The sequence below is a fragment of the Bacillus sp. REN10 genome (assembly GCF_016820555.1).
Classification (GTDB): Bacteria; Bacillota; Bacilli; order Bacillales; family Domibacillaceae; genus Bacillus_CE.
Genome location: NZ_JADHDW010000003.1, coordinates 346,029 through 387,024 on the forward strand (window position 1 = coordinate 346,029; position 40,996 = coordinate 387,024).

At 40.6% G+C, this 40,996-nt stretch carries 44 protein-coding genes, 1 pseudogene and 3 riboswitches (1 of these 48 running past the window's edge); of the genes and pseudogenes, 13 read left to right on the plus strand and 32 right to left on the minus strand.

Going from position 1 to position 40,996, the window contains the following annotated elements:
- The 6 genes from IRB43_RS07170 to IRB43_RS07195 form a co-directional block, all read right to left on the minus strand.
- Window positions 1–207 carry the 5' portion of a precorrin-8X methylmutase gene (locus tag IRB43_RS07170; protein ID WP_203362749.1) on the minus strand. It extends 441 nt beyond the left edge of the window, so the window shows 207 of its 648 coding nt (coding positions 1–207); it begins with the start codon at window positions 205–207; its stop codon lies off the left edge, out of view.
- Between the two features lie 14 nt (window positions 208–221).
- The gene (gene cobK, locus IRB43_RS07175) at window positions 222–989 is read right to left on the minus strand and encodes a precorrin-6A reductase (protein WP_203362750.1); all 768 of its coding nucleotides are present in this window, start codon (window positions 987–989) and stop codon (window positions 222–224) included.
- The gene (locus IRB43_RS07180) at window positions 986–1,888 is read right to left on the minus strand and encodes a sirohydrochlorin chelatase (RefSeq protein WP_203362751.1); all 903 of its coding nucleotides are present in this window, start codon (window positions 1,886–1,888) and stop codon (window positions 986–988) included. The genes cobK and IRB43_RS07180 overlap by 4 nt, the downstream gene beginning before the upstream one ends.
- 15 nt (window positions 1,889–1,903) lie before the next feature.
- Window positions 1,904–3,490: a precorrin-3B C(17)-methyltransferase gene (gene cobJ, locus IRB43_RS07185; protein WP_203362752.1), complete on the minus strand. Its 1,587-nt coding sequence runs from the start codon at window positions 3,488–3,490 to the stop codon at window positions 1,904–1,906.
- Between the two features lie 14 nt (window positions 3,491–3,504).
- Window positions 3,505–3,891, minus strand: coding sequence for a (2Fe-2S) ferredoxin domain-containing protein (locus IRB43_RS07190; RefSeq protein WP_203362753.1), 387 nt, complete (start codon window positions 3,889–3,891; stop codon window positions 3,505–3,507).
- A gap of 193 nt (window positions 3,892–4,084) precedes the next feature.
- Window positions 4,085–4,277: riboswitch (cobalamin riboswitch) on the minus strand.
- A gap of 71 nt (window positions 4,278–4,348) precedes the next feature.
- Window positions 4,349–5,197 carry a GHMP family kinase ATP-binding protein gene (locus IRB43_RS07195; protein WP_203362754.1) on the minus strand — a complete coding sequence of 283 codons (849 nt, stop codon included), beginning with the start codon at window positions 5,195–5,197 and terminating at the stop codon, window positions 4,349–4,351.
- 322 nt (window positions 5,198–5,519) lie between these two features.
- On the opposite strand from IRB43_RS07195, the gene IRB43_RS07200 reads away from it, so the two are divergent.
- On the plus strand, window positions 5,520–6,089 hold the full coding sequence (locus tag IRB43_RS07200; protein WP_203362755.1) for a biotin transporter BioY: 570 nt from the start codon (window positions 5,520–5,522) through the stop codon (window positions 6,087–6,089).
- A gap of 32 nt (window positions 6,090–6,121) precedes the next feature.
- On the opposite strand, the gene IRB43_RS07205 is transcribed toward IRB43_RS07200, so the two are convergent.
- On the minus strand, window positions 6,122–6,892 hold the full coding sequence (locus IRB43_RS07205; RefSeq protein ID WP_203362756.1) for an NRDE family protein: 771 nt from the start codon (window positions 6,890–6,892) through the stop codon (window positions 6,122–6,124).
- Between the two features lie 100 nt (window positions 6,893–6,992).
- Between IRB43_RS07205 and IRB43_RS07210 the strand changes: the two genes are divergently transcribed.
- Genes IRB43_RS07210 through IRB43_RS07220 form a run of 3 tightly spaced genes read left to right on the plus strand, consistent with a single transcriptional unit; the run spans window position 6,993 to window position 11,231 of the window.
- Window positions 6,993–8,135, plus strand: a complete 1,143-nt coding sequence (locus IRB43_RS07210) for an iron-containing alcohol dehydrogenase (protein WP_238941864.1) — start codon at window positions 6,993–6,995, stop codon at window positions 8,133–8,135.
- A gap of 9 nt (window positions 8,136–8,144) precedes the next feature.
- Window positions 8,145–9,776, plus strand: coding sequence for a GAF domain-containing sensor histidine kinase (locus IRB43_RS07215; RefSeq protein WP_238941865.1), 1,632 nt, complete (start codon window positions 8,145–8,147; stop codon window positions 9,774–9,776).
- 33 nt (window positions 9,777–9,809) lie between these two features.
- The gene (locus IRB43_RS07220) at window positions 9,810–11,231 is read left to right on the plus strand and encodes a sigma-54-dependent transcriptional regulator (protein ID WP_203362758.1); all 1,422 of its coding nucleotides are present in this window, start codon (window positions 9,810–9,812) and stop codon (window positions 11,229–11,231) included.
- A 92-nt stretch (window positions 11,232–11,323) separates the two neighbouring features.
- Here IRB43_RS07220 and IRB43_RS07225 read toward each other — a convergent pair whose 3' ends face one another.
- On the minus strand, window positions 11,324–11,950 hold the full coding sequence (locus tag IRB43_RS07225; protein WP_203362759.1) for a uracil-DNA glycosylase family protein: 627 nt from the start codon (window positions 11,948–11,950) through the stop codon (window positions 11,324–11,326).
- A 103-nt stretch (window positions 11,951–12,053) separates the two neighbouring features.
- Here IRB43_RS07225 and IRB43_RS07230 point away from each other — a divergent pair, with 103 nt between their 5' ends.
- Complete coding sequence (locus IRB43_RS07230) at window positions 12,054–12,596, plus strand: DUF6143 family protein (protein ID WP_203362760.1); 543 nt, start codon at window positions 12,054–12,056, stop codon at window positions 12,594–12,596.
- 138 nt (window positions 12,597–12,734) lie between these two features.
- On the opposite strand, the gene IRB43_RS07235 is transcribed toward IRB43_RS07230, so the two are convergent.
- Window positions 12,735–13,460 carry an endonuclease V gene (locus IRB43_RS07235; RefSeq protein ID WP_238941866.1) on the minus strand — a complete coding sequence of 242 codons (726 nt, stop codon included), beginning with the start codon at window positions 13,458–13,460 and terminating at the stop codon, window positions 12,735–12,737.
- Window positions 13,461–13,628: 168 nt separating this feature from the next.
- On the opposite strand from IRB43_RS07235, the gene IRB43_RS07240 reads away from it, so the two are divergent.
- The 3 genes from IRB43_RS07240 (at window position 13,629) to IRB43_RS07250 (ending at window position 16,065) form a co-directional block, all read left to right on the plus strand.
- On the plus strand, window positions 13,629–14,162 hold the full coding sequence (locus IRB43_RS07240) for a DUF6985 domain-containing protein (RefSeq protein ID WP_203362762.1): 534 nt from the start codon (window positions 13,629–13,631) through the stop codon (window positions 14,160–14,162).
- Window positions 14,163–14,197: 35 nt separating this feature from the next.
- Complete coding sequence (locus tag IRB43_RS07245; RefSeq protein WP_203362763.1) at window positions 14,198–15,031, plus strand: DUF2262 domain-containing protein; 834 nt, start codon at window positions 14,198–14,200, stop codon at window positions 15,029–15,031.
- A gap of 704 nt (window positions 15,032–15,735) precedes the next feature.
- The gene (locus IRB43_RS07250) at window positions 15,736–16,065 is read left to right on the plus strand and encodes a hypothetical protein (RefSeq protein ID WP_203362764.1); all 330 of its coding nucleotides are present in this window, start codon (window positions 15,736–15,738) and stop codon (window positions 16,063–16,065) included.
- Between the two features lie 34 nt (window positions 16,066–16,099).
- Here the strand turns inward: IRB43_RS07250 and IRB43_RS07255 are convergent, their stop codons facing one another.
- The 9 genes from IRB43_RS07255 to adhP all read right to left on the minus strand — a co-directional run bounded on the left by IRB43_RS07255 (window position 16,100) and on the right by adhP (window position 25,044).
- Entirely contained in the window at window positions 16,100–16,567 is a 468-nt protein-coding gene (locus IRB43_RS07255) for a DUF2004 domain-containing protein (protein ID WP_203362765.1), read from the minus strand.
- A 112-nt stretch (window positions 16,568–16,679) separates the two neighbouring features.
- Window positions 16,680–17,666 carry an ABC transporter substrate-binding protein gene (locus tag IRB43_RS07260; RefSeq protein WP_203362766.1) on the minus strand — a complete coding sequence of 329 codons (987 nt, stop codon included), beginning with the start codon at window positions 17,664–17,666 and terminating at the stop codon, window positions 16,680–16,682.
- A 17-nt stretch (window positions 17,667–17,683) separates the two neighbouring features.
- Window positions 17,684–18,754, minus strand: coding sequence for a methyltransferase domain-containing protein (locus IRB43_RS07265; protein ID WP_203362767.1), 1,071 nt, complete (start codon window positions 18,752–18,754; stop codon window positions 17,684–17,686).
- Window positions 18,754–19,551 carry an ATP-binding cassette domain-containing protein gene (locus IRB43_RS07270; RefSeq protein WP_203362768.1) on the minus strand — a complete coding sequence of 266 codons (798 nt, stop codon included), beginning with the start codon at window positions 19,549–19,551 and terminating at the stop codon, window positions 18,754–18,756. Before IRB43_RS07270 ends, IRB43_RS07265 begins: the two co-directional genes overlap by 1 nt.
- 1 nt (window position 19,552) lies before the next feature.
- On the minus strand, window positions 19,553–20,575 hold the full coding sequence (locus IRB43_RS07275) for a FecCD family ABC transporter permease (protein WP_343070822.1): 1,023 nt from the start codon (window positions 20,573–20,575) through the stop codon (window positions 19,553–19,555).
- Window positions 20,576–20,806: 231 nt separating this feature from the next.
- A riboswitch (cobalamin riboswitch) is annotated at window positions 20,807–20,997 on the minus strand.
- A gap of 76 nt (window positions 20,998–21,073) precedes the next feature.
- Complete coding sequence (locus IRB43_RS07280; RefSeq protein WP_203362770.1) at window positions 21,074–21,958, minus strand: SH3 domain-containing protein; 885 nt, start codon at window positions 21,956–21,958, stop codon at window positions 21,074–21,076.
- A 121-nt stretch (window positions 21,959–22,079) separates the two neighbouring features.
- Entirely contained in the window at window positions 22,080–22,436 is a 357-nt protein-coding gene (locus IRB43_RS07285; protein WP_203362821.1) for a DUF779 domain-containing protein, read from the minus strand.
- An 18-nt stretch (window positions 22,437–22,454) separates the two neighbouring features.
- The gene (gene adh, locus IRB43_RS07290; protein ID WP_203362771.1) at window positions 22,455–23,972 is read right to left on the minus strand and encodes an aldehyde dehydrogenase; all 1,518 of its coding nucleotides are present in this window, start codon (window positions 23,970–23,972) and stop codon (window positions 22,455–22,457) included.
- Window positions 23,973–24,033: 61 nt separating this feature from the next.
- A complete protein-coding gene (adhP, locus tag IRB43_RS07295) occupies window positions 24,034–25,044 on the minus strand; it encodes an alcohol dehydrogenase AdhP (RefSeq protein WP_203362772.1) in 1,011 nt (336 codons plus the stop codon).
- 354 nt (window positions 25,045–25,398) lie between these two features.
- Between adhP and IRB43_RS07300 the strand changes: the two genes are divergently transcribed.
- On the plus strand, window positions 25,399–26,016 hold the full coding sequence (locus tag IRB43_RS07300; protein ID WP_203362773.1) for a CAP domain-containing protein: 618 nt from the start codon (window positions 25,399–25,401) through the stop codon (window positions 26,014–26,016).
- Window positions 26,017–26,074: 58 nt separating this feature from the next.
- On the opposite strand, the gene IRB43_RS07305 is transcribed toward IRB43_RS07300, so the two are convergent.
- From IRB43_RS07305 to IRB43_RS07325, 5 genes are all read right to left on the minus strand, one after another.
- Window positions 26,075–26,521: a ferritin-like domain-containing protein gene (locus tag IRB43_RS07305; protein ID WP_238941869.1), complete on the minus strand. Its 447-nt coding sequence runs from the start codon at window positions 26,519–26,521 to the stop codon at window positions 26,075–26,077.
- 107 nt (window positions 26,522–26,628) lie between these two features.
- The gene (locus tag IRB43_RS07310) at window positions 26,629–27,222 is read right to left on the minus strand and encodes a DUF421 domain-containing protein (protein ID WP_203362774.1); all 594 of its coding nucleotides are present in this window, start codon (window positions 27,220–27,222) and stop codon (window positions 26,629–26,631) included.
- A 48-nt stretch (window positions 27,223–27,270) separates the two neighbouring features.
- The gene (locus IRB43_RS07315) at window positions 27,271–27,936 is read right to left on the minus strand and encodes a phosphatase PAP2 family protein (protein WP_238941870.1); all 666 of its coding nucleotides are present in this window, start codon (window positions 27,934–27,936) and stop codon (window positions 27,271–27,273) included.
- 58 nt (window positions 27,937–27,994) lie between these two features.
- Window positions 27,995–28,987: a diaminopimelate epimerase gene (gene dapF, locus IRB43_RS07320; RefSeq protein WP_203362775.1), complete on the minus strand. Its 993-nt coding sequence runs from the start codon at window positions 28,985–28,987 to the stop codon at window positions 27,995–27,997.
- Window positions 28,988–29,114: 127 nt separating this feature from the next.
- Window positions 29,115–30,401, minus strand: a complete 1,287-nt coding sequence (locus IRB43_RS07325; RefSeq protein WP_203362776.1) for an NCS2 family permease — start codon at window positions 30,399–30,401, stop codon at window positions 29,115–29,117.
- Window positions 30,402–30,688: 287 nt separating this feature from the next.
- Here IRB43_RS07325 and IRB43_RS07330 point away from each other — a divergent pair, with 287 nt between their 5' ends.
- Window positions 30,689–31,564 (plus strand): polysaccharide deacetylase family protein, encoded by an 876-nt coding sequence (locus IRB43_RS07330; RefSeq protein ID WP_203362777.1) that lies wholly within the window; start codon window positions 30,689–30,691, stop codon window positions 31,562–31,564.
- 47 nt (window positions 31,565–31,611) lie between these two features.
- Here IRB43_RS07330 and IRB43_RS07335 read toward each other — a convergent pair whose 3' ends face one another.
- The 3 genes from IRB43_RS07335 to IRB43_RS07345 all read right to left on the minus strand — a co-directional run bounded on the left by IRB43_RS07335 (window position 31,612) and on the right by IRB43_RS07345 (window position 33,096).
- Window positions 31,612–32,196 (minus strand): SCO family protein, encoded by a 585-nt coding sequence (locus IRB43_RS07335; RefSeq protein ID WP_203362778.1) that lies wholly within the window; start codon window positions 32,194–32,196, stop codon window positions 31,612–31,614.
- A gap of 25 nt (window positions 32,197–32,221) precedes the next feature.
- Complete coding sequence (locus IRB43_RS07340) at window positions 32,222–32,611, minus strand: hypothetical protein (RefSeq protein WP_203362779.1); 390 nt, start codon at window positions 32,609–32,611, stop codon at window positions 32,222–32,224.
- A 65-nt stretch (window positions 32,612–32,676) separates the two neighbouring features.
- Window positions 32,677–33,096 (minus strand): hypothetical protein, encoded by a 420-nt coding sequence (locus IRB43_RS07345; protein WP_203362780.1) that lies wholly within the window; start codon window positions 33,094–33,096, stop codon window positions 32,677–32,679.
- A gap of 853 nt (window positions 33,097–33,949) precedes the next feature.
- Here IRB43_RS07345 and IRB43_RS18175 point away from each other — a divergent pair.
- Window positions 33,950–34,165 (plus strand): annotated as a pseudogene (locus IRB43_RS18175) (HAMP domain-containing protein); the annotation flags it as partial.
- Between the two features lie 123 nt (window positions 34,166–34,288).
- Window positions 34,289–35,110, plus strand: coding sequence for a methyl-accepting chemotaxis protein (locus tag IRB43_RS18180; RefSeq protein WP_481748124.1), 822 nt, complete (start codon window positions 34,289–34,291; stop codon window positions 35,108–35,110).
- A gap of 64 nt (window positions 35,111–35,174) precedes the next feature.
- On the opposite strand, the gene ribH is transcribed toward IRB43_RS18180, so the two are convergent.
- The 4 genes from ribH to ribD are packed head-to-tail and all read right to left on the minus strand — an operon-like array spanning window position 35,175 to window position 38,623.
- Window positions 35,175–35,645 carry a 6,7-dimethyl-8-ribityllumazine synthase gene (gene ribH, locus IRB43_RS07355; protein WP_203362782.1) on the minus strand — a complete coding sequence of 157 codons (471 nt, stop codon included), beginning with the start codon at window positions 35,643–35,645 and terminating at the stop codon, window positions 35,175–35,177.
- Between the two features lie 18 nt (window positions 35,646–35,663).
- Window positions 35,664–36,857 (minus strand): bifunctional 3,4-dihydroxy-2-butanone-4-phosphate synthase/GTP cyclohydrolase II, encoded by a 1,194-nt coding sequence (locus IRB43_RS07360; RefSeq protein ID WP_203362783.1) that lies wholly within the window; start codon window positions 36,855–36,857, stop codon window positions 35,664–35,666.
- A 21-nt stretch (window positions 36,858–36,878) separates the two neighbouring features.
- Window positions 36,879–37,526 (minus strand): riboflavin synthase, encoded by a 648-nt coding sequence (gene ribE / locus IRB43_RS07365; RefSeq protein WP_203362784.1) that lies wholly within the window; start codon window positions 37,524–37,526, stop codon window positions 36,879–36,881.
- The gene (gene ribD, locus IRB43_RS07370; RefSeq protein WP_203362785.1) at window positions 37,508–38,623 is read right to left on the minus strand and encodes a bifunctional diaminohydroxyphosphoribosylaminopyrimidine deaminase/5-amino-6-(5-phosphoribosylamino)uracil reductase RibD; all 1,116 of its coding nucleotides are present in this window, start codon (window positions 38,621–38,623) and stop codon (window positions 37,508–37,510) included. The genes ribE and ribD overlap by 19 nt, the downstream gene beginning before the upstream one ends.
- A 152-nt stretch (window positions 38,624–38,775) precedes the next feature.
- A riboswitch (FMN riboswitch) is annotated at window positions 38,776–38,918 on the minus strand.
- 932 nt (window positions 38,919–39,850) lie between these two features.
- On the opposite strand from ribD, the gene IRB43_RS07375 reads away from it, so the two are divergent.
- Complete coding sequence (locus IRB43_RS07375) at window positions 39,851–40,072, plus strand: hypothetical protein (protein WP_203362824.1); 222 nt, start codon at window positions 39,851–39,853, stop codon at window positions 40,070–40,072.
- Window positions 40,073–40,122: 50 nt separating this feature from the next.
- Here the strand turns inward: IRB43_RS07375 and IRB43_RS07380 are convergent, their stop codons facing one another.
- Window positions 40,123–40,479: a hypothetical protein gene (locus IRB43_RS07380; RefSeq protein WP_203362786.1), complete on the minus strand. Its 357-nt coding sequence runs from the start codon at window positions 40,477–40,479 to the stop codon at window positions 40,123–40,125.
- A gap of 17 nt (window positions 40,480–40,496) precedes the next feature.
- Complete coding sequence (locus tag IRB43_RS07385; protein ID WP_203362787.1) at window positions 40,497–40,970, minus strand: DUF4879 domain-containing protein; 474 nt, start codon at window positions 40,968–40,970, stop codon at window positions 40,497–40,499.
- Window positions 40,971–40,996: the final 26 nt, after the last annotated feature.

Here is a 40,996-nt window from a genome sequence, read left to right on the forward strand (position 1 = left end):
AAGACCCACTTCAATCGCTTTCGGATGGAAAAGCATGCTTCTTCCGAGTTCAAAATCAGCTGATGCGTGAATGACACGCTGAACCACTTTGTACTCTTCATGGGAAAGATCATGTTCCCCAAACTCTTCCGTAATGATATCAAAACTCAATCCTTCAATTTCCATCGGTTGCACCGTTTCTGGCTTAAATTCCGTTTTAAAATCCATTCTCATCCGCTCCTTTAAATTTGAAATGCATGTAAGTAATCCACTACTTCTTCAAAACTTGAGCATCGGTTTTGATACTCCATCTCCGGCCGCTCAATTACAATGGTTTCAATGCCCAATTCTTTCGCCGCTTCTAGCTTTTGATCTACAGATCCGCGGGCTCCGCTCGCTTTTGTGACCATGCAAGTCACTTCATATTGCTGATACAACGCTTTATCAAAAGCAGTTGTAAACGGCCCTTGAATCGCGACAATATTTTTTTGCGGCAAGCCGAGCTGCTCGCATTTTTCCATATTATCTTTACGCGGAAGCATTCGAGCCACTACACGAATATCCGGATTCGACAATAACTTTTCTGTAAAAATCGCTAACGTTTTACTACCCGTTGTCAGCATGATCGTGCCTTTTCTCTTCGCTGCTTCTTCCGCTGCTTGTTCATACGTGGATACATATGTAACGAGTGAAGAATCTTCAAAATTTTGTTCTTTCCGTTCAAAACGAATGTAAGGAATATTCGCTGCATTCGCGGCTGCCATCGCATTTTTTGAAGCTTCTTCCGCAAATGGATGGCTCGCATCAACAATCCCCTTCATGTCCTTCTCTTTAATAAAAGCTTGCATTGTTTCGGCATCCATGCGACCAGCCACTGCCTTGATCCCCGATTGCTGTAGCTCTTTCAATGCATTTTCTGTCACCACGGTTGCGATCAGATCTCTCCCTTGTTCTTGAAGAGTGATCGCCAGTTCTCTTGCATCACTCGTTCCCGCAATGAATAAAATCATTTCGCTGTTGCCACTCCCTCTTTATCATGATGGTCGTGGTCATGATCGTGATGGTGATGATCGTGATCATGGTCATGATGATGGTGATGATCAATATGCTCCATCGCTTCAAAACGATATTGGCAAGTGTCACAGTTCATATACACATCTCCGCTTAGTGCTTCATCAATCCGGTCTTGCACAACTAACTCGAGCTTTGGATGAAAGCCAAAATATTCAGCCAATGCGAATTCCACTCCCGGATAAGCCGCTTGAAATTGAGTCATCATCCCTTCCAAACGCTTAATTAAAATGCCTGTAAAGAGAAAATACGGCAACACAACGACTTTTTTCGCTCCGAGGCGAATCGTTTTTTCCACTGCTTCTTCTAAACTCGGAGACGTCACCCCGATAAAAGCAGGCTCTAAAATCGAGTAAGAAGCCTTTTCCCATAATAGTCTCGCAATCTTGTACAAATCGCTGTTCGCATCTGCATCACTGCCTCCACGCCCAAGTAAAATGACAGCTGTCCCTTCTCGCGGTTCAGCGACATTTTCACCGATTTCTTCAAGGCGGCTTTTGCAAATTCCAATCGCTTCATGATGAATACCAATTGGCTTTCCATACGTGAATTCAACAGCGGGATATTTTTCTTTCGCTTCATCAATGGCCGCTGGAATATGAATTTTGGAATGTCCTGCCGGAAGCAGCATTAACGGAATTAAGGCAACAGATGTCGCTCCTCTGGCTACGCAAGCATCAATGCCTTTGGCAATATCCGGACGTTCAAATTCTAAAAAGCAAGTCTCGATGATTAGTTGATTATCTAACTTAGGCGTTAACTGATTAACAAAAATTCTAATTTGCTCGTTACCTTCTGGGTCGCGGCTTCCATGACCCACAAATAATACCGCTTTCATATTCGATCGTCTCCTTTAATCCCCGCACGGTGCAGGTTCAATCATAATTTTCGGCTCCATATTGCGATATTCAAATCCTTGAATATGTTTCACCCGTTTGAAAAACTTGAACAAGCGCTCGTTCGGATGCCCTTTTTCTTTGTATTCCGCAACAATTCTTTCGATGAGCGGAACAATTTGATTCGGTTCAATTCCTTCCGCAACTGGCTGACCAGCATGAGCCGTTCTTCCGACTGGCTTCGCACCAAGGAATAAATCAAATTTCCCTTTTCGGAACACAATTCCGATATCATCATTCACTGCTTGATAACAAGCCATCCCGCAACCGTTGATCCCAATGTTCAGCTCTTTCGGTAACTCCATGCCGCCCAGTTTTTCTTGCAATTCCTCCGCATATGGAATCGCATCCTTCTTCTCGCCATCACAAAAATCACACGCTTTGATCGCTAACACATCGCCGACAGGAGAAACGATAAAGCCGGCTTCTTGCAATTGGAGAGTTAATTGTTGCGGATCTTCTGTCGCTACACGTAAAATGATTTGGTGGTGAGGCGTGTATTCAACAGAGCCTTCGTCTCCAGCGACAGCTGATAGGACGAGCAGTTGTTGAGCAGTAAATTTTTTATTCGCTACACCTGGACTAACAGCCACTTCAAAAATTGATTTGATGGCTGCTGGAAATGCGACTTCTTTGACTGGAATTTCTTTGTTCTTATCTAATAACTGTAATGCCTTCATTCCAAGTTCAAATAAAGGCGGCGCTTCTTCTTGCCCTTGGTGAAGCGCCCATGGTTCATTTTCGCGTTTTAATCGTTCATGCGGTCTCAGTGGCTGTTTCTCAGAGGTTAATGTGTACTTTCGCTGATATCCTCTTGGGGTAATCATTTTATTATCGTAAATAAATGTCGTCGAGTTCCCGATCATGACTGTCGTCAGCATACCGATATCATGCTCAAGCATGTCTGCTAACGTTGTTAACACGACTTGTTGCCGATCGCGATACGCACTTTTCACAAGACCAACTGGGGTATCAGGAGAGCGGTATTTTAATAAAATGCGTTGCGCTTCTACAATTTGCCTTGTTCGCTTTCCGCTTTTCGGGTTATATAGCGCAATCACAAAATCAGCTTGTCCTGCCGCATCAATGCGCTTTTCAATCAATTCCCACGGAGTCAAGTGATCACTCAAGCTAATGGTACAAGCATCATGCATAACCGGTGCACCTAGTAAAGAGGCACAAGAGTTAATCGCGGAAATACCAGGAATAATTTCTACTTCTACTCCATCCGCTTCTTTCCAACCTTTTTCCACGAGCACTTCATATACAAGACCCGCCATCCCGTATACGCCCGCATCTCCACTTGAAATCACGGCTACTTTTTTTCCTTGCTCGGCATATTTCACCGCTGCCTGCGCCCTACTGACTTCTTCCGACATCCCGGTGCTGATCACCTCTTTACCTTCAATAAAATCAGCAATCAGTTCTACATACGTCTTATAACCAATAATGTAGTCGCTCTCTTGCAACGCCTCTTTCGCTCGATCAGTAATATGCTTTTCACTGCCCGGACCGAAACCGACTAACAGTAATTTCCCTCTCATAATAGACACCCTCCTCACTGAGCCGCTTTTTTCACTTCGCGGTCTTTCTCAATTCCTTTCACACGATCATTTAAAAGATCCATACCATTTCCATTATATGTATAAGTTAACGCTTCTTTCACAGGCTCACCGTTTTGCAAGTGCTGACCGACGATTTTTTTCGCTAAATCCTCATCAACTTCGTGGTACCAAGCTCCTTCTGGATACACGACGACGACACAGGCATCTTTGCAGCGGCCATTGCATCTCGTTCTTGACGTATGGACGCGCACATCGAGCTCTCTATTTTTAATTTCTTCGCGAATCGCCTGCGTGACTTCTTCGCCGCCTTTTCGCATACAGCTCGATCCATTGCAAATCAATACATGATGATTCATTTCCCTCAGATTCCAAGTCGTCATATGATCGTTCCCTTTCTTACATTGTTTTAAATTATCCCTAAAACTGACCATAGAAAATAAATGTGAAACTAATTTTAATTACAAAAAAATCCTTAACTTCCAAAAGAAGTTAAGGATTTTGCGTAGTGATTCGTAAACTGCCAGCAGACAGCTCGTTCGCTCTATACAATCATCCTATTCTTCCCTCCGAAGAATGATGCAATAGATAAAAGCAGGTCTCCTGGCTTACGGATCACTTTACTCTTGTCCCTTCCCAGCACCATTTGGTACCAGTGGTTTTGACAATTTCATCACCGCTTACAGTAACGGGGGCTGCATCGGACTTTCACCGATTTCCCTATTATCCCTTTTCTTGAACAAAGGGCACTCTTACCTCATTATTTAATTAAATTATGACATTTATTTGAACACTAACTTAAGATTAACAGTAACCACTTCATTTTGACAACAATTTTTTTTATTTTTCAAAAACTAGAAGCGGCTTCCATCCCGTTTCGATCCGAACTCTTTCAATCACTTCCTGCTGTTTTTTTATAAGAAGCGAATCATTTGCATCAAGAAGCAAGCCGATGACAGTCCCACTATGTCCGATGATCACTCCGCCGTTGACTACTTCAGCTAATTGTAAAAAAAGATGGAGGTTCGATTTGCGTAAAAATCGTTCATTCACTTTCGCACTCTTTGTAGCTGCTTGCAACACTCGTTCGGCATTACGTTCTTGAAGCCCTGATGCCATTTGGTGAAAAATATGATCGAGCGTTCGTTTCTCCGCTTCGTTATAGCTTTTTTTATTGCCATGAAAAAGGCGTGTATTCACTGTTCCTCCGCTGTCAAAGCCGATGCAAACAAACTTCGGCGCATCGGGAAACGCTTGCAACAGCTCGCCTGTTTGCTGATTGACAGCGGTAATTCCTTCATACATTACGCCATCCGTTGGCTCAATGCTTGCCGCAATCATGGCTTCTTGCTCCGGTGACAACATTGTATGAAAGCTAGTCGCAACAGCACGGATTGCCGCAGTAATATCTGCAGAACTGCTCGCCATTCCCTTGCCAACTGGAATAGACGAAGTAATGGATAAATATCCACTGGGCGGACATCCTAACCATTGCAATGTACGTTCAGCAGCTATAAACGCCAATTTTCTTCCTTTTGTTTCTCCCATTAATGAACCTACTTGTGCTGGTGTAAATTTCGCTTCACTATATAAAGGACATGGAAATGTAAATAAAAACGGCTTCCCCTTAATTTCTCCTTGTGCTAACTCCCCAAATGTTCCAAAACAACTCCCTACCCCTACCTGCATTGATAAACCTCTTTTCTACGCTGTGGTTTGACTGATAAAGTACTACATTTACTGATATTTTTGCGAGGATTGCTAATAAATCACATTATCTGCTTGTATTTATGACATTTTATTATAATCTTATTCTTTTTTTCTTCCAAACGGTTGTGGTTTTGTCTCTTAATGGCGAACTTTTTAGATTTTATTTTTGAATTTTACACATATTGTTATTAATATAGTCAACCAAAATAATATTTGGTTGACAACTTATGTTACCATTCATTAAAATAACGTTAACATTTGTTATCATCTAATTGTTTTGTTATTATAGGAGGTTGGAAAAATGAGTAAACAGCATGAAAGGTTAAGAATGATGCTGACGACGGCTTTGTTTGCAGCAATCATTGGTATTATGGCTCAAGTAACGATTCCACTGCCATTAGTTCCGATCACAGGGCAAACCTTGGCCGTTGGTTTAGCGGCTACCATTTTAGGCTCAAGGTACGGCGCGTTATCAGCGATTGTTTATATGTTAATTGGGGCAGTAGGTGTTCCGGTATTTTCCGGTATGAGTGCTGGAATGGGCGTCATTTTCGGTCCAACGGGTGGCTACATTATTAGCTTCATTTTTTCAGCTTTTATTATCGGTTTATATATTGAAAAAACAGCGGCGACGGTCACACAAGCATTTATTGCTAATGTGATTGGAATGTTGATTAACTTAGCTTTTGGAACCGCTTGGCTAAAAGTAATGGCGAGCCTTTCTTGGGCAGAAGCATTTGCTGGCGGATTTGCTCCATTTATTATCGGAGGTATTATCAAAGCGATCTTAGCTGCTTGGATCGGCATTCTTGCTCGGAAACGATTGCAATCAGCTCGTCTTTTGCCATCATCAGCTAACATATCCGCTTAATATAAAATGAGGCTCATCCAAAAGGATCGGCCTCATTTTGTTTCGATAGAAAAATGAAATTGTTCTTCCGCTACATATTGTCCATCTGTATACGATCTTTCTATAAACTGCACGCGGTCATTTCGATCAATGGTAAGCACGGTAGAAGATCGGGTGCCATACTGTTCACTGTTAATAAACATCGAAGAAAGCAGACGTTCCCACTGTAAAGAAACACCTGTTTGCGGAAGCTCCTCATCCGTCGCTTGCTCTTCCGATTGCAACAATATGAAGAGACAATCAGGATCGACAATAACTTGATTATGTAAACAATTCTCTAATCCTACCTTTCCCTTCTCTGTTTTTGGCCAAGATGTATGTAAAAAGGCGTTACTTAAACTGTGAGTCCCTGGAGTAATCTTAACTATCTCATCTTGATGATTATTATAGTACCATAATGAATCGGCTGTTCCGACAATCACATTAAAGCTCGGATAGTCGTTTTTATTCCGACTTAACTCACGCAAAAAAGCTTGTGGCTCTTGCTCTCCTGTTAAAAAAGAACGAACAATCTCTCCGCGGGAGCACTTTCCGTCCGTTTTCTCTAACGGATCACGGAAATTCGTTAACGCGGCAAATCGTCCCGATGTTGTCATGCCCAGCCATGTGCCCATTTTTTCTAAATCACGACCAGCTAATACTTTCGGTTCGTCCTCCCAAAAGTGAGCTCGCTTTGTCGGACGAGCTAAAAATTCATCACGATTGGCAGCGACAATTAATTTGTAGTTTGGATGCTGCTGAAATTGAAAATTAATTAAACACATGTCATCATCCCCTAAAATAGGTCTAATTTTGTCAAAATCCTAAAGGAAATTTCAGTGATTATGGCGAATAAACAACGATTAAAAGGTAGGTGCTACTAAGATGAACAAATTTGTGATGCCTGAAGTCATTTTTGGAAACGGGGCCATCCACCAAGCAGGAGAATGCTGTTTTCGCTTAGGCGCGAGAAAAGTGTTAATTGTTGCTGATGAAGGAGTTATTCAAGCTGGATGGCTAGAAATTGTGATCAAAAGCTGTGTGGATGCCGGTTTAAGCTATGCTTGCTACCACGATATTACCATTAATCCGAAAGACTTTGAAGCTGAAAAAGGAGCCAGTGTTTATATAGCGCAAGAATGTGATGCAATTATTGGTGTTGGAGGTGGAAGCGTCATTGATGTAGCTAAAGCCGTGGCCATTTTAGCCTCTAACGGTGGCAATATCTCCGATTATGAAGGAGTCGATCGGATCGACCTTCCTCTTCCTCCGTTAGTCATGGTCTCCACGACAGCAGGATCTGGCTCTGAAGTGTCTCAGTTTTCCGTCATTGTTGATTCAAAACAGCAAAAAAAGATGACGATCGTTTCTAAGTCACTGATACCAGATATCGCTTTAATTGATCCAGAAACATTGGCAACTAAAAGCGAAAAACTGACCGCTTCTACCGGACTCGATGTATTGACTCATGCCATTGAATCATTTGTTAGTTTAGCAGCTACTCCGCTGACAGATGTACAAGCAAAAAACGCAATGATGCTCGTCGCTCAATATTTACGTCCTTCTGTCGCTTCCAAATACAACAAAGAAGCAAAAGAAAAGATGGCAATGGCGAGTTTGCAGGCAGGACTTGCTTTTTCCAATGCAGTTTTAGGGGCGGTCCACGCGATGTCCCATGCGATCGGCGGGAAATATCCGATGCTCCATGGCGACGTTAATTCAGTTTTACTGCCTTATGTGATGGAGTTTAATTTCTTAGCTTCTCCGAACAAATTTATGGAGATCGCCCAACTATTAGGAGAGGACATTCGAGGATTATCTCCTCAAGAAGCAGGAAGAAAAGCAATTGCCCATGTGAAGCAACTCTCTTTAGATATCGGTGCTCCTCAGCGTCTATCAGAGATGGGCTTTGAAGAAGCAGCGATTGAACAAGTCGCTAAAGTCGCTTTACAGGATGCGTGTATGATTACAAATCCTCGCGACATTAACGTCCAACAGGTAGAGGAACTATTACGAAAAGGATTCTAGGTGAGTGATATGAGCAAAAAGCAAATGATTGACTTATTAACAGGTGTTCAATCCTCTAAAAAAAACTATTATACCGAACTAAAAAAGACCGTTTACGAACTACAAAAGAAAAACATGCAGCTTGAAATCATTAATGATGTTACTAAAAGCTTTAATATTAATATGTCGATGGATCAAATGCTCAAGCATATTATGGACAAATTGCAGACGATCTTTCCGATCCAACGGGTCAGCCTCTCTCTTTATAATGGTCAAGAACTAGTACTATCTAATGTGTACCCAGCTGATTCGGTCGTATTGCTACCAAATACTGTTTTTCCAAAACATCACTCGCTTTATTGGAATGCCTTCCAAAGTGGTCAGCCTAGCTATTACGAAATAAGCAACATCGACGGGACTTATTTTGAAGAAAGATTGTCTTCGCTACAAATCATGAGCATATGGGTATTCCCTTTAATTAGTAAAGAAAAGACGATCGGCGTATTAACGTTAGGGGCAAAAGAAAAAGGCTGGAATCATTCTTCTGATCAAGTCTTTTTCGAGCAATTGTCCGATCAAATTGCTGTTTGTATTGAAAATGCGAGACTTTACAAAGAAGTACTTGTCAGTCACCAGCATTGGGAGGAAACATTCCGAGCTGTGTCGGACATCATTTTTATCGTTGATGTGCATGGTCACATTTTACAATGTAATGAAGCGGCCAAAAATTTCTTTCAACAAGCTTCATTTGATGGTCAACCGATTGAAGAGCTCTTATTCCCATCGATAGAGATGAATTTTTTTCAAGAAAGCATGAACACCGGAACACCAGTTGATGGAGAATTATCTCTCCAGCAAAAAGTGCTGACTTGTTCTTGCTACCCGGTATTCAATGATGCTGGTGACTTATATGCAGGCATCATTTATTTAAAGGATTTCACTGAAAAACGGCGGTTTGAAGCCCAGCTTCTTCACTCCGGAAAATTGGCGGCTCTCGGCGAAATGGCCGCTGGAGTCGCGCATGAATTAAACAATCCGTTGACCGCTATTTTAGGTAACGCTCAACTGCTATTGCGAAAATACCAAGAAAATGATTCTACTTATAAATTGTTAGCTGATGTTCACCAGTGTGGGATTCGCTGTCGAAACATTATTCGTAGCTTGCTGACCTTCTCAAGACAAGAGGAATTTCTGTTTGAGCAATGCTCCGTCAATGAAGCAGTAGAACAAGCGTTAAGTCTGGTCGGCAATCAAATCCGCAAAGAAAATATTAGCATCAAAACAGCGCTACAGCCCGATTTGCCTTCGATTGAAGGAAGTTTGCAGCAGATCGGACAAATCATTTTAAATCTTTTGATTAACGCAAAAGACGCCTTAGTGAGGCGCACAGGTGAAAAAAGAATTGATATTGAAACGAAGCAAGTAGAACAAGAGGGAACAAGATGGGTATCCTTAACGGTCGCAGATAACGGCTGCGGCATCGAACCGTCACAAATGACCGAGATTTTTAATCCTTTTTTTACTACGAAATCAGCAGTTCACGGGACTGGTCTCGGCTTATCTGTCAGCCTTGGCATTGCGGAAGCCCACAGCGGAACATTAACCGTTACTAGCGAACTTGGCAAGGGTAGCTGTTTTCAACTGTTGCTTCCGCTCACATAATTTCCCTTCATCTTTAGAAAAGCAGGTGAAACGATGGCACACATTTTAATCATTGATGACGAAATAGAAGTAGGCCGCTTTCTCACTCATTTACTGGCAGAGAAAGGGCATCAAGTGACACATGGAGTGAGCGGGTCGGAATTTGATCAATTAGTAGCCGATCAGCGTTTTGATCTGGCTTTCATTGATGTTCGCTTGCCTGATCGGAACGGGTTAGATATTTTACGGGCATTAAGGAGTGCTCAGCCACATTGTCAATCAGTTATTATGACTGGATACAGCACCGTTAAAATGGCGGTGGAAGCAATTCAAATTGGGGCAAGTGACTTTATCGAGAAGCCATTCGTCGATATTACTGAGATTGAGAAGTTAGCTGAGCAATTAATCGACACACAGCTCCCTTCCTCTCATCAAGAGGTTTTACATATCGCAAAAAAACTAAACTGCTTTATAGGAAATAATCCGCAAATGAGACAGCTATTTATGCTCGCTTATAAATTTGCTCAAAAAAATATAACCGTACTCATTCAAGGGGAAACGGGTACTGGGAAAGAAGTTCTTGCTCACTTTATCCATGAAGCGAGCAAGCGAGCGAAAGAACCATTTGTTGGAATTAACTGCGGGGCGATTTCAGAGAGTTTATTAGAAAGCGAATTGTTCGGACATACAAAAGGGGCATTTACAGGCGCCTTAAAGGATCGGAAAGGATACTTTGAAGTGGCTTCTAAAGGGACGTTATTTCTTGATGAAGTTGGGGAAGCCTCCGCTTCCGTCCAAGTGAAATTGCTGCGTGTATTAGAAACTGGCGAGTACATGAAAGTCGGTAGTGAAATCACCGAACGGACGCATACTCGCTTAATTGCCGCCACACATGTTGATTTGCATGAAGCGGTCAAAGAAAAGATATTCCGGGAAGACTTGCTTTATCGGCTCGACGTCATTAAATTGACGATCCCTCCGTTAAGAGAAAGAAAAGATGACCTTCCTGCGCTGATTGACTTTTATTTTAAACAAGCGAACGTCTCCCTTACTTTTTCCCAAGAAGCAATGTCCATCCTTTGTGACTATGACTGGCCCGGAAATGTCCGGGAATTGGTGAATGTTCTGAAACGAACGATCGCCCTAGCGGATGGAGAAATGACGGTCATCCCGCCAGAACTGCTTCCTGAAAAATTGCTTCGCCGCCCTGTGGCCGCTTCCCTGCCGCTACCTGCCGCAAACTTTGAAACCTATGTGCAAACGTGGCAACAACAGTTACTGGAAGCTTGGCACAGTCCGGAAGAAACGAAACTCGATGACATTCAGCAAAAGATCAAACAGTTAGAACGTGAAGCGATGAAAGCTTTTATTATGAAATCACTTAAAGAAACGCTCGGCAATCGAAAGGAAGCTTCGAAGCGACTAGGAATCAGTACTAGACAGTTAAGGTATTTGTTGAATGAGAAAAAGAAATAGTATGCCAATCATTCAACATGAGATTTATAAAGATAGCTGAAAGATCATGATGACAGCTATTCATCATGACCTCTTAGTTCATTTATTAATTCCTAAGCTACAACTTGCAAGCGTTTTTCTGTATTCTCCCTCCCCATTTGCTTTAATACTTTTGGGGAGTAGCCCGTTTTCTTAGCTTCATCAATTAATATAATGGGCTCACCATGGATATCTTTTTTAATTTGATTCAACGATCGCAAACCTAAATGTCTAATCTTTGCCACTTGAACAGAGGGATTCAATTTTTCTTCGTTAACCAACCTAAAAATAGATGCCGCTGCCCTCTCTCCAGAACAAATAATCGCCGTTTTCACATGCTTAATTTCTTCGCATAAGCGGCGAAGATTTTCCGCTGAAAGCACTTCTCTCACAGTTGCTTCCGTTCTTCCACTACGCGCTTTATACTCCACATGACTCCAAGCATTCGTAATCGTAATATCGTTTCGCGTCCAGCTGATGTCTTTCCTGTATTCTTTATTTAAAATAGAGAGCAACCGTTCCAGATTCTTTCCCGTTCGCCCAGCAGCTGGCCTTCCTTCCATTTCTTCAACAGCTCCCGGACAAGAAAAAACAAAAGCAATATCGTCTTGTCTTCCTTTTTCATAATGGTACATAGCGAAATTCCCCAATCTTTCTTTCGATGGTATTGTTATAGCTTTCTCTTTTAGAGCGGTTTTCATGACAATCACCTAGAGTAAAAAAGGATTTTTTACAAAACTCCATACTTATCCAAGCAGGATCTATCACTATACATAAACTTTACTAATAAAGGAGGGATTTTTCATGTCAAAATATAATAAAACTGATCAATTTATTAAAGCTGTAAACATACCTAATCCTCTATTTCAATCTTTACAAGGAAAATATTTTGTTGGGCAAACGGAAACCATTCGTTTAGGAAATGGAAAAAATGCTTGGGGAGGTTTAGTTAACCCTTGTGGTTCAAATGTAGATTTATTTGTCAATGCATTTACCATTACCAATCATTCTAACCAACCTTTTACAGCTGAAATTTGGTTTAACCCCATACTACCCGGTACAGCAATGACTTCCAATAAGGTATCTCCTGCCAATACCGCTCTTTCTCCGCTCCCAAGACCAAAAGTAAAAATTAAATTTGCAGAGCTCGTTGAAGGGGTTCTTCAAAAAGGAGTCAATGTATTTAAACGAATTGTACCACCACAAAGCACGTTAACAAGTGACGAGGATGGAAAATACATTTTTGACAGTGGCGGATCATTTATTATTTTTTTAGTTACACCTGATACTGAAATCATTGAGGCAGAAGTCGCTTTTGGATGGTTTGAAAAAAGAAGTAAAAGATAAACATTCATCGTTCCCCAAAACGAAAAATAATCTAAATTACTATGGAAACAACTATGCGGAAAGAAATACTCCGTTTTGGGGGGCTTTCAAGCCTGCTTTAGCCTTCTCTACTACTCTTTATATTTATTCTAGAAAAACTCATGATAACAACTGCTTTCTCATTTTATGTGTCTCTAAGTCTGCTAATCTCACAGGAATCGGTAAGCGACTTTCCTTATTGATGCAGTTCATCACAATTTCCGTACTCGTGTCTAAGTCAATCCAGTTTCCGCAAGAAACAAAGATCGGCTTCACATTTTTGGTCGTTCTCAAAGTTCGGCCATAGATTTCATTATTGATAAAAATATCAGTGTACACACCCATTTCATTTTCCGGCATAATAAAATCGATTCCTTGAATTTTAAGATAGCTTTTTGCTACGCCAATCGTCGGTTTATTTAAGAAGAAAGAGGCATGCGTGGCAATACCCATATGACGATCATGTAAGTATCCATTCCCATCAAACATATATAAATCTGGGGATTTTGTTAACTTCTCATTCGCCTCTAATATTAACGGCAACTCTCGGAAAGCTAAAAAACCTGGGATATAAGGAGTAGTGACCACTCCATGACTATATACAGTTTCAGCCACTTCCTTTGTATGATAATCGATCACAACAATGCAACACGTCCCATACGTTGTGCCGTTTACATCCCAATAAGCTAAATCTACCCCGGCAATCAATTGTAGCTCATCTTTTTGAAAATGATTCTCTAGTTTCACCTTGGGTAATAATTCACTTTGAATGTTCGAAAACTCTTGTATTAATGTTTCTTTATCAAACTCTGTTCCATGTTCTAATACATATGGTTTACTTTCCAATTGTTTCACCTCTGAACTAAAATTAAATCTTTTTATCATAGATTTATAAACGAGACACTTTAACAGTCTCCTTCCTTTTGCTATAATAATTTTATCATTTTTTATAAAAATTGGACTTATTTGTTAACATATAAAACGAAAATTTCTGAAGTAAAGAGGAGATTATTGATGAAAGAAATCACCCATGAATTACTGGGCTATTTTACATTCGAGGAAGATCAATGTGTTTGGAGAAAGAAAGACAAACTTATTATCTTTAATCAAGAGTTTGATGTGAATATCGATATCGTAGAGTATGATGAAGAATACGAACAAGGTGTCGAATTTGAAGAAGATACATCCGGACACTTTCAAGATGAGCAGATCGATGCTTTAACTACATTTTATGATCATAAAGATGAGATTTTAAAAGAAGTGGAGAATGCGATTTTTGCTTATTACCAAGAGAATTTCGAAATTTATCGAAGCTATGAGAATACGGAAAGCAACAAGGATAAAGTAGCACCTGTGATCGGTAAAAAAGAAGAGTTAAGTTCCCTATTACAAGACATGGGCTTATTTATTGCTGAAAGAGAAGCTACAGGATTAAGAAAAATAGGCATTACATTTGAATGCACTTGGGATTCGAATCATGGGTTAGGGATTTTATTAAAGAATGAACAAGTGGCAGCTATTGGGACAATAGACGACGCGATAGAGTAAAAAAGTACTTTCAATAAGATTTGTGCTTAAGTGTGATGAAAGGAATGAATATTAAATTGAGTCAATCAAGTGAACAAAGTAGATTTGAAAGCAGATTCACAGAAAATGTGATTGAGGTGGCAGCTGTTACAGGGGCATTAGGAATTGGTGCATCAAGAGGCGGTGATAGTATTCTGTGGACGGCGTCAATTGATTTAATTGCATGGAAAGATTTACATAAAAATGAAACAATTACAAAAGAAGAAACGCGACTCGCATGGTTGGTTGATGATGCAGAATGGAAAAAATCAAAAGACATTTTGAAAGCAAATACAGTTGTAAAATTACAAGTGCGCAAGTCAGAAAATTCAATGATGCTTGTTAAAGTGCTAGAAACACCCTATAAAGATGATGAGTTGGAAAACATCTTACAAGAGGCAATGAAACCGGTTTATTATCATGACGAAATGTTGGGCGAGTTTGAACTTGATAAAAGAGTGAAAACTTTTGAAAAGAGAATTTCTTGGGCTGGTGAAGAATGCTATTTATGTTTTGACTGGCATGAAGATCCACACATGATGAAGTCCGCCATGGAAACAGCATATGCACTTTTCAAAGAACAAAGTGCATGGAGCATGAAAATCAGTATGTATGCCGCAGAAGAACTAGTAGAACTAGCAAATGACTGGCTACAGGACAATGAGGATGCAGAAGTAGATGAAATCACAAAGGAAATGTTTATGGAATTGATCACCTTAAACAGCATCATCGTTTATCCAGAAGGTGAGTTTGTGTTGTTCTTTTCGGATGGAGATATGTTTTGGGGACATTCGATCATTGTCGATGGAAATATTAATGGTGTGCTCACTTCGGCTGAGATTGCTGGGTAAACTAACAATACTTTTTTTAAATGATTATGTAATCAATTTAGTGTAAATCTTTTTATCGTAACCGGTTCCTTATCGCATGAGGAACCGGTTTAAATATAATCGAAACGTACAATTTTCTTTTTTGATATAGAGACTCCATCGACTTGTGCAGATGTCCGCTCATCGGCGGGTCTCGTTGATGTCAACTCTAAAAAGATGGACCAGCTTGATTACCAGTTGATGAAAAATGTAACCGAGCCACTCGCCGCACGTTGAACATGCCTAAACATCTGCTTCTTGTGGATTACACCACGATTACCGTCGGAAAAATTCGACTTCCTTGGGCCGTTTATCACGGCAAATGCTCAGGCATCAAGCTTCATGTGAGTTTTGAAGAAGCTTTTGAAAGTCGTTGAATCTACTGGTCTGACACATGATGGGCCGTTCAGCGAACATCTGGTGGACCCTCGGTTTATTTTAGTAGAAGACCTTGCCTATTTTAAATTCAACGAATCGACCGCTTTCTCGAAGAAGGACAAGATTTAGTGATCCGAATGAAGGGAAACGTGGAATGGTCTCGTGAGAAATCCTTGCAACGCTTACCACAAAAGGACTCAAACGTGACACGCGACATCATTTGTTCGCTTGACTCTGTCTAATCTCGTTCTGAAAAACGCCATCGAGTGGTGTCTTTTAAAGATGACAAAGGACGAGAAGTTCGCGTCGTGACCAGCTTACTTCACATTTCGGTAGAAGAAATTGCCAACATGCATAAAGCTCGCTGGATCAAGCAAAATTTGAACGTGCCAGTTTTATTTAGCACGACCGAAAATGCGGTGTTCAACCAACTTTTTGCCGCATTAATTGCCTATGTGCTGCTTCATTGGTTATATAAACATACAAAATCCCCCATTTCTAAGCCAAACCTGTCATCAGTGGCTTTTCAGCGCATGCTTTTGACAGGCGCATTATCCTTGCCGTGGTGGGATCAGATGGTCTTATTTCTGTATCACTATTTTGATCATGACGGGAGAAGTCTGTCTAAAGTTGGTTAATCAACACGCGTGATAAATTATAACATAAGCATATTCAACACGTAATATCCTGATAGCCGACTTCGGTTACTTTTTCATTTACAAGACGAAGACCTAATCCATTTTCCATGTCCCATGTACAGTCGAAGGTTAATCCGATTGCTCGACCTTCAAAAATCCCTGCATACGGAATAGAAATTCCAACTAAACTTATCCTCTTAAGCAGTTGATCAGTTGTTTCAATTAAAGGGTAATCTTTGTTAAATTCAATATCATAACCGAGTTCATGTCGCTTTTGTTTGTAATAATCTAAAATCGGTGGCAAAAAACTTTGTTGAAGGTGATCCCAATTTTGCATTAATGAAGTATATGATTCATATTGTTCTTTATCAAATTTACCATCTTCTTCACCATCTACCATTAATGCAATCTCAGCTTCTTTTCCGAAAAACTCAATAGTCGTGTACTTAAACCATATATAATCATATTCAAGTTCTCCAAAAACTTCATCATTAATTGCCATTTTAAAATCTCCTTTTTCTATTAGCAAATGCTCTAGACTTATCCGTTCAAACCAACATTTTCTCTTTTCATATCAAGGATATCCACAATACCAAATTCATTCAATCTTTCTATTAAAATTGATCCGGATAAAAAGCCTTAGCTAACGTTTCAATGGCGATCGGACCTCTAACTCCTTCCGCTCCCGCCGATAATGGCAGGGTAACGAAGCGTTTGTTTTTAATCGCTTCCACATCCTTTAATGCAGGATGACTTACTAAAAACTCTCTTTTCTGATCAATCGTTGTATCACCGTAGTCAACAATGACAATAATTTCTGGGTTGCGGTTGACCACTTCTTCCCAAGATGCGCTTGCCCAGCCTTTTTCAATATCGTTAAAAATATTTGAGCCCCCGGCTAATGTAATGAGCTCATTTAAGAAGTTTTGACCAGCCGTAGTTGGTTCTTTTTCCCCGCTATCATAAACGAATACATGAATAGGCTCTTCTACATCTTTTACTTTTTCTTGAACGGCATTCATCTCTTCTTTCATGTTTTGAACTAATGTTTCCGCTCTATCTTCTACTCTAAAAATACGTCCAATGTTTAAAATGTCTGTAAATACATCGTCCATCGTAGGGCCTGACATGTTTGAAGATTGTTGTAAATAAGATTTAACGCCGAATTGCTCAAGCTGTTCTACTGTTCCTAACGTCTTATCTGTAAATGCACTTTGCCAACCGGCATACGCAAAATCTGATTCTACCTCTAAAAACACTTCTTGGCTAGGGTATTTGTCAGATAACACTTTAATCTTCCCATAAGCTTCTTTATACTCAGGCAGAATTTCATCGTCTAAGTACGCAGTACCTACCATCGAATCTTCTAAACCAAGAGCGAGCATAATTTCTGTGGTGTGTTGATTTAACGTCACTGCCCGCTTAGGTGCTTCTTCAAAAGTAATCGTTCTGTCCATATTTTCAATGGTGATTGGCTCAGTTGTTTCGGTATTCTTGTCAGATGGTTTCTCTGTTGGTGATGCGGATTGATTACATGCTGTCATAATAGATAACAATAAAACAACAATGCTTGCAAACACACTTTGCTTCAACTTTCTCATTTTTTCTTTTCTCCTTTTTATCCTTGTTTTTTAGCAATAATGGTCCAATATTCAACAGAAGCTGCATGCTTTTCCTCGATTAACCCGCTGAATGGGTATCCTCCATTGCTCCAGACATTCTCTTTAAACGGCCGAATGTCATCATGAACATATTCATGTAAGCTTTCATTTGTTTTTAATGAAGGATCAGACACACAATCCTCTAAATAGGATGATCGCCACCCTTGTAAATATTGAGATTGATAGTTGTTCACCATCTTCACCACCTCAAATCCTTGGCGCTCTAATAAAAGCGCCGCTTCTTTAGGGAGCATAAGGCTTAGCTCGCGGTCCACTCGATATCGTTCTTTGCTTTGCCGTTGGACAAACTTTTCAAAAGTGGCTTCATAGCGGTACATTTGCCTTGTCAAAGAGGTTTCTCCTTGGATATCTACATGTATTTCTTGATGATTCAATAATTTTTTTCGGTGACGGAATGTCCACTCTTTACTTACTGGCGGTAAGATAATGTCCACAGCTAGCATTCCGTCTTGCTTTAAGTGGCTATGTATTCTTTTTAAAATAGCTACTTGTTCACTCATAAGGCTAAAGTGCTGAAGTATGCCATCAGGCAAAATAATATGCGAAAAGGTCTGATGAAGCCCCAGCTGCTGAATGTCCATTTCGATTAGCTTAAGTAAATGAGGTTGGTGTTTAAGTAGAGCTTTCGCTTTTTTCTCCGCAATCTTTAACATGTCACAACAATTATCGATGCCAGTTACCGGTATCCCTTTTCGGCAAAGTTCAACGGCGATCCTTCCTGTGCCAACCCCTATTTCTAACACTTGTTGCTGAGGATCACCGTTTGTAAGGAGGTCACAATAAAAGGAGATCCCTGATTTTCCTGCCAATTGATCATAATAATCTGCTTCCATGTTTTCATAAACAGCAGTTGGCCCTTTCACATGTCTTTCTCCTTGCATCCCGCATCGATTACATAAACTTCCGGCCAATTCATGTAAAGATGTCCCTTTAGGAATACCATTTTTTGTATCACCCATCCATTCATCGTAAATAAATCCGCATACTTGGCAAGTCGTGATGGACATTAAATTACCTCTCTTTCCGATTGCTTGATCATCTCTTCCGACAAATAGGTAATATGGATGTTGTTCGTCAAAGGATGGACGATAATATCCGCTTCCACTCGAAAAATCTCCTTGAGCATATCTTTTGTCAACACTTCAGACGGTGCACCCGATGTAATGATTTCACCATTCTCAATGACATAGATGCGATCGCAATAAGCAGCCGCTAAATTTAAATCATGCAAAGCGGCGAAGACCGTCATATTAAGCTTGCGAACAAGGTCCAGTATTTGAAGCTGATGATGAATATCTAAATGGTTTGTCGGTTCGTCTAATACTAAAACTTGTGCTTCTTGAGCGAGTGCACGAGCGATCATCACCCTTTGTTTTTCACCGCCTGATAAGGAAGAGAACGGTGTATGGATGAAATTAGTCATTCCAACCTTTTGAAGACAAAGATCAATCACTTGATGATCCTTTTTTGAATCAGCCTCCAAAAACTTTTTATGTGGAGAACGGCCCATCGAGACAATTTCAAATACGGTAAAATCAAATAACGACGGTGTTTCTTGACTGACAACCGCTAACTTTTGCGCAACATTTCGAGAGGAAAGCTTGAAAATATTTTCATCATCTAGTGTAATCATTCCCGCATCGGGCTTGAGCACGCGATAGATATTTTTCAAAAGGGTTGATTTCCCACTTCCATTCGGTCCTATTAGACCGACAAACTCTCCTGAAGCAATATCTACATGAACATTTTGCAGTAGTAGTTTCTTTTCAATACTTGAGCTTATATTTTGTACAGATATGTTCACCCTATTTCTCACCTCCAAAAGCATAACGACTTCTTCTTAACATCCATAGAAAGAATGGCCCACCACAAAGTGCTGTGACAATCCCAATGGGCATTTCTTCTGGAGCAATCACTTGTTTTGCAAATATATCTGCCCACACTAAGAAAATTGCCCCGATTAAAGCGCTGATCGGCAACACTTTTCGATGATCCGATCCTACCATTAAGCGAACAATATGAGGCACCATTAATCCAAGAAATCCAATGGAACCGCATACAGATACGAGCACACCTGTCATTAAAGCAGTAACGATAATCAATAGTCTTCTAAATGTTTCAGTATTCACTCCTAACGTGACAGCTGCTTCTTCTCCCATTAACAAAATGTTCAACGCTCGATATTGAGACCATAAAAAAAGAAATCCTAAACAGATGACGAGTGCGGGAATGGGAATGTACTCCCACTTAGCTCCAGCCAGACTCCCCATCATCCAAAACATCGCATTTCTTATTCCTTCTTCTTTCGGCGCCGATATGACGATAAAGCTCGTGATTGCAGAGAGTATCATGGAAACCGCGATCCCCGCTAATAACAACCTCACAGTGGAAATCTTTCCGCCCACTTGAGCTAGAAAATAAACGAGAATAATAGAAAGTAAAGAACCTATAAAGGCAGACAGGACTAATGCATACTGTCCAAACATAGAAAACGCCCCAAATATAATGACTAACGTAGCACCAACTGATGCGCCGGAAGAGACACCTAATATATACGGGTCCGCTAATGAATTACGCACAAGCGCTTGAATAGCTGTCCCAATGATCGCTAAGCCCGCTCCGACAATCACACCTAGCATCACTCTTGGAAATCGTAAATTCCATATAATATTTTCTTGAGCTAGTGACCAGTCTCTCGTGATTATATCTTCAAAAGAAAAAATGTTGGAAATAGCAATCTTCCAGACAGTAAGCGGATGAATCGATACTGGCCCTGCCATAATCGCTATTGTAACCGAAATCACAAGGAAGCTAATGAGTAAAAAGATAAAAAGTAACGATTTATAATCGGAGAGCTGTTTCTTTCTGCTTTCGTTGGAAGCTGTTTGTACTTGCTCGATCGTTTATTCCCCCTTCACAAAATGTTATGTATGCTTCTGACAAATAAAAAGAGCATTTAAACCGGTAGAGTTTAAATGCTCACAAAAAAGATTGTATATGCACAAAGTCAGCATAACGATATCACTTTCCGTAAACACCCCCTATATCCCGTAGGTTATTTCGTGTTCTTGAAACAGGCAGGTCTCCTGACTCATCTTCTGCACTCCCTGAGCCTTCCCGTTATTCACAGTGGCATGTTTCAGGTCGCTCTGACTTACAGTGGCGGGAACCGTGTCGGACTTTCACCGAACTTCCCTTTTAAGCTATAAATATATTGAATAAATATAGCACCTGTTTATTAGTAAATATTAACTTTTGTTCATATTACTATACTAGTGGTAATTATGTCCACTCTTCTAAACCATTCATTACCAAATACCACATTTTTAATACTTCGCAATCTCACTTTGATTATTCACAATCATAATATAAGCATTGTCATGAAGCTGTCTCATGAACTGGCGCATATGCGATTCGGAAACGGATACGCACCCCGCTGTCGGTCCTCCGTTATCGACATGTAAGAAGAAGGCACTACCCGCTCCTTTGACAGGCTTATATGTATTGTAATTAATAACGATCGCATATTTGTATTGCACACGGTAATTGATTAACCGTTCGTCTAATTTGCTTGATTTTGTTCTCTCTTGCCATGTGTTGTATTGAGAATCTTTTGGATTGGAGATCCAATAGGAGTTTTTCGTGATTGGTTTAAAAGGCATTTTAGTTCCAGGATTGGAATGTCCAAAAGCAAAACCTAATTTATACGCGCCTTTTGGTGTGAATTTCGAGCCTTCTCTGGCTTGCCCGACACCCTTACTGCCGACGTGTCCTGTCGTTTTCAACACACTAGTCCACTGCCCTAACTGATTTTTTTCCCAATATTCTACATAAGCTTTACTTCCACTGCCAACGACCGTAACAATTTGATCGGTTTGTTGAGCTGTTTTTGTTTTAGCAATCATAGCAGGAGAAATGCGATGATTAGTCTTTTTTGTTAAATAGGCACCATTTACATACGCTTCTTGCTTATCATAGGTAAAACGATACCAATTGTTCGCCGTTTTGCCCGTCACTTGAATAGTGCTTCCTTTTGGCAAACTGCCTAGCAGTGAAGATTTTATGCTAGCACCGGAACGAACATTTAATTGGTGAGCTGTAACTGTGTACTCCCCACTCGCTTTCGATACACCTGGTGCGCTGTTCGCATAAACTGTGTTCACAGTCATAAAAAATACGAAAATGCTGACGATCCACCACTTGCCTTTCACTAGTCAATCCCTCCATTTTCAAATCGCTTATTACTCTCATCTTAATGCGAAATGATAGGAGTCGCAATCCTTTCTTTCAAGCGAATTACCCGTGCAGAGAAGGCTCTCTGCACGGGTAATATTATGGATACAATGCGGCTCGCTCTTCTTCGGTAAACAGGCGAGATCTAGTGAGAAATCGCTTCCCTTCTCGGCCTTCTAATGAAAACATCCCTCCTTGACCATCCACGACATCGATGATCAATTGCGTATGCTTCCAATAGTCAAACTGAGCAGCATTCATATAAAAAGGACAGCCGCCAATTTCTCCTAGTAAGACGTCACTTCGTCCAGTTAAAAATTCTCCTTCTGCATAGCACATCGGCGAGCTGCCATCACAGCAACCACCGGACTGATGAAACATCAAAGGACCATGTCTTTCCTTCAATGTTTCAATTAATTGCAACGCTTCTTCTGTTGCGGTTACGCGTTCAACAATTAGAAACGCCCCCTTTTCTTAGAAAAATCCAAGAGCATCCGGGCTATAACTGACGAGAAGGTTTTTCGTTTGCTGATAATGTGAAAGCATCATTAAATGATTTTCACGTCCGATCCCTGACATTTTGTAGCCGCCGAATGCTGCATGAGCCGGGTAAGCGTGATAGCAGTTCGTCCAAACACGTCCGGCTTGAATGCCGCGACCCATTTGATACGCGAGATTCATATTTCTTGACCAAACACCAGCACCTAGTCCATATAGTGTATCATTGGCGATTTGCAGCGCTTCTTTTTCATCTTTAAATGTCGTCACAGATACGACAGGACCAAAGATTTCTTCTTGGAAAATACGCATCTTATTATTTCCTTTAAAGACGGTTGGCTTCATATAATAGCCGCTTTCAAAGCCGGTGAATTGATTTCGCTCACCGCCTGTTAAGCAAACGGCCCCTTCTTGTTTCCCGATATCAATGTAGGAAAGAATTTTTTCCATTTGTTCATTGGAAGCTTGAGCCCCCATCATCGTTTCCGTATCTAAAGGATTGCCTGTCTTAATTTGCTTGACGCGTTCTAATGCTCGCTCCATAAATTGATCGTAGATCGATTCTTGGATCAGCGCCCGCGATGGACAGGTACAAACTTCTCCTTGGTTTAAGGCAAATAACACAAAACCTTCAATCGCTTTATTTAAGTAGGCATCATCTTTCTCCATGACATCTTCAAAGAAAATATTTGGCGATTTTCCACCGAGCTCAAGCGTCACAGGAATGATGTTTTGTGAGGCATACTGCATAATTAAGCGGCCCGTCGTTGTCTCACCCGTGAAAGCCACCTTCGCAATACGCGGGCTTGTTGCGAGCGGCTTGCCGCATTCTACCCCAAAGCCATTAACAATATTGACAACACCTGGAGGCAATAAGTCGCCAATGAGCTCAATCAGCACTAAAATCGAGGCCGGCGTTTGCTCGGCTGGCTTCAGAACAACACAGTTACCGGCAGCTAAAGCAGGGGCTAACTTCCACACCGCCATCAAGAGCGGGAAGTTCCAAGGAATAATTTGACCGACTACTCCAAGTGGCTCTTGGAAATGGTAAGCGACTGTGTTCTCATCAATTTGGCTTAAAGAGCCTTCTTGGGCACGAATCGCTCCAGCAAAGTAGCGAAAATGGTCAATTGCTAGCGGTAAGTCGGCATTCAATGTTTCACGAACAGCCTTTCCGTTATCCCACGTTTCAGCAACAGCGAGCATTTCTAAATTTTCTTCCATACGGTCAGCAATTTTATTTAAAATAATCGCTCGCTCTGCTGGAGAAGTCTTTCCCCAAGCCTCTTTCGCTATATGAGCAGCATCTAGGGCTTTTTCTACATCTGCTTCTTGAGAACGAGCAACTTCACAAAACGCTTCACCTGTGACTGGGGTAACATTGGAGAAGTATTCGCCATTAACTGGAGGCGTCCATTCTCCATTAATCCAGTTGTCATACCTTTTCTTAAAGTTTACTTTCGCATCGACTTGTCCTGGCTGAGCATAAATCATCTGAACTTCCCCCTTTGTTGTGATCAGTGTTTAAAACGCTTCCATCTTCTTTCGCGAATTATTACATTGTCAATACAATCCGGCCGTTGATTTTTCCTTTTTCCATTTGATCAAATACATCATTAATGGCATCTAATGGAGCGGATTCAATAATTGCACGAACTTTTCCGCGAGCTGCAAAATCAAGCGCTTCTTGCATATCTTTTCTCGTACCGACGATCGATCCTTTCACTGATACACCATTTAAGACCGTATCAAAGATTGGAATTGGCAACTCATCATTCGGTAAGCCAACGACAACTAAGCTGCCGCCACGTTTGACCGACTGATAAGCTTGTTCAAATGCTTTTCTCGTCACAGCAACACTAATAGCTGCCTGCACACCGCCAACCGCTTGCTGAATCTCTTTCACCGGATCTATTTCCATGCCGTTCACTGTATAATCGGCCCCTAATTGCTTCGCTAACTCTAACTTCTCTTGTTGAATATCTACCGCTACAACATTGAAGCCCATTGCTTTCGCATATTGAAGGGCGATATGGCCAAGTCCGCCGATACCAAAAATCGCTACCCAATCACCTGGCTTGGCATCTGATACTTTTAATGCTTTATACGTCGTCACCCCGGCACAAAGAATCGGTGCGACTTCCACTGGATCTAACCCATCTGGAATTCTCGCTACATAAGCAGCTGGGGCTTTACAATATTCAGCATAACCGCCATCTACCGAATAACCGCCATTTTGTTGATCAGGGCAAAGTGTTTCTCTTCCACTTAAACAATATTCACATTCTCCACATGCAGAGTAAAGCCAAGGAATCCCTACTCGATCGCCCACTTTCACGGAGCGAACATCATCCGCGACTTCTTCGACAATCCCAACCCCTTCATGACCAGGAATTAATGGAAGCTTCGGCTTGACAGGCCAATCACCATGAGCGGCATGCAAATCGGTGTGACAAACACCGCACGCTTCTATTTTCACAAGAACTTCTCCCGCATTTAATGTTGGTTTTGGTACCTCTTTCACTTCTAGTTGTTGTTTAAATTCATTGACCACGGCTGCTTTCATTTTTCATTCCTCCTTAACGGTAGTTACTGTATAAATGCAAGCAGCGTGCCAACAGAAAAGTTCATAAAATATTCAAAAAGAAGCTTTTTTTCATGAAAATGCCGAAAAAACGGCTTTAAAAGCCATCTTTTCGGCATTTTCAGACTATTTTTCGGCAAATTTATCTTTTTCTATTCACACAAAAATCGTAACGATTACGATTTAATTACATCGTAGTACCTTATAAGCTATATGTCAAGCGATAGGCGTATGATTTGATAGCAGTTATTGGGTAATATTTTAAAATGAGTATAGTTTTGTTCCCTGTTTTGCATACTAAGAGCAGCCTTTAAAGAAAGGAGCAATAGCGATCGTATGAAAAAAGTCGTGTTGTCAATGCTGTTAGCTTTCACAATAGCCTTTCCAAGTCTTTCGCATGCCCAAAGTGGTTATCAGTCCTATACAGTTCAACCTGGTGATAGCATGTGGAAGATTGCTGTGAAATTCCAAATTGGCCTTCAAGAAATTATTAACGCAAACCCGGAAATCAAAACTCCTAGTATGATTTATCCGAAACAGGTGCTAAAAATACCACTCTTGACCGATGTAAAGAATTTCGAGCAAGAGGTCATTAGACTAACGAATGTCGAGCGGCAAAAGAATGGGTTAGCTCCGCTAGCAACAGATTGGCAGCTGTCCCGAGTTGCTCGTTATAAATCCACTGACATGGCCAATAAAAACTACTTTTCGCACACAAGTCCAACATACGGTTCACCGTTTCAAATGATGAAAGCTTTTGGAATTAGTTACCGAGCGGCAGGAGAAAATATAGCTGCTGGACAACAAACTCCGCAAGCGGTCGTGAATGCATGGATGAATAGTTCAGGACATCGAGCGAATATTCTCAGCTCGAGCTTTACACATATTGGCGTTGGATACTATAAAGGCGGTAGCCAAGGAGTATATTGGACACAAATGTTTATCTCTAAATAACCCAACCTAAAAACGACGAGAATGCGTGATTCACGTGCTCTCGTCGTTTCCCCTATCCTCATTTGCGAATACCTGTCTGTCTAGCAATTTGTCTAAATAACTGTTCATGGCGGGCTTCATCTTCAGCTGCCTGCAAAAATCGGCGCTTTGTCGCTACATCTGTTGTGCGTGCGGCAATGCTACGATAAAAAGCAGGCGTTTTTCCTTCATCCTTCAACGCTTCAATTACACCTTCTCGAAAATTTTTTGGTAAAACAGCGCTCGTTAGATTGGGATAGCCTCCTGCTAAGCGATTATAACTACGGCTAAACGCATGTAAATGTCGAATTTCATCTTGGCGTATACCTAAAATTATTTGCTTGATTTCGTTATTTGGAGCCATGTTCGCTAAAGCGGAATAATATTGAATAGCCTGGTGCTCGTCATTAGCCGCCCGATTAATATCACGATGCAATGCTTGATTTTGACGATATTCTTCGTAGTAGTAGTTATGCAAGGTCCTCATCTCCCCTTATTCATTTGTCACAATAGTATAATATGAAGAAGATGGGGATTTGACATTGTATTCAATAGGCACGCCCCATTTGATTCGCCGCCCATCTACTGCCTAGCTCATTGCAATCGTTCAGGAACAGGCGGAAGAGAAGAGTGTGGATCTGTTTCTTTAAATAAGGGGCTAGCAGGCTTCTCGATAGGAGAAGGAAATAAATGAGGAAATAAATCATACAAATCTTTTTTGGTGAGCGGCTTATATTCTTCTTTTAGTTCATAGCCGATTTTCCCATTTGGCTCCACTGTTGTCCACTTGACATGATCAATGCTTGAGACACCTTGTTCCCGCAGTTTCGTCTCCAGTTGATCTACTGTATAACGGAGTTTTCGCAAATTCTTTTCTACGAGCTGGCCGTCTTGAACAACAGGAATAGCCACTCCTGTCAACAGCCATTCCATGAAATTAAATTTGAGTTGCAGCCACTCCATAAACAACAACAATATAATAAATACAGAAGCTGCCGTAACCGAACCTAACACCTTATGTTCAATAAATGGCTGAATAATAATGGAACCGATCGAGATCATAATCACCGTTTGAACCACAGTCATATGGGTAACCGATTTCCTTCCAGCAATTCGTAACAGCACAATCCCTACTAAAAGCATTAAGCATGCTTTTCCCACTACTTCAAGAAACCCTTCCACATTCATGTTTGCCGCACACCTCCATTGCTGTTAGTGTAACACGCGAAAAAAAGATTATTCGTTTCTCCGCTGCAGGTGGTCTTGATAGTAATGAAAGACAGCGATACAGAAAATGAGCCACGCTGCTCCAGCTGTAAATCCACCAGTAACATCACTTGGATAATGCACACCTAAATAAATACGTGTCAGCCCGATGAGAAAAACGAGACAAACCGCAGCTACTGTACCAGTAACTTTCGCCCAGCGATGACGCAACAATTCAAATAATAAAAACGCAATCGCTCCGTAAAAAATAAACGAGCCCATCGAATGCCCACTCGGAAAGCTGTATCCTCCTTGTTCAATTAGACGCAAAATATCCGGGCGCTGCCGCTTAAATAGATCTTTTAACAATCCGTTAAACCATCCACCTAGCGCCACCGTTAGTACGAAAAACAAAGCATAGCTAAACCGTTTTTTTAAGAGTAAAATCAACGTTATCAATATGGTCCCAGCTGTCATCCAGCGAACGGAACCTAAGTTGGTAATAAAAATCATTTTCTGTGTTCGCCCTTCATTAATCCATGATTGCACTTCATGAATCACCGCTAAATCAAACGCTTCTACTTGATGCGCTTTTAATGCAGCCACTATCTCAATAAAGCCCCATATGAAAGCGCATAATAAAGCTATTAACACTCCATAATACACCACTGTTCGCTGTTTTTCTGCTTGATTCAAGTTTGCTTTTCTCCTTTCTCATTTGGAAATGAAAAAGAGGCTCACTCGCCTCTTTTCCTTACATGATTCCTTTTTCACTTAGCAGATCCTTCACAGATTGTCGTAGCTTTTCGTATTGAGCCTGCTCATTTCGATCACGCTTCTCTCCAATCGTAAACGCCGTTGGACGATTAAGTTCTACTGTCACTTCGACATCATAAAGGTACGTTGCATTACCGATTAAATCGATATAGAACTCATCTCCGCCTTTCGGATGAGCAATGCAACGGACTTTTCCGCCATTATTATATACATCAATCGGCTCATCAAATTGATTAAAGCCTAATAAACAAGTCACTAAGCTAGAAGACGACATTGCTGTGCCACACGCATTCGTGAACCCAACCCCACGCTCAAATGTGCGAACGTAAATCTTTCCCTCTTCGATAAAATGAACGAAACTGACATTCACGCCATCCGGACAAATCTCATTAGGACCATTCAACTTTTCACTGATCGTTTTCTGTACATCAGATGCTAAATCCGCTTGATCAACCATTGCAATTAAGTGCGGATTTGGCACAGCCAATGCAGAGAATGGAATTGAATCGGATAATTCGCTTACCAGTTCATTTAATAATGTCTTCTTGCCGTCTACCTTCATCGGTAAGTGCTTTAGCTCAAACAATACAGGAGAAATTTCTACACGGTATGTCGGAACATTTTCATACAAATCCTCTTCCCGATTCACTTGTAAATTCGCTTTCATCGTCTCGACAACAATTTCATCTTTTCCAAGCAAATCACATACGTAGCGGCCTAAACAGCGAAGACCATTACCGCACATAGATGCCTCTGAACCATCCGAATTAAAAATTCGCATTTTCGCATCCGCTTGTTCACTTTCCATGACAAACAAAATTCCATCGGCACCAAGACTTGATGAGCGGCTACATAAAGCAAGGGACAATTCTCTTCTCTCTTCTTCAGTAAAAGAATAGCCATACGTCCATTCATCAATTATTAAAAAATCATTGCTTGATCCATGACATTTCGTTACTTTTATTTCCATTTCTCTCTCTCCTTCGTTGACAAAAACTTTTTTATAGCATACCAAATGCAGGGGCTCATGGTCTATGGAAGAGAGAAAATGTTACAAAAATATAAAAAGTGGCGAGAAAATTCTCACCACTTTCTTCTTATATATAATGCAGCACAAAATTAAACAAGAATAAAGCTGCAATGACATACAATAGCCAAGATACTTCTCGCCCTTTACCGGTGATGACTTTCAGCAACGGATATAGAATAAATCCGGTCGCCATACCGTCTGCGATACTATACGTAAATGGAATCATCACGATGATTAAGATTGCCGGAAAAGCTTCGGTTAATTCCGATAAATCCAAATGGCGAATATTTTGCACCATCAGTCCGCCAATAATGATGAGAACAGGGGCAATCGCCATGTCCGGAATCCATTTCATATAAGGAATCGCAAAAATGGACAATAGAAATAAAATACCCGTCGTTAACGATGTCAAACCTGTTCGCCCGCCCGTAGCAATCGCAGCTGATGACTCAACGGTTGCGACAGTTGAACTCGTACCGAATAGACCCGATGTGAAAGTAGATGCGGCCGTAGCTTGAAGACTTCGTTTAAATTTTTCAGGTTGGTTCGCAAACTCAGTATGTCCATGAACAAGACCAATGTTTTCAAACACGAGCACCATCGTTAATGAAAAGATTGCCGTCCAAAACGGAATCTCCATCCAGCGGTGGAATGAAAAAGCGCCGAACACATCTTTATATATCGCAAAGGACATCGATGTATTCCCTACTTCCGGCAATAATCCGCATACGGCAGTTAACACCGTGCCGAACAAAATGCTCCATAAAAAGCCACCTTGCAGCCCTTTAATAAATACAAACAAAGCAAACAATAAGGTGACCATCGTAATGATGACAGACGGATCACTCAAATCTCCTAAAGCTACAAGAGCATTCTCGCCGCGAACAATTATACCGCCTTTTTCTAACCCGATCAGCATTAAAAACAAGCCAAGTCCGACTGAAATAGCCTCCTTTAATGTAGTCGGGATGGCAGCATTGAGCCAATCCGCCATTTTCGTCAATGAGACTAACATAAAAACCACTCCAGAAATGACTACCACTCCAAGTGCTTCTTGCCAGCTTAACCCCATAGACTGAACGAACGTGTAGGCAAACATCGCATTAATTCCCATGCCTGGCACTAATAAAATCGGTGCATTCGCCCAAAAGGCCATCATCATGCAGCCAAAAACAGCACTTAAAATAGTCGCAACGACCGCTCCTTCAAACGGAACTCCGGCCTCCGACAAAATGAGCGAATTCACAGCTACGATATAAATGATCGTGAAGAAACCGATCGCTCCCGCTGTTACCTCTCTTTTTATTGTCGTGCCGTGCTCAACTAATTGAAAAAATCCTCCATTCTTTTTCATCTACATGTACCTCTCGTACAACGCCCTCTCCCTACCCGCTATTTGCCTTCGCAAACAGCCACAAACTGTATTTTAGCAAAGACATTCCCGAAGAACAATCATGTTTTTCAACACTTTAATTATCAGAAAAATAACTTTTTCGTAATCTTCCATAGATTGCTATTTAAATAGTGAAAAATATGTTAACATAGACACGATAAGTTACTTCATCTCTTCAGTCATTTAGATTGTTCGAGGTAGATTTTGCCATTACATAGCATTAAAAACGAAAAGTGGAGTGAGTTTCATTGAAAGCAAGAGAAAAAAGAAAGAACGGCAACATTCGATTACTAATGATGATTGTGGTATTATTATTTACTTCTTTTAGCTTAGCAACCTATCATTTGATCCAGAAGAAACAAGCGGTTGCTCTAGCCGAACAAAAAGAAATCGAGAAGCAAGAGCAAGTTAAAAGAGAGAAAGAACAAGCAAAACGGGAGGCAGAGGAAGCCCAAAGAAAGAAAGAAGAGGAAGAACGCCAAAAGTTTCCGCAAATTGCTCCTGCTCCTGTTATTCCTGCTGAAGAAAAGACGGTCTATTTAACATTTGATGATGGGCCTTTTGATGTATCTATGCAAATACTAGATCTTCTTGACAAATATAATGCAAAAGCTACTTTCTTCATGTTAGAACCGAACATCCGCAAGCATCCGCAAGCGGTTCAAGAAATGGTAAAAAGAGGACATGCCATCGGGATGCACGGTGTGACACATGATGTAAAACAAGTGTATCGCAGCGCTGATTCAGTGGCGTCTGAGATGAAAGCCGGTCAACAAGCCATTAAAGAAATTACTGGCTATGAAACACATTTAATTCGAACACCTTACGGGTCATTTCCTCATATGAAACCAAACTATAAACAAAAAGTAAACGAAGCAGGGTTTAAAATGTGGGATTGGACGGTTGATAGTCTTGATTGGAAATTCCGTAGCCCTGCCTATGTCAATCATGTCATTAATCATTTAAGTCCTGCAAAAGCGCAAAGCAGAGGTGAAATCATCTTATTGCATGAAAAGCCAGCAACCGCTCAATCTTTAGCGAACTTGCTTAAATATTTGCAAGACAACGGGTACGCGATGCGTGCATTAAATGAAAATACAGAGCCATATCAATTACGTCCATAAAAAAGTCTCCCTGCCTATCTAACGATGGATACGCGGGGGGACTTTTTTTACAATGAATCCATCAATTGCAAAAGATGATCAGCCACTTTCTCGATATTGACCTGTTGATCACCGACAGCCATATCATGATGCGACCTAATTTGCTGATGGCCATCAACGAGATACATACTCGTTGAATGCGTCACATAGCCTGCTTCATCCTTTTCATAAAACATACTAAAACGATCTGCAAACCTTTTTGTCTCTTGCTCAGATCCCCGTAAAAATAACCAATTATTGCTTGAAATTTGAAATGCCTCTTTATACTGTAATATCCGTTCTTTCGTATCATAGTCTGGATCTAATGTGATCGATAGAATGAGATACTGATCCTCTGACACTCCTTTCTCTTTCATGATTTGTTGCAATCCCTTTAAATCTGCCATCGTCGTCGGACAAATATCAGGGCATTTCGTGTAAAAGAACATAACCAACAAAGGCTTGCCCTTCATATTGAATTCTTTGCCTCTTACTTCCTCCAGTACCGGCTCTTGTACCTTCCCAAGCTTCGGTAACTCAACTGATTTCGGCCACAAAAATAAGATGATCAGAAAACCGATTACAAATAACGTTCCGATTGTGAATATCCGCATCCCGCTCTCCTTTCATTTCTTATGACTACACCCGAAATGAATAGCGAATCAACAACATCGTGATCGTATGAAGAATGGTTATAAAAAAAGCAAGCCGATACATATTTAAAACAAGCATTTCCTCAGCATTGAGGGGAATATTGCATACAGCCGGGTTTTGCATGACAACGGCGAGCATCGAGCCCATGATAGCACCCATCGCTCCGCTATATAAACTCAGCACTTTTGCCGGAGCTTTCATTACTCGGCTGAACCACCAACCAATGAATGTTCCAAGAAATATTGACGAAATAGAAAGAAGTGAATGCAGCAATTTAAGATGAAGAGCTAATACAAAAGCAGAAACCATCACTACGGTCATACAAAGTGTCATTGAAAATCGTTCATCCAATAATAGCTGCTTCTTTTTTAGCATCTGATAGACAATGCAAGAAACTACTACATTCCATAGAAAGAAAAGAATAAGCAGCACGATGGCTATCACGACCTTTTAACGGAAATATACATCAGCCATACACTCATCACTAATAACACATGAATAAACAAAATAAATAAATCCATTCCTTCTACTACCGTACCAATCATTGGCGCCATTAACCCGATCATCATGCCATTCGTCCATCCCGTCATGAATGTTTGATCATCAAACACTAAACCAAACAAAGCTCCTACTGCCGCACCTATTAATGTGGAAAGGATCGTAATCAGCGTATAATGAAATGGATACTGCACAATCAACAACACACCAGACAATATCGCCGCCATCCCTCCCATTAACAGGCTAATATTCATTCCCAACTGAAAGCCGATGAAGCGCCTCATCCGAAACACATACGAATAAAAGGCCACCCCGATGCAAACATCCATATAAAGAAGAAACAAAAAGACTGACTGCGACATAGGTACTCCTTTATCTTATTCATAGAATCAAATCATCACAGTGTATGCTTGGATTGGCTCATTCATGAATCGTGTAGGTCAACTATAAAAGTAATAACATTCATCGTGTATAAAAGCTTATTTATAGATGAATTTTCTACTTAACTTATCGATTCATTATTTTAGATCTCCATTTCTTCAAATAAATATTTTTTGGTAATTTATCCAAAAACAAAACTTTCTTCTAAAACTGCTATGTAGTATTATTGTTTCAGGTATTAAGTCATATTTATGTATAGGAGAAAACAAAATGAGCAAAAGTATAGGGTTTAAAATGGTCTTAATATTTTCATCTATTGTGTTGCTATCATGTCTTATTATTTCCTATATTAGCTATATTTCTTCTGTTCGTTTAGTGGAAGATTCGTTAAGCGCTGTAGCTGGAAATATCGCAAAACAAGCAGCCGAAGAAATCGACATCAATAAATACAACGAAGAAATCACAGTGGAGGCTGGAGAAACAGAATATTATAAAGAAGTGCGAACAGAATTAAACAATATAAGAGAAAAAACCGGATTGACTTATTTATATACGCTCGCTCGTGAAAAAAATGGAGATGGATACGATTATTTTTATATGGTAGATGGCAAACCACTAAATGACGAGGAAGCAGCAAAATTAGGTGATAAAGAAGATGTCACTAAATTCCCTCAAATTGCAAAGGCATTTGAAACAGGGGATATACAAATTGAAGTGACAAACACCGAAGAATATGGAGGTCTTGTGACGACATTTGTTCCGCTAAAGACCAATTCTGGTGAAGTCATTGGTATAGTAGGGGCAGACCTAGATGCAACTCAAGTGTATAACTCAATGAGTTCATATAAAAACAAAACGATTATTTTTTCTCTCATTATTCTATTAACTAGTATAATAATTGTATATGTATTTACTCATTACTTGGTCAAACCTTTAAGAAGCTTAACTAAGCAGATTTCACAAGTAGGCAACGGCGACCTATCCATTGTACTTGAACACAAGCGAAAAGATGAAATAGGCATTTTAACCAAATCATTTCAGCAAATGATGAATGAATTAAAGAAAATTATTCAAGGCATAAATAATAATTCGGTCCAGTTAGTGAACGCATCGAACCAACTATTACACAGCACAAATGAAGTGAAGGAAGGCAATCATCAAATCTGCTTCACGATGAACGAACTATCCGATGGAGCCGATAAACAAGCCAATTCTGCTACTGAAATTTCTCAAACCATGAAACATTTTACTCATCAAATTCAAGAAGCAAGCGATAAAGGAATGGAACTTAGTCATCGTTCCAACAAGGTGATGGAACTAACAAACAAAGGCTATACTTTAATGAGTGAATCAGAAGAACAAATGGATACCATTCACCAAGAAGTCATGGAATCTATTAAAAAGGTAAAAGGATTAGATTTACAAACAAAAGAAATCTCCAAGCTCGTTCAAGTGATTCAAGACATTTCTGATCAAACGAATTTATTGGCATTAAACGCCGCGATCGAAGCAGCTCGTGCAGGAGAACATGGAAAAGGCTTTGCTGTAGTAGCTGATGAAGTTCGTAAATTAGCTGAAGAAGTATCAGGGTCCATAGGGAATATTGTCGAAATTGTCGAAGGCGTTCAGAATGAATCAAAAGACACAGTAGCCGCTTTGCAACATAGCCACACACAAGTCACAGAAGGAGCAAGAAAGATTAAAGTCACAGGAGAAACATTTAAGGAAATTAATCAATCTGTATTGGATATGCAAACAAAAATACAGAATATTTCCAATAACTTGAACGTGATTTTCAAACAAAGTGAGAATATTAATTATTCTCTAGAAAATGTAGCTTCAACAGCCGAAGAATCCTCGGCCGGAATTGAAGAAATTTCAGCCACCATTCAGCAATCGACTAGCGTTATGGAGGAGATTGTCATCAATTCTAAATCAGTGGCCGAATTAGCTGAAGAGTTAAACCAATCCGTTGGTCATTTTAAATTAAAATAACAAATATTCAAAAGGGGCCCGAAATCATTTCGAGTCCCTTTTGAATATTTTGATTTCCTCTTTTTTATCCTTCGATCGACTTCACAAGATTCGCCATCTCAATCGCCGTCGCCGCTGCTTCCCAGCCTTTGTTACCAGCTTTTGTTCCGGCGCGTTCAATCGCTTGTTCGATCGTATCTGTCGTTAATACGCCAAAGATCACCGGCACACCTGATTGCATCGCCGCTTGAGCCACTCCTTTTGTTGCTTCATTGCTCACGTATTCAAAATGAGCGGTAGAGCCCCGAATAACCGTTCCGAGCGTCACCACTGCATCATACTTGCCACTATCCGCCATCTTTTTCGCAATTAACGGAATTTCAAAAGCACCTGGCACCCAAGCAACTTCGACATCCTCTTCATTGACTCCATGACGGCGAAGCGCATCTTCTGCTCCGCTCAACAGCTTGCCTGTAATAAATTCATTAAAACGTGCCACAACGATCCCAATTTTCAGCCCTGTACCAATTAAATTTCCTTCATATGTTCTGCTCATCTCAAATCTCTCCCTTTTTTATAAATGTAGCATATGTCCTAGTTTGGATATTTTCGTCTCTAAATAGTGCCTGTTTTCTTCTTTCGGTGGCATTTCGATCGGTACGCGCTCGACAACTTCAAGTCCGTATCCTTTTAATCCAGAAATTTTGCGCGGATTATTCGTTAATAGACGCATCTCCTTCACACCGAGATTGCGTAAAATTTGGGCGCCGATGCCGTAATCACGCAAATCATCCGCAAAGCCTAATTTTTCATTTGCTTCCACCGTATCGAAGCCTTGCTCTTGCAGCTTATACGCCTTTAATTTATTGATCAAACCAATGCCGCGGCCTTCTTGACGCATATACAGTAAAATCCCCCGCCCCTCAGCTTCAATTTGCCGCAGTGCCGCCACCAGCTGAGGACCGCAATCACAGCGGCAAGAGCCGAACACATCTCCTGTTAAGCATTCTGAATGAACGCGAACGAGAACGGGCTCGCCATCAGTCACATTACCTTTTACTAAGGCGACATGCTCTTTTCCTGATAATTTCTCCGTGAAACCAACGGCTTGAAAATGACCAAAATCCGTCGGCAAGTCAATCTCTACTTCGCGAGTGATTAACTCTTCCTTTTTGCGGCGATACTCAATTAAATGTTGAATCGTAATCAGCTTTAAGTCTAGTTCCTCAGCCATTGTCACTAAGTCCGGAAGCCTTGCCATCGAGCCATCTTCTTTCATGATTTCACAAATCACTCCAGCTCCCTTCACGCCGGCAAGATGAGCCAAATCCACAGCTGCTTCTGTATGACCTGCTCGTTTTAATACGCCCCCCTTTTTCGCAACAAGCGGGAAAATATGACCCGGCTGCTTGAAGTCCTCTGGCACTGCCTCCTCTTTTAACATTTCTTGAATCGTCGCCGCCCGTTCAAACGCACTAATGCCGGTATGCGTCGATTTATGGTCAATACTAACAGTAAAAGCCGTGCCATGGCTGTCCGTATTATTCGTTACCATCATTTGCAAGCCGAGCTTCTCAGCAATCTCTTCTTCCACAGGCACGCAAATCAAGCCGCGCCCCATTTTCGCCATAAAATTGACCATTTCCGCATCGGCAAACTCTGCTAACCCGATAAAATCTCCTTCATTTTCGCGATCCTCATCATCGACAACGATCACGACTTTCCCTTGCTTCAAGTCCGCTAATGCTTCTTCGATTGATGCAAACATATCTATTCACCCCTGTTTTTATTATGCAAATCCATGCTTTTGTAATAAATCCATCGTAACAGTAGAGGTTTTCTCTTCTTTTTTCTGATTAAGCATTCGCTCAATATATTTGGCCAATAAATCACACTCAATATTGACCGGATCACCGATATTTTTCTCTGACAAAATCGTTTCCTCCTGCGTATGGGGAATAAGAGAAATCATTAGCTTTTTGTCATCTACCGCAAAAATCGTTAATGACGTTCCATCCAAGGCAACCGAGCCTTTGCGTAAAAAATAGTGGGAATATTCTTCAGGATATTCGATCTCAATATAAAGCGCATTTTCCACTCTTTTTTTACTAACGATCGTGCCGACACCATCAATATGACCAGAAACGAAATGCCCACCGAAGCGGCCGTTCGCCGCCATCGCTCGCTCTAAATTCACTTTCGACCCACGCATTAACACACGCAGTGACGTCGCATGAAACGTCTCTGGCATGACATCCGCGGTAAAATGAGTAGCAGTAAAACTCGTGACTGTTAAACAAACACCATTCACAGCAATACTATCACCAAGCTTCACATCTCTAAGCACAGTGTTCGCTTTAATGGCTAACTCTAGTGACTGAGCACCTGCTTTCACGCTTTCCACTGTTCCGACTTCTTCTATAATCCCTGTGAACAATTCGTTTCACTTCCTTCTTTCGGCGAGGCGGTTATTTTTATATCTTGTCCAATAATTTCAACTTTTTCGAACGTTAATGGAACCGCTTCATCCATGATCGCAAATCCTTGACCACCAACCGCAGTTGGCGCGAGCTTCCCGCCGATCAATTTCGGTGCGACATAAATTAACATCTTTTGAAATGCTCTTTTTTCAATAAAGGATGCATTAATCTCGCTTCCTCCTTCTACAAGAAGCGTCATGATGCCGATGTCTCCTAGCTTTTTCAGTAAAAGTGGAATATCAATCTCACGCGTTTGTAAGCGAATCACTTTCACCTCTTGTTCAATTAATTGCAGCTCTTTTGACTGAGGCGCCTCTTGTCCACAAACAACGATCGTTTCCGCTTGTTTATTTTTCACAACATTGGCGGTGAGCGGAATCCGCAAATGCGTATCTAATACAACTCGAATGGGGTGTTTACCTCCCTGGGGCAGACGGGTGGTTAAGATGGGGTTATCTTGTAAAATGGTATTGATGCCAACTAAAATCGCATCCTGTTGATGACGAATATAGTGCACATCCTCTCTTGCTTGCTCACTCGTAATCCAGCGACTATGTCCGGTATACGCAGCTGTTTTGCCATCGGCTGTTATGGCTGTTTTCATCGTGACGTATGGTGTTTTCGTTTGAATAAAATGAAAAAATGGTGCTAATAATTCCGAAGCTTCCTTCTCGCAAATGCCTGTCTCTACTTCAATCCCGGCCGCTCGCAACCTGTCAATTCCTCTTCCAGCCACCGCCGGATTCGGATCCATGACCGCGATATATACTTTCTTAATACCTTTCGCAATCGTCAAATCCGCACAAGGTGGTGTCTTCCCGTAATGAGAACAAGGCTCAAGCGTCACATACAAATCCGCTCCCCTTGCTTCCTCACCAGCAGCGGCCAATGCATGTACCTCCGCATGGCCCTCTCCCGCTTTCATATGGGCACCCATACCAATCACGCGGCCATCCTTCACCACAACAGCTCCCACCGGTGGATTCGGCGACGTCTGACCTCGAACTCCTTCAGCGAGCGACAACGCGATTTTCATATAATGTTCTCGTAACATCGTCCCTAGCCATCGCTCCTCTCTTTCTAATTCGTCCAATGAAACACATCAATTGACAGCCCATCAATCGACAAAAGCCCCTTATTTATAAAAAATAAGGGGCATAATGGCATAAACAAATAAGCGTCTAAAAATATAATTTTTAAAAACGCCTCATCCTTCTCCCATCCAGACTATACTGTCGGTTTCGGAATTTCACCGAATCAACCACAAACAAAACCGCATGCAGTTCACGGACTAAGAGCCACCGCTCATCACCGCCGGTAGGGAATTTCACCCTGCCCCGAAGGATATACTATTCAAGTTAATTCTTATTATTACCTTGGAAGTGTGATTGTGTCAAGGGTTTAGGTGTTCGCTATCTGATTAATTTGGGTTGAAACTGAAGGTTGTTGACCAATTTCGTCAACAATTCGTCAACAACTTCTAGCCTGAAATGCTTATGAAATTAAAAGCTTCCCAATTGTGAGGGCTTTACACTTCAACAACCTATATTCAACGTAGTATGTTATAAATCTGTTGATCAAATTAGTAGATCATGCTATTTTAAATGTGTACCACATACTATGTGGAATGTAAATTAATTTTAAATTGTTAATATATCTAAACTATGTGGAAAAATCTCTGATAACAGTTATCAGGGATTTTTTATTTACATCGAAAAAAGCCCCCATCCATACGTACATGGAGTTCAACAACAAGAAAAACCTGGTCACCAATAAAGTGCCAGGGTAAATTAAACAATACAACAGGCCCCTCTCACACGAGAAGGGCTCTTTCTATTTGAATAGTAAATAATACGTAAAAATATTTTAAAAAAAGCAAAAAAATATCAAGCAATCCGCTCTACATACCTCAAATAACATGTTGTTATTAATATATAAGGAAGTGATGATAAATGAGTAGAATAGAGAGAAGGCGTGAGATGAAAGAACGCCGAAGAGAAAAAGCGATGATAACAGTAGCCGTCACTAATGTTATCACCGCAATCCTAAATTTCCTAAAAGCGCTCCTAGGCTAAAGGAAATGGAGGACGAGGGCGAAAGCCCTCCCCTCTGCTCTCTATTATACAACAATTAAAGAGGTGATGCAGGCATGAAATACACATTGTTAATGGTGCTATCTATAATTGCTCTGCTGTTGACGATTATCACATTTTTCATGTGATCCAAAAACCTCTCTATTCTGCTCAAATCTCAAATAAATAATAAGTTAGAGGTGATTAAAGTGACTAAAGAAGAATACGAAAAGTATCAAAAATGGTGTCAGGAAAACCTTGTTATGGCAGCTGAAGGTCATAAAATTACAGGTCAATCTTTGATAGGATTTAATCAATCCGTTACATTAGGAAAGATTAAACCATTCCTTGAATTCGGAGAGGCTCGTAAAACAAGATTATACTTGCGATCTGACTTAGAAGAGTATGCGAAAACTAAACGTATTAGATAAACGCAAATAAGCCCCCATCCAATCGGACAGGGGCTTTGCTGTTACTCTAATTAGATGCTTTTTTCATATTTTGCAATCAACGTTTCATTATTACCTACTAAACCCAAATTAAAAGCTTTTTTCACGATATCCCCAACTTGCATGTTGAAATAAGGTGAATTAGATGAAAATCTCATTTGATCCTGTAAAAATTGATTGTGAAACTTCGAAATATCTCTCGCTTTATTTGAATTGACTACTTTGTTTTTCTCAACAGCTTCTTTAAACTCTGAAAAACCAATCTCAGCTTTATGAGTATTCAAACTTTCAGCTTTATCAACTCCACCATGACCATACATTTGAGTGACCCATGGAACTATAGTTAATTGATTATATGCCTTAAAGTATGCTACATCAGATGCATTCATTCTTGTATTCACTCTCCTTAATTTTCAATTTTAAAATAAATATAATCAGAATAAGTATTACTGCTAGCATAATCTAAACCAGTAATTTCTATTGTACCAGAACCTACTAAACTCATAGGGATATCATAATATTTGATATAGCCATAAACAATTCTATCTCTACCTACAAGATAATCAGTTAGTTTATATAACTCTTTAGTTTTATGTGTGATATCCTCTCCACCACTTTTAATTCTTAAAAATCCATTTCTTACCGTACCTTCCTCGTATATCGCAATACGAACAGTCTCACCTTTTAAAGGTTTTTCCGCATGTCGTTGATAACGCGTAAGTTTTTCCATAACAAAGTCATTACCATCTGAAGTGATCCCCACTATCTGTACATCTGTAAGTCGTGGTGCTGGCCCTGCCGAAGATTCACTTGGTGCTACCCAAAATACTGCAGACATAGTTAAAGCTAATGTTACTAAAACCGAAAATACTTTCTTCATTTTACCATTCCTCCTTATATATGTAA

Excerpts from the sequence above, each read along its gene's own strand:
- IRB43_RS07340 (WP_203362779.1), bottom strand. The coding sequence starts at position 32,611 with ATGCTAAAAAAGAAGCAGCTATTATTGGATGAACGATTTTCAATGACA.
- IRB43_RS07300 (WP_203362773.1), top strand. The coding sequence starts at position 25,399 with ATGAAAAAAGTCGTGTTGTCAATGCTGTTAGCTTTCACAATAGCCTTT.
- dapF (WP_203362775.1), bottom strand. The coding sequence starts at position 28,987 with ATGGAAATAAAAGTAACGAAATGTCATGGATCAAGCAATGATTTTTTA.
- IRB43_RS07245 (WP_203362763.1), top strand. The coding sequence starts at position 14,198 with ATGAAAGGAATGAATATTAAATTGAGTCAATCAAGTGAACAAAGTAGA.
- cobK (WP_203362750.1), bottom strand. The coding sequence starts at position 989 with ATGATTTTATTCATTGCGGGAACGAGTGATGCAAGAGAACTGGCGATC.
- ribH (WP_203362782.1), bottom strand. The coding sequence starts at position 35,645 with ATGAGCAGAACATATGAAGGAAATTTAATTGGTACAGGGCTGAAAATT.
- IRB43_RS07230 (WP_203362760.1), top strand. The coding sequence starts at position 12,054 with ATGTCAAAATATAATAAAACTGATCAATTTATTAAAGCTGTAAACATA.
- IRB43_RS07310 (WP_203362774.1), bottom strand. The coding sequence starts at position 27,222 with ATGAATGTGGAAGGGTTTCTTGAAGTAGTGGGAAAAGCATGCTTAATG.
- IRB43_RS07260 (WP_203362766.1), bottom strand. The coding sequence starts at position 17,666 with ATGAGAAAGTTGAAGCAAAGTGTGTTTGCAAGCATTGTTGTTTTATTG.
- IRB43_RS07205 (WP_203362756.1), bottom strand. The coding sequence starts at position 6,892 with ATGTGTTTAATTAATTTTCAATTTCAGCAGCATCCAAACTACAAATTA.
- IRB43_RS07385 (WP_203362787.1), bottom strand. The coding sequence starts at position 40,970 with ATGAAGAAAGTATTTTCGGTTTTAGTAACATTAGCTTTAACTATGTCT.
- IRB43_RS07190 (WP_203362753.1), bottom strand. The coding sequence starts at position 3,891 with ATGACGACTTGGAATCTGAGGGAAATGAATCATCATGTATTGATTTGC.
- IRB43_RS07195 (WP_203362754.1), bottom strand. The coding sequence starts at position 5,197 with ATGCAGGTAGGGGTAGGGAGTTGTTTTGGAACATTTGGGGAGTTAGCA.
- cobJ (WP_203362752.1), bottom strand. The coding sequence starts at position 3,490 with ATGAGAGGGAAATTACTGTTAGTCGGTTTCGGTCCGGGCAGTGAAAAG.
- IRB43_RS07360 (WP_203362783.1), bottom strand. The coding sequence starts at position 36,857 with ATGTTTGCATCAATCGAAGAAGCATTAGCGGACTTGAAGCAAGGGAAA.
- IRB43_RS07210 (WP_238941864.1), top strand. The coding sequence starts at position 6,993 with ATGAACAAATTTGTGATGCCTGAAGTCATTTTTGGAAACGGGGCCATC.
- IRB43_RS07325 (WP_203362776.1), bottom strand. The coding sequence starts at position 30,401 with ATGAAAAAGAATGGAGGATTTTTTCAATTAGTTGAGCACGGCACGACA.
- adh (WP_203362771.1), bottom strand. The coding sequence starts at position 23,972 with ATGATTTATGCTCAGCCAGGACAAGTCGATGCGAAAGTAAACTTTAAG.
- IRB43_RS07215 (WP_238941865.1), top strand. The coding sequence starts at position 8,145 with ATGAGCAAAAAGCAAATGATTGACTTATTAACAGGTGTTCAATCCTCT.
- IRB43_RS07335 (WP_203362778.1), bottom strand. The coding sequence starts at position 32,196 with ATGCGGATATTCACAATCGGAACGTTATTTGTAATCGGTTTTCTGATC.
- ribD (WP_203362785.1), bottom strand. The coding sequence starts at position 38,623 with ATGTTACGAGAACATTATATGAAAATCGCGTTGTCGCTCGCTGAAGGA.
- IRB43_RS07265 (WP_203362767.1), bottom strand. The coding sequence starts at position 18,754 with ATGTCCATCACGACTTGCCAAGTATGCGGATTTATTTACGATGAATGG.
- IRB43_RS07240 (WP_203362762.1), top strand. The coding sequence starts at position 13,629 with ATGAAAGAAATCACCCATGAATTACTGGGCTATTTTACATTCGAGGAA.
- IRB43_RS07200 (WP_203362755.1), top strand. The coding sequence starts at position 5,520 with ATGAGTAAACAGCATGAAAGGTTAAGAATGATGCTGACGACGGCTTTG.
- IRB43_RS07220 (WP_203362758.1), top strand. The coding sequence starts at position 9,810 with ATGGCACACATTTTAATCATTGATGACGAAATAGAAGTAGGCCGCTTT.
- IRB43_RS07380 (WP_203362786.1), bottom strand. The coding sequence starts at position 40,479 with ATGAATGCATCTGATGTAGCATACTTTAAGGCATATAATCAATTAACT.
- IRB43_RS07345 (WP_203362780.1), bottom strand. The coding sequence starts at position 33,096 with ATGTCGCAGTCAGTCTTTTTGTTTCTTCTTTATATGGATGTTTGCATC.
- adhP (WP_203362772.1), bottom strand. The coding sequence starts at position 25,044 with ATGAAAGCAGCCGTGGTCAATGAATTTAAACAACAACTAGAAGTGAAA.
- IRB43_RS07255 (WP_203362765.1), bottom strand. The coding sequence starts at position 16,567 with ATGGCAATTAATGATGAAGTTTTTGGAGAACTTGAATATGATTATATA.
- IRB43_RS07225 (WP_203362759.1), bottom strand. The coding sequence starts at position 11,950 with ATGAAAACCGCTCTAAAAGAGAAAGCTATAACAATACCATCGAAAGAA.
- IRB43_RS18180 (WP_481748124.1), top strand. The coding sequence starts at position 34,289 with ATGAACGAACTATCCGATGGAGCCGATAAACAAGCCAATTCTGCTACT.
- IRB43_RS07305 (WP_238941869.1), bottom strand. The coding sequence starts at position 26,521 with ATGAGGACCTTGCATAACTACTACTACGAAGAATATCGTCAAAATCAA.
- IRB43_RS07180 (WP_203362751.1), bottom strand. The coding sequence starts at position 1,888 with ATGAAAGCGGTATTATTTGTGGGTCATGGAAGCCGCGACCCAGAAGGT.